This is a genomic window from Peptoniphilus sp., assembly GCF_022767005.1.
In the GTDB taxonomy this organism is placed as follows: Bacteria; Bacillota; Clostridia; order Tissierellales; family Peptoniphilaceae; genus Peptoniphilus_A.
On record NZ_JALEOV010000045.1, the window covers coordinates 1 to 54,288 of the forward strand.

Consider the following 54,288-nt stretch of genomic DNA (forward strand, 5'->3'; position numbering starts at 1 on the left):
GTTTTATTAACCTCTATCCTCAAAAAATAAAATTATAAAAGAAATAGTGAGGCATATTGCTGCGACAATTATTGACTTTAATCCAAAATAATCAGATGCAATATTTCCTAAAGCTGCACCCATGCCAAAGATAAAAATCACAGTGTAATATTTTTTAGAATTTTCTAAATATTTCCTATCCTTTGTTATATGATACTTAGATAGATTTTCCGTTGCGCTCCTAAGGTTTCCTATGCACATAGTTGTTGCAAAATTAAGCCCATAAATTTTTTTAAAAGCATAAACTTGCATTGCACATGAAAAAGATAGAAGGGCATTTGCAAGATTATTTAAATTTTCAGGAACAATTGAAACGATAATCATAATAATTATTTCAAAAGCAACTATGTATTGACGCCAGTGTAGCCTTCTCTTCTCAATTGCATCTTCAAATCTTACTGCAATATATATTCCAAAGGTAAAGGCAATAATTGGTATTAAATAAGAAATTGATGCTTTAAAATTTAATTCAACAATGTTTTTGAATAAAAGTACAATATTACCCGTTTGTGCATTTGCAAAGACTTTTCCCCTCATTAAATAAGAGTAGGCGTCTTGAAAACCACCTGCTAGCGTTATAAAAACTAAAACTAAAAAGGTTTCGTGTAAATTTTCATAGGTTTTTATTTTCAAATTAATCACCTCTTATAGTTTAATACAAAATTAAATTTCTGCAAATAAAAAGAGATGAGAATTTTTACTCACCTCTTCTTAAAATTTAATACTATTTTTAAAGTAGGAAGATTATTTTATTCCAATATCTTTTCTAAAATAAACACCATCAAATTTTATTTTATAGACATTTGCATAGGCTTTTTCACAAGCTTCTTTTAAATCTTTTCCAAGAGCTGTAACCGATAATACCCTTCCTCCATTTGTGTAAAGGGAATCAGTCTTTTTAGTTCCATTGTGGAAAACCATTATATCTTCGTCCACATTATCAAGTCCACAAATTTCTTTGCCCTTTTCATAAGAACCAGGATAGCCTTTTGAACACAATATAACTGTTAAACAAGTTTCATCTTTCCACTTGATGTCTTCCTTTTTTAATTTTCCATCAATTGTCTTATTTAGAATTTCAAATAGATCTGCGTCAAGTCTTGGCATTAAAACTTCTGTTTCAGGATCGCCAAAACGAACATTAAATTCCAATACTTTTGGCTTATCATTTTCAATCATAAAGCCTATAAATAAAATTCCAGAATAATTTAATTTTTCTGACTCAAGACCATCTTCAATTTGTCTATAAATTTTTTCAAGATTTTTTTCTAGTTCAGGGCTTACAGCAACTGGAGAATAAGTCCCAACTCCACCAGTATTTGGACCTTTATTGTCATCGTAAATTTGCTTGTGATCCTTTGCCCTTTCTAGTGGAAATAATTTATTATTTGAAACTAAACATAGTACAGATGCTTCTTCTCCAGTTAAAAATTCTTCTATTACAACTGTGCTTCCTTCATCTCCAAAAATTTTATCCTTGAAGATTTTTTCAAGAGCATCTTTTGCTTCAAATTCGTCATGACAAATCATTACACCCTTTCCTAGACAAAGTCCATCGGCTTTTACAACTAGTGGATAGCTAAATTCTGCAATTCCCTTTATTGCGCCTTCATAATTTTCAAAACTTTTATATTTTGCAGTTGGAATAGAATATTTTTCCAAAAACTTTTTTGTAAATTCTTTGGATTTTTCAAATCTTGCACATTCTTTATTCGGGCCGAAAATTCTAAGACCCTTTTCATTAAAGGCATCTACAATTCCCATGCAAAGTGGATCTTCTGGTCCAACTACTGTTAAATCAATCTTTTTATCTTCTGCAAATTTTAAAAGTCCATTAATATCCTTGGGGTCAATGTCGAGATTTTTTGCAAAATTTTCTGTGCCTCCATTTCCCCTTGCCATGTAAATTTCATCAACGCTTTTGCTTTTTTTTAATTTCCATGCAAGAGCGTGCTCTCTACCGCCATTTCCAATTACAAGTACCTTCATTAGTCCTCCTAGTGTCTGAAATGTCTTATATTTGTAAAGACAAGACAAATACCATTTTCATTTGCATAATCAATTACTTCTTGATCCTTTACAGATCCACCTGGCTGTACTATTACATTAATGCCAGCCTTGTCCAAAAGTTCAATTGTATCTCTAAAGAAAAATCCGTCAGATGCAAGAACAGATCCCTTTGCTTTTTCTCCTGCTCTGTCAATTGCCTCTTCAACTGCCCAAGATCTCTTTGTTTCACCTTGACCTAGTGCAAGAGTACCGCCGTTCTTTGCAATTACAACTGAATTTGAGAAAGTCGTCTTGCAACAAGTAAAGGCAAATTTCAACTCTTCTAATTCTTTTTCATTTGGCTTCCTATCTGATACAAAGGAAAGTTTTTCTTCATCCCAAACTATATCGTCAGAATCCTGAATTATAATGCCATTTAAAACTTGTTTAAATCTTTTTCCACCTTCATAAAGTCTTTCAAACTCTGGTATTTCAATAAGTCTAATATTTTTCTTTTTTGTTAAAATTTCAAAAGCTTCTTTAGAAAAACTTGGTGCAACAACAATTTCAAGGAATATTTTTGATAAATGCTCAGCTGTTTTTTCGTCTACCTCTCTATTAAGTGCAATTATTCCTCCAAAAATTGATTCATCGTCGCATTCATAAGCTTTTACAAAAGCTTCTTCAAGAGTTTCACCAGTACCAATTCCACATGGATCAGTGTGTTTAATGGCAACAGCTGCTGGTTTTTCAAAATTTATAACTGCATTAATTGCAGAATACATATCATTTAAGTTATTGTAGGAAATTTGTTTTCCATGAAGAACATTATAAGAAATTCTATCTGGAGTATAACTATCCTCATAGAAAGCAGCCTTTTGATGAGGATTTTCACCATATCTTAACTCTTCAGAAAGTTCATAACTCTTATTTAAGTATTTTGGAAATTCTTCAGGCAATCTCTTCAAAAAATAATTAGAAATAACAGTATCATAATGTGCAGTGTAGCTAAAGGCCTTTTTGGCAAGATACTCTTTAAATTCTAAATTATCTCCATCTAAATTATTAAGTACTTTTTCATAATCACTTGGATCAGTTACAATAAAAACATCTCTATAATTTTTTGCCGCAGCTCTAATCATAGATGGACCGCCAATATCAATATTTTCAATCATAGTATCATGATCAGCTTTTTCAAGTAACTTTTCTTCAAAGGGATATAAATTATTTACAACCATGTCGATTGTTTCAATTCCTTCATCTTTTAAAGTTTCCATGTGTTCATTTATGTCACGTCTAGCTAAAATGCCACCGTGTATTTTTGGATTTAAAGTTTTTACTCTGCCGTCTAAAATTTCTGGAAAACCTGTTACGCTATCCACAGATATTACATCAATTCCTGAATCCTTTAATTTTTTAAAAGTTCCACCTGTAGAAATGATTTCCCAATTTCTATCTGCAAGCTCTCTTGCAAATTCAACAATTCCATCTTTGTTAAAAACTGAAATAAGCGCCCTCATACTAACCTCCGATTACAACTTTTCCATTAACAACTTTTAATTTATCTTCACAAAAATACTTTACTGACTTTGGCAAAATTTCATGTTCAATCTTTAAAACTTTTGCTTGAAGTTCTTCTGGTGTTTCATCTCCAACTTCAGTAATTTTTTGCATAATAATAGGACCATCATCTGCACATTCATTTACAAAATGAGTAGTTGCACCAGTGTATTTAACACCTTTTTTTATGACGGCCTCATGAACTTTTAATCCATAATAACCCCTACCACAAAAGGCAGGGATTAATGATGGATGAATATTTATTATTTTATTATCATAAATTTTTGTGATTTTTTCTGGCAAGATTTTTAAATATCCCGCAAGAACAATTAAATCTATTTTATTTTCAGATAAAGTGCTTATAAGTTTTTCGTCGTCTTTAATGACAACACCCTTAATACCAGCATTTTTTGCCCTAATAAGACCATAAGCATCTTCTTTATTAGAAATGACAATTTTAACATTTCCGTTGATATAATTATTTTTCGTATTGTCAATAATGGCTTGAAGATTTGTGCCACCACCTGAAATTAAAACTGCAATATTTTTAGAAACTAAGTTCAATTTTATCTTCTCCAGAAATAATTTTTCCAAGTTCATAAAGTTTTAAGTCGCTGTTTTTAAAGAAATCAACAACTTTTTCTCTATCATCTTCTGAAACAACAAGAGTAAGTCCAACTCCCATATTAAAAGTAGAGTACATATCTTTATCCTTAATATCTGCCCACTTTTTTAGGAGCTTAAAAATTTGTGGAGTTTCAATAACAGATGCATCCACTTTAGCACAAAGTCCGTCTGGTATCATTCTTGGAATATTTTCATAAAAACCACCGCCAGTAATATGGCTCATACCCTTAATATTAACAACCTTTAACAATTCAAGAATTTCTTTTACATAAATTCTCGTTGGTTTTAAAAGTTCCTCTCCAAGAGTACATCCAAGTTCATCAATTTTTTCATTCAAATCAAAATTGCAGTGGTCAAAAATAATTTTTCTCACTAAAGAATATCCATTTGAGTGAACTCCATTAGATGAAAGTCCAAATAAAATGTCTCCCTCTTTAATGCTAGAGCCGTCAATAATTTTATCTCTATCAACAACTCCTACACAAAAACCAGCAAGGTCATATTGATCTTCTTGATAAACCCCTGGCATTTCTGCAGTTTCTCCACCAATAAGAGATGCTTGAGCTTTTATACAACCCTCAGCAACTCCCTTTACAATTTCCTCCATTTTTTCAGGTATTAATTTTCCCGTAGCAATGTAATCCAAGAAGAAAAGAGGCTTTGCACCTTGACACAAGATGTCATTTACACACATGGCAACACAGTCGATGCCAATAGTATCGTGTTTATTTAGCATATGTGCCAAAATTACCTTTGTACCAACTCCATCAGTTCCACTTACTAACACAGGATGTTTAATTTCACTTAAATCTAAATTAAAAAGACCTGAAAAACCGCCAATGGATGATAAAACATCCTTAGATTGAGTTTTTGCAACAATACTTTTAATTAATTCAACTTCTCTTTGACCGGCATCAACATCTACGCCTGCGTCCTTGTAATTAATTGCCATCTCCGCTCCTTTTATCCTTCGTAAACATAATCGGTGTTTGCAATTTTTCTTGACATATCTGCTCTAAATTTTTTTAACTTTTCCTTTAAATTATCATCAGAAATAGCTAAAATTTCTGCTGCTAAAATTGCAGCATTTTCTCCGCCATTTATTGCAACAGTTGCAACAGGCACGCCACTTGGCATTTGGACAGTGGAAAGAAGTGCGTCAAGTCCATCAAGAGTTGAACTCTTTACTGGAACTCCAATAACAGGTCTTGTAGTAAGAGCTGCGATAACACCGCCAAGGTGAGCAGCCTTTCCTGCAATTGAGATGAAAACTTGACTTTCATCTTCAGCATTTTTTACATAATCTTGTAATTGATTCAAGGCTCTGTGAGCAGAAATTACTTTGGCGTCATACTCAATTCCAAACTCTATTAACTTTGCAACTATTTTATCTGCAATTTCTCTGTCGGAAATTGAACCCATTATAATTGATACTCTCATTTTATCCCTTAAATATTTAAATATTTTGAAACATCAAGTGGTTTTACATATTCGCCGTCTTTATAAGCTCTCATGTTTCCACCACTAACTTCGTCTATTAATACAATTTCATTTGAACCTTCAAGTTTACCATATTCAAATTTAATATCGTAAAGGTCAAGTCCACATTCAGCTAAAATATCTTTAACAACATTAGCAATTTTTTTATTCATTTCTACGATTTTATCATATTCTTCAGCTGTTAAAATACCTAGAATAGCAAGCCCATCTTTTGTAATTAGAGGATCGTCTCTTCCATCATCTTTTAAAGTAAACTCAGTATATTCAGGAAGGTCAGCCCCTTCTTCAATATAAAGACCATATCTTTTGTAGAAAGAACCTACAGCTTTGAATCTTGTAATAACTTCAAGACCTTTGCCAAAAACCTTTGCTCTTTTTACTTCCATTAAATTATTGTCAACATCTGCAGAAATATAGTGAGTGTCAATTCCAGCTTCGTTGATTTTTTCAAAGAAGTATTTTGTAACTTTTAAACACTCTTTACCTGCACCTTCAATACTACCAGCTACTTGGTTTCCACCAGTATCAAAAACTCCGTCAGTTCCTGTCATATCATCCTTAAATTGTAGATAACATCTTCCATTTTCTTCTAAAACATTCTTAGTTTTTCCTTGGTAAATAGTCTTCATAATTCCTCCAGTAAAATAAAATAAAGCCCAAAGAGGCAGATTTCGTAAAACCTACCCCTCTGGGCTTTTTTCCCTAAGGTGTGATACTTTAAAAAAGTATCCGTACCGCTTGGTCCTTGGCAAAGCCCGGATCCCTAGGTACACTTTCACTCAAAATATGAGCTCTCATACAACTAGATTTTAACAATTTAAAATTTAATTGTCAATAGTTTTTCTAAACTTGTTTGAGGTATCATACCCCTTGATATAACAAATAGGATTGTCTTAATTGTAATGAAAAACTGTATATTAGATAAAAATTTTTTGTAAATATAAAGTAAAAATATTTAATAAACTGTAATAAATGTGAGAATAATTTAATTTTACTAAACAATCCCTTCCAAAAAATTTATTCAATTACTTTAATTAAAATCTCTTCTTTCCTATTATAATGCCCTATCAATTTTTGCATTTTATGTAAATAATACTCCTAGAAAATCTAGGAGCATTATAAATTAAATTTCTTATTTTTTAAAAATTTTTAAAAGTTTATCAAAGAAGGACTCTTTTTTAACTTTTTCTTTTCCCTTGATTTTTTCCCTTTTTACTATAACTTCATCTGCTTTACTTCTTGCAGAAAAATTTTTTTCTTCTCCTTCCCTTACAAAATAACCTTGAGAAGAAAATTTTTCGCCACATTCTTCTATTTTTTCATACTCTCCACTGCTATTCATAAGCCTTGCGCCAACATTGTCCTTCATTTGAACTTCCAAATATTTTAAAATTCTTTCTTTTATTTCAGAATCTAAAATCGGCGCAGCTATTTCAACTCTATTTTCAGTGTTTCTTGTCATTAAATCTGCAGATGAAATATACATCATTGGGTCTTTTTTTCCAAAAACATATACTCTTGGATGCTCCAAAAATCTTCCTACAATAGATCGAATCCTTATATTCTCACTTTGATTTTTTATTCCCGGTAGTAAACAAGAAATCCCTCTAATTATTAGATCAACTTTAACTCCCTTTTGTGAAGCTTCAATAAATTTTTCAATAAAATCCTTATCAGTAAGAGAATTAAATTTACAGAGAATGTATCCATCTTCACCTTTTGCGATTTCTTTTTCCACATGGTGCATTAGTCCAGTTTTTAGTGTAGTTGGTGATTGCAACAAATGCATATATTTACCATCTAAATTTCCAATAGACATATTTTTAAAAAAATCTGTTGCATCAAGTCCTATTTCAGGATTGGCAGTCATTAGTGAAAAGTCAGTGTATTGTTTTGCCGTTGATTCATTATAATTTCCTGTTCCAATTTGCGTAATGTAATTCAAATTTTCTGTCCTTGGATTTCTAAAAGTTATTAAACAAATTTTGGAGTGCATTTTGTACTTATTAAATCCATAAATAATGTTGCAACCTTCTTCGTAGAGAATATTTGCATAATTTATGTTTGACTCTTCATCAAATCTTGCCTTTAATTCTACAAAAACTGTAACTTCTTTTCCATTTTGTGCAGCTTCAGTCAAATATCTTACTACTTTTGAATTTTTTGCAAGTCTGTAAATTGTAATTTTTATAGATTTACAATCGGGATCATTGGCTGCTTCCTTTAAAAGACTTAAAAAAGTATCCATACTATCATAAGGATAAGATAAAATCCTATCCTTATGTCTTACATCCTCTATAATGCTTTTGCTAAAGTCTGCTGGATTATATTGAATTAGATCTTTATATAAGAGTTTACTTTTAATTGCCTTTGGAATATCCTTAATTAAATCAAAAACATATTGCATATTAAGAGGTGAATCTATTGGGAAATACGCATCCTCTGTCAATTCATTTTTTTCAAGCAAAAAGCTAAGAGATTGTTTAGAAAGTTTTCCTTGAGATTCAAGCCTTACAACATTTAATCTCTTCCTCTTTTTAAGTATGCTCTTCATGTATTCTCTATAATCGTCAAACTCTTCCCAAGTATCTCTGTCGTCAACAAAGTCTGTATTTCTAGTAACCTTAATAATGTTTTTTGACAAAATTTTATATTCTTTAAAAATTTGATTGATTTGATTTAAAATGATTTCTTCTATTAAAATATATTCAAAATTTTCTCCAGGAAGAATTAAATATTTTGGATAGGTGTTTCTAATAGGAACTATTCCAAATACTTTTTCCTTACCCTTTTCAAGATTGGCAAAAGCATATAATTTTGTATTTTCTAAAAAAGGAAAGGGATGATTAATATCAACAATTTGAGGCGAAACCAATTGGTCAATTCTCTTAATATAAAAATCTTCCACAAAACTTTTTTGTTCTAAATCTAAATCGCTGTATTTTAACTCTCTTATATTTGATCTTTCTAAGTTTTCACTAACCTTTTTAAAGATTTCGTCTTTTTCTCTATACATTGCTGGCAAGGTTTTTAAAATCGCATTAATTTGTTCTCCTGCATTCATGCCAGTTTTATTATCTTTGACTTCTTTTTTAATTGCTGAAAGATCGTGGAGCGAGCCAACTCTTACCATAAAAAATTCATCTAAATTTGAAACAAAAATACTTACAAACTTTAATTTTTCAAGATCTGGTACGCTATCTTCCGTTGCTTCCAATAGTACTCTTTCGTTAAATCTAAGCCATGACAGCTCTCTATTTTGAAAATAAGATTTCATTGTTACCTTCCAATACTTTATAAATTAAATAACCTTCTCTGAGACCATTGCCAGAGACTTCTATTTCATTGATTCCTAGTTTTTCCATTACAGTTTTTAAAATAATTACTCCAGGAATTAGTGTGTGAATTCTCGCAGGATTTATTCTAATAATTGACCTAATGGTATCAGTTTCTCCGTCTTTAATAAGATCTATAAGTTTGTAAATATCTTTAATAGTGAAATGATTTTCGTCATTAGACCCTAAATCTGAAATAACTTTTCCCGTAGTTCTTATTGTTCCACCAATTCCAATTAGCCTATTTGCCTTAGTAGAAAAATGCGAAGAATTAATCTCACGAATAACTGATTTTTCAATGGCACGGATTTCACTTTTCTTCGGCAAAACTTTTGACACATTTTCTCTAAATAGAAGAAGAGACCCCGTACTTAAATTGATAAATTCTTTGGGACCATTTTTTTCAAAATAAACAATTTCTGTACTGGCACCTCCAATATCTATTGTAATTCCCCTATCTGCTTCAATCTCACTCCTTACGCCAACATTGCCAAGGAAAGCTTCATCAACTTGTTCTAAAACATCAATATTGATGTCAAGATCTCTTTTAACTTTTTCAATCACCTTTTCAGTATTGTCCAAATTCCTAAGAGAAGCTGTTGCAAAGGGCGAAAAAGTGTCAACATTTAGTTCCCTTACAATATTTTTTATACTGGCAAGAGTCTTTATAAGCTTTTTTATTCCCTTGCCAGAAAGCTCTCCATCGTGAACATAAGTAATAAGCCCAGCCGTGTATTTTTTGTTTAATACTTTTTTAAAATTTTTAACATTACCTTCAACATCAAAAATAATTAGTCTAATTGTGTTTGATCCTATATCTACTATTGCGTGTCTCATAAATCTCCTCTTTTTAATTTTAAACTTTAATTGTAAAATTTTTGTAAAATACTTTTTTATAATATGTAATATTCCTTAGTTTAATTATAACTACTTTTCTTTAAATTAAAAGGTTAAAGAAAAAACACGGCATCACACCGTGTTTATAAATAATAATAGTTTTGTAAGTGTATTTTTATTAATATACGAATCTCCTAAGTTCCTCTACAATATTTTTATTACCGCAAATTATTCCGCCAAATCTTTCGCATCCAACTTCTTCGCCATGAATATTTATGACTAATCCACCTGCTTCTCTTACTATTAAAGTTCCTGCGGCGTAATCCCAAAGATTTAATCCCTCATCTATAAAAGCATCATACCTCCCACAAGAAGCATAACACATTTCAAGTGCAGCAGAGCCTATGTGTCTAATTCCATTTGTATTGTTGTAAATAAATCTTAGCATTTCAAAAGTTTCATCAGCACGACCAACTCTTCCTCCGCCAGTGCCTGAACCAATTAACGCCTCGGAAAAATTTTTACAATCAGAAGTTTTTATTTCACTTCCATTTAATTTTGCACCTTCACCTTTTATTGCAGAGAAAAATTCATCTCTAAAGGGGTCGTAAATCGCTCCAATTATAATTTGTGAATTTTCTAAAAGTGCAAGACTTATTACTGAATGATTAAACTCGTGAACTAAATTAGTTGTTCCGTCAACTGGGTCTAAAACCCAAGTATATTCTTTTATTTCAGATTTTGATTTGTCCTTTTCCTCTGCCAAGAGGTTTGAACCTTCTATTAATTTTAAAAGATTTTTTTCTAAAAATTCTTGTACTTTAAAATCAACTTCAGTTACATAATCATTTCTACCCTTCATCTCAAAATTATTCTTTGGGTCAAGTTCAAAGAAAATTTTTGAGGCATCCTTCATTAACTTTTCAATTTTTATTAATATTTCATGATAATTTATCATAAAACCTCCAACTATTTAATGGACTTAATTTCCTTAAATAGATCTGCACTATCTCTAATTATGCTTTCACTGCCAAAAACTGCGAGATAATTTTTTTTCATAGCTTCATCAAATACTTTGCCATAGGAATTTAATTTTTCAATATTAGTTTTTAAAGCTTCTCTTTTAGACTTTTCCAAATCTTCTATTGTAAGTCCTGTTATGAATCTTGATAAATTTATATCTCCAATTTGCTCTGGTGAAAGAAGTGGGTCAAAGGCATTCATTGAACCAATTATAAAATCTTTTAAGTCCTCGTCTGACATCTTTAAATTTTCGACAAAATTTCCAATGGCATCGTAAACTTTTACTGTATTTCTCAAATTTGGATCTCTGTAAGAATAAGTTGCCATTTCACCATTTCGTCCAATAGTAATTCCTGCACCATAGGCTCCACCCTTTGCCCTAATTTCGTTGTGTAAGTAGGATGAATTTAAAATATTTGCAAGAACTGTAAGATCCCCTGAATATTTTATGCCAAGCTTTTCAAGGTCGTAGCCCTTTGATGCGTAAATAACATTTGAAGTTGTGTAAAGTCCTTCATTTTTATTTTCACATTTAAAATCATAGTCGTTAAATTTAATATCTTCTACTTTTAATTTGTCTATATAAACTTTTAAATCAGCTTTAATCTTGTTTAAGTCAGAAATATTTCCCACAGTAGAAATTATTAAATTATCTCTTGCAAATAATTTTTCATAAACTGCCTCTGAATCTTTTTCAAATTGTTCCCATCTATCTTCAAAGTTCTCTGATAAATCTCTCATAAAATTGTAATAATCTAAGCCGCCTATATGAGATTGAATCTCTGCAACTTTTGAGTAATAGGATTTTAAGATTGAAATTATAAATTGATGTCCATTTTGTAACATTGTGGATTCAATTCTTGATTTTAAAATATTTAAAAGTTCTTTAATTCTCTTCTTTGAATTAAGCATAGAATTATAAATAATTTCATCTACAATCTCTAGCCCTCTTTTTACATTATCTGCTGTGGATTTCATCTTCACATTCATTCTAAGAGAATATTTTTCCTTGTTCTTTGAATCGACATAAACTGTTGGATTAAATGTTATGCCACCAGTTGCCTTGTAAATTTCATTATTTAATTCTTCGTAGGAATAGTTTTTGGTATCAATAAGTCCAATTATCGAAAGAAGTAAAGACATTGTTTCAATTTCTTCCCTTTTTATAAAGGAAATGTCATGTGAAATGGTGGTGTAAACTATTCCATTTGTCTCTTGATTTGATTTTAAATAAATTACGTCATCAATTTTGTCCTCTTCAGGTTTATAATCTGTAACTTTCTCATCTATATCAGAAAGTTCAAGAGATGGAATTGTTTTTTTTGCTTCAAGTGAGTCTTCTTCGCTTTGATATTTTTCAAGTTCAATGCTCTTTCTTATAACCTCTTCTCTTTCTTCATTAGACATTTTTTCCTTTATTATTTGAAGATTTTCCCTTAATTCTTTTTCCTCTCTGTCATTTTTATTTAGTTCAGGTCTTGCAACTAAATTTACAGAATAAACATTATCTAATAATTTTTCTTTTATATAATTTTCTACAAAATTATCATTTAGTTTTTCTTTTACTTCATTTAATACATCGTTATAATATAGAGCATCTAGTGGAGATTGATCATATAGCCAAGAATTAAGAGCTCTAATATAATATATTATCGCCTTTTGTGTGCCGCCACCTTCTCTAAAAATAAATTCAAATTTATTTAAAGTCGCTTCCAAAAGATCTCTATCAATTCCATTTTCCACTAAATCCTTTAGTGTATTTTTTAAGATTTCTAAAAATTCATCTTTTCTATCTGCATCTGTATTTTTTAAGACTATTGATAAATCAAGTGGAAAAGAAGATGAAGTTTCTGAATAGACATCTTCAGCAAGTCCTTCTTCAAAAATCGCCTTTTTAATTGGTGCAGCTTGAGCGTCTATTAAAAGTTCCGCCAAAAAATCACGCATAAATACATCTAACTTAGAATCTGCGTAACCAACAGTCCAACCCTTTGAAAGGTAATCAATTTTCTCCTTCATTTCCTCCTTAGATGCAGAAAATGTTATTTCTACATCCTTAGTTTCTTTCAATTCATCATTTAAAATAATTTCTGAATTAATCTCCTCTTTATCAAAGTCAGCTAAATAATTTTTATCAATGAAGTCCAGTGCCTCTTCCATATTTTGATTTCCATAGAGATAAATGTAAGAATTTGATGGATGATAATACTTTTTATGATAATTTTTAAATTCTTCATAGCTTAATGTAGGAATGAGTTTTGGATCTCCACCTGAATCTACACCATAGCTTGAATTTTCGTGAAGAGCAAAAACCATGGCATCAGACACAATATTTTCTGAAGAGGAATAAACTCCCTTCATCTCGTTGTAGACAACTCCATTGTATTTTAGTTCATCATCCTTGTTTTTTAAATCGTAATGCCAACCCTCTTGAAGAAATATTTTTTCTTCTTCGTATATGCTTGGATAAAAAACTGCATCTAAATATACATCCATTAAATTGTAAAAATCTTTTTTGTTTCTGCTTGATACAGGATAAATTGTTTTGTCTGGAAAAGTCATAGCATTTAAAAAAGTTTGTAGCGATGACTTGATTAAATCCATAAAGGGTTCTTTGGTTTTAAATTTTCTTGAGCCAGAAAGTACGCAGTGCTCAACTATATGACATACCCCATTCCCCTTTTCAGGTGGCGTTCTAAAACCAATGCCAAAGGCTTTGTTCTCGTCATTATTTTCAAGAGTAAGTACCCTTGCTCCAGTTTTTATATGAGAATAGACTTTGCAATTTGATGCAACTTCGTCTATATATTTTTCTTCAATTAATTTATAATTTTTCACGTTAATCCCTCCATTTGTTATTATACTTGTAATAAAACAATTTAACAAATTAGAATTAATAAATTAATGATTGTTAAAATTGGGTAAACTTAAACTGAGGTGAGATTATGTCAAAAAAAGATGACATTAAAAAATTAGCAATTGCAGCTGCAACAATTTCTGCTGCTATTTTTGCTGCAAAAAAAGTCTCCGATGATGAAGTGAAAATTCTCATGCCAAATCGTGACGAAAACTCAAAAGCTTACTTACTTGGCGATGGTTTTGGCAATTTAGCCCTAGCTTACGCTCTTATTAATCACGCAAATCTAAATCCTCTTAATATAAATATTTACACAAAGCACTTTAATGAATTTATAAAAATAAATGAAGGCGAAAATAATTACGAAACCTTTGACAATAGATTTTCAGAATTTAATTTTAAAAATACCTTAGAGATGCTGAAAAATATTTTAAATGAAGATGAAGTAAATAATGTTTTAAAAAAAATGGAAAAAAAGGAAAAACCAATTATTTTAGGTTTGTCTTTGAATCAATTTTCAAAAGTAAATAATGTAGACGAAAATAGCAAAAGAAAATTATATAAACTACTACTATCTCCCATTGATTTTGACGATAAAAGTTCCATTGAAAAATACTTTTTGTTCTCTGACTTTTTAGATTCAAATTTATTTTATTATTTAGCAAGCATCTACAATTTAAAGGCAACTTCTCCCGTATCTGAATTAAGGGAAGCTATAATTGATTACATTGGTTCAGAAAATTATTTTGACTTAAATTCAGATAAAATTCACAAAATTATTAAGGATTATTTAAAAAAACTTGGCGTTAATTTTTATGAGGATTATAAATTTATAGACTTTAGTTCAACTGATAATTATGTAGATAAGCTCACTTTTGAAAAAAATGAACAAATAGATGAAGTTTACACTGATTTAAAGGACATTATTTCCATTGAATCTCCAACATATCTGTCAAATTTGGCTCTTGGAAATACTACTAATATCCCTGAAAAAATTTTAAATACTTACTTTTCAAAGGATAATTATTCTTCTCAAAATATTTACAAAGAAATCGAAGGAAAGACTACTGACTCATCGATCCTCTATGTGAATTTAGAATTTTCTGACGACTCCTTTATAAATAAATTAAAGAAAAATTTGCAAGATAGCGACTTCTTTATTTTCAAAGTAAAGTCTGGTATCTCTGCAAAAATAATTGGAAATAGAGTGATTTTAAAAGTTTTAAATCCCAATAAAAACTCTATTTTTGTTGGCAATGTCTTTAACGCATTAAATGGCGAGGACTTTTTCTTTGAACTTATTAAATTATTTAATTCGGAAGAAAAATATGCAGATCTTAGGTTTAATCTTAAAAATGTAAGTATTTCAGTTTTTGAAAACTACAAAAAGATTCCTGGTGAAAATTATAAGAGAAGTGTAAATAAAATTTGCAATTTGTTTTTCATTTCATCAAAAAATTCTGACTTTGGAGAACTTTATTCAATAGAAAAATTAGTGCAACAGGGCATAAAAAATGCCCACGATATAATGGGCATTGACCACTTAGAAGTCTTTGAAAATAACCTTTCTAAGATGGAAATTTTAAAATTTATTAATAATCTATAAAAGTGCAAAAATGCACTTTTTTATTGCAAACTTTTTGTAATATCACTTACAAATGCTCATGTTAAATTTATTTTAACCCTAAATTTGGATTTGCTAAATTATTTTCATCAACTTTACCTGAAATGTATTCGTAATATGCAGCTGACGCTATCATTGCCGCGTTGTCTGTGCAAAGTTTTAAATCCGGATAAAATATTTTTATATTTTCAGCTTGACCCCTTTCTTCAAAAGCCTCTCTAATTCTTGAATTTGCAGAAACTCCTCCGCAAAGAACAATTTTATCCAATTTAGTTTCTCTCGCAAGTCTAAAGGACTTTTCAATTAACACATCAACTATTGCTTCTTGGAAGGACTTGCAAACATCCTCTACAACTATTTCTTCTCCACGAAGTTTTGCACTGTTTAAATAATTTAAAACTGCCGTTTTAAGCCCACTAAAAGAAAAATTATAATTGTCCTCCTTTATCATAACTCTTGGAAATTCAATTGTTTCCTTTCCCTTTTTTGCAAGAGAATCAATAACTGGACCACCTGGATAAGCTAACCCCAAAGACCTTGCAACCTTGTCAAAGGCTTCTCCCACAGCATCGTCAACAGTTCTGCCATGAAGTGTAAAATCCACATAATCCTTTACTTCGATTAAATAAGTGTGTCCACCAGAAATTATTAATCCAACAAAGGGTGGCTCCAATTCTTTAAAAGAAATATAATTCGCACACACATGACCAACTATATGATTCACACCGACAAATGGCTTACTTGTAGAAAGCGCAAGAGCTTTTCCCGCACTAAGTCCAACTAAAAGTGCACCTATAAGTCCTGGTCCCTTTGTAGCTGCTATAATATCTATATCTGATAATTTTACTCCTGCTTCCTCAAGACCTTCTTTTAAAACTGTGTTAATAGCTTCAACGTGTTGTCTTGATGCAATTTCAGGCACAACTCCTCCAAATTTTTTGTGAGTATCAATTTGGGATGCAATTACATTAGAATAAACTTTGCGACCATCTTCCACGACGGCAACTGAAGTTTCATCACATGAGGATTCTACTGCCAAAATTTTCATCTCATCACTCCCTCCACATTATATAAGCATCTCTGTCAATGCCGTAATAATTATTTCTTTTTCCTAAGATTTTAAAATTATATTTTCTGTATAAATTAAATGCAATTTTATTTTTTTCTTCAACTTCTAAAGTAATCTTTAATTTCTTTTCATCTGCCATCTTTGTCAAAAAATCAAAGAGATCGAGAGAAATTTTTTGTCCACGAAATTCACTCTTCACAGCCACATTTGCAATGTGTATCTCGTCAAATACTACCATATAACTAATATAACCTATGGCTCTTCCATCAACTTCAGTAATTACGATATCCTGCAAATCATCTTTTACAATTGCATTTTCTATGGAATTTTTTGACCATGGAAACTCAAAATTTTCTACTTCAATTTCATAAATTGCATCTACATCATTTTTATTTGCTATTCTCGTGATTTTTTTCATATTGTGCTTCTGCCTGAGAAATTTTTAAATAATTGGGAACTAAATTAAATGCGTCCATTGGACCATTTTTTTCGTAATCAAGTAAGCCAAGCTTTGCAATATTTGCTCCCCTCATATTCCTATTTTTTGAAAGCTTTCCTCCCTTAATTTTTTCAATAAATTTATCGCCGTCAAGACCTGTAATTGTAATTTCTTCGTATTTATTTAATTCATCTTTAAATTTTTCAAAAGAAAGAATTTCATCTTCAAATAAAATTTCTGGTTTTTCTTCACTTTTTATTATTGATGCATAGACATTTCCTCGTCTCGCATCCACAATAGTTGCAACAATTCCATAATCAGACATTCCATTTGCAACAAGAGAAGAAACTCCAATTACATCTTTATCTAAAGCAAAGGCCATTACCTTGGCAATAGTTATTCCTATTCGTAGTCCAGTAAAGGATCCAGGCCCAATTCCCACCGCAATTAAATCAATATCATCTAATGTAAATTCAAATTTTCTAAAAATTTCTTCAATCATATCTGTAACAGATTCTGAATGAGCAATTCTACCCGCTAAATTGTAATCGCATAATACTTCATTATCTTCAATTAATCCAATTGCAGTTGTCTTTGTAGAAGTATCAATTCCCAAAACTTTCATCTAATTTCTCCTTCAGCTTTTCAAATCTACTGCCAATAAAGTTAATTTCAAGCTTTCTTTTATCTTCTTTTGATGAAATATTTATCTCAATGTATTCTTCTGGAAGGGTATCTTTAATTTTCTCAGCCCATTCAACAATTGTAACTCCCTCAGAATAAAAATATTCATCAAAGCCAAGATAATCCACATCTACTTTATCGTCCAATCTATAAGTATCTATGTGATATAGATTAACCTTTCCATAGTATTCATTTACTATTGTAAAAGTAGGGCTAGTTACATAATCCTCTATGCCAAGTCCAAGGGCAATACTTTTTGTGAGAGTAGTCTTTCCCGCTCCCAAATCACCATTTAAACAAAGAACATCTCCTGGATTCAAATTTTCGCCCAAAAATTTTCCAAATCTTTCCGTTTCTTCTAAATTATTTAACTTTATCATTTAGATCCTCAAATACAACTTCTTTATATTCAAAGGGAACTTTTTCTGACTTTTCTTCTGCTGGATGACCAATTCCAATTACACACTCAACATCAAATTTATCCTCTAAGCCAAAAAATTCATGCAAAAATTTTTGTGCAGTAATTCCACTTTCGTGCTTTGCATCAGCAACATTTGCCCAAGTTGCCCCTAAATCTAAATCAGCCGCAGCAAGCAAAATAAAAGTTGCAGCAATAGATGCATCTTGATGATTTGTATTTGGTGCAATTTCACTATCTGTTAAAACAGCAATGGCAACATTCGCACCACTTAAAAAGGCTGCAGCATTTTTTTTGTAATGGGATAGTTCTTCAAGTCTTTTTTTATCTCTAATAATTATATATCTAACTGAATTTCTATGTTTTGCCGTCGGAGCGTGCAGTGCAATATTTAAAATTTCTCTTAAATCTTCTTCAGAAACCTCTTCGTCAGTAAATTTTCTTATACTTCTTCTCTTTTCAACTAATTCTAAAAGCATTTTATCACCTCAAAATATTATAACATATGTTAAATTCTAATTTTAATTTTGAATTAAAATCTTACTAATAAACTCCACCATAATAGCAATTAATTATGGAATTTCTTTTTCTTCTGTAACAAGATCATTATACCAATTAGGAAAATCTGTTGTATCATTATAAACCATCTCTTGCCACTTTTCATCCTTTAGTCGATTTTTATTTATAAATTCGTAATATGAAAAAATCGCACCTCTACCCATGTAAAGTTTCCCATCATGAGGATAAATAACATAAATTTCCATTGGCTTTCCAGTTCCTATGTGGAAAACTTCGCCCTCAGGAAGTCCAACATTATTATCAACAATTCTCATTAAATCAACTACAACTGGCATTCTTCTGTCTGTCGCATTTTCTATTTCATACCAAGAAGAAATTTGGTTTTCATCAGATGATTTTACAAAATCAACCATTATGCTTTCCATTTCTCCACCAATGTATAATAAATATTGATTTTCATCCTCTGTAAAGGGTTCCTTTTGAAGTTCCTTTATAGAAAGATCTCTTAATTTTACTACCATAGTTTGAAATCTGTTAATTTTATCTTCCAACTTTTCACTTAACATTTCTCGATTTTTTAAATTTGTTTTAGTAAATTCAAGTAGCCAATTTAATTTATCATAAAGCTCCACATTAGGTTCAACATAGGATTTTGGCATTTCTTCATCTTCTCCGCCGCCCATTTCAGCAACAACAGCCTTGCCATAAAGAACAGTGTCGTGTTTTAATTCTGCAAAAGAACCGAGAGCAGATACTAAATCCTTCCTCTCCCAAGCTTCATTTTTCATAAACATTGGATAACCTTCGCCAAATTTTTGGTCGTAAGCATTAAGCATCCATAACCAACCACGATACATATTCCTTTGCCATTGTTTCTCTTCCATTTTATTCACAGTTGAAATATTTTCTTCAGTCCTCTCTTTGTATTTATCCCAATGTGAATTGTAAGGATCCTTACTTAAAATCTCTCTTGCCTTTTCATTTCCAAAGGTAGCCATTAAATCTAAACCAGAATAAATCGGCCTATCAGATGGCTTAGCTTCACTTGCAATATCCACCACATTTTGCATAAGTACACTGTCTATTACTGCTCTTTGTGGCATATATCTAAAGGACTTTCCCAAAAATCCTGCAATCTTCGGATCTGGATATTCCTTTAAAACTTCATAGGCACTCGTTAATTTTTTCTCTTCATCTAATTTGTTGATGTTAAAATCTTTTCCATAAACTCCATAAAGCGTTCTTGCGTATTCTCTTATAGAAAGATCATCGGCATTTTCAACTAAAAAATCTATTGGTTCAACTAAATCTTCCCAGTTTTTTAAATTTTTAGGATTTCTATATATTGAGTGCGTTAGAAGTAGACCTTGTAAAATGCTATTTTTATCCATTTCTCCGTCGCTTTCAATAAAAAATCCAACTTGACCAAAGTACATTGTTCCCATAAAATATTTTTTTAATTTTTCATCACGAGTATAATGTCCCCTTGGTACAAGTTGTGAAAAATCTACATCTCTATCACTTATTGCAGATGTTGCTATCTCTTCTGAAATTACATTTTTTATTTCCTTATCCATTAAATCTTTTGCCTCTTTTGGCAAATTTTCAGGTTCATATCCCAAAAGTTTAAGTCCCGTTGCCACAAAAGCAATATTTTTAATTTGCAAGTCTTTTAATTCTTTATTCTCAATTTCATCATAAATTTTAATATTTTCCACAAGCAAATTTTTATTTAATTCAATTGATTTTGGATATAACTCTTCCCTTTCCAAGCTCCTTAAAAATCCATCATAAAAAATATGAAAGATATGAGTTACTGAATCAGTTGTTACAAAGCTTGGCCAATAATTATACTCATTATCTTCATAAATTTGGTGAATTTGGTCAAATTCATAATTCCAAGAGTCTTTACTGTACTCATTATTCTCTTGATTTTTTGGCTTAGTAATTGTAAATCCGTTTTTTAAAAGCATCTCTTTTTGTTTAGTTGTAAACTTCCCAAATCTGGAAATATTTTCAACATTGCTAAAATCACTAGCAATCTTATAATCATCAACTTTTGGCGTAAATTTAGATGCTTTGTAATCAATATATGTAGTTTTATTTTCCATTTCATCTAAAAATTTTGTATCCTGCAATTCAATTTTCGAAGTTTCTTTTTCCGGCACATTGCCCTTGTCATTTTTGCAAGCTGTTAAAAGCAAAATTACAATAACTGAAGTTATCAATAATTTTTTCTTTACTTCCATTTAATCTCATCTCCTTCTAAAAATAACTCACTTTTCATTCCATTAATTTCAACTTTTTTCTCCTTATCTAAAAAGATTGGCTCATCTTTTAAAATAATGCTACAATAATTTCTTTCAAAGGAAAAATTTGTCCAGTCATATACTCCAAATAGATATTCACCTTTAATATTTTTCTCTATCGAAATAATTTCATCTCGACCATCTCCGTCAATGTCGCAAAGATTAAAATCTGTAATTGGATTATGTAATCTTGATATTCTAAGCTTTGGCATTAATTTCTTATTTTTAAAATCAATATTGTATAAAAAACATCTCTTGGCTAGATTTTGGTCAAAGGGTGTCTTTTTGTAAACGCCAAGAGCAATTTCTACTTCACCTCCGTCAACATTACAAAAATCAACTTTCCAAGGTTTTAAATTATAAACATCAATGATAAACTTTTCTCCATCTTTTTTTATTATTAAATCCTTTGCGAAACAACCCTTTGTGCAAATAATTTCTGCACTAATATTTTTATAGTTTGCACTGTCTAAAATTTTTTCATTTGTGCATGATACTAAAAAAATTAATAAAAATAATATGTACTTCATGCCTTTATTATATCATAGTAAGTAATTCTTTAATAAATAATCGCAACTCTTGATTACTTCTTGTTAATGTCTTAAAATAAATTTTGAGGTGTAAAATGAAATTATTAGAAGAAAGAATTATTAACGATGGACGAATTTTAGATGGAAATATTGTAAAGGTAGATTCTTTTTTAAATCACCAACTTGATATAAAATTTTTGGATAAACTTGCTGAAGAAATTGCAAATTATTTTAAAGATAAAAAAATTAATAAAATACTTACAATTGAAGCAAGTGGCATTGCCCTTGCCACTGTTGCATCAAAACATCTTGACGATGCCATGGTTGTTTTCTGTAAAAAGCAAAAAACATTAAATATTGGCGACGATGTCTATGAATCAAAAGTAGAATCTTTCACTACAAAGAAAAATTATACTATTACAGTTTCAAAAAGATTTTTATCATCTGAAGACAATTTACTTATTATCGACGACTTTTTAGCAGAAGGAAATGCACTCAATGGTTTAATAGATGTTTCAAAACAAGCTGGTGCAAATATCGTGGGAATTTCTGTTGCCATTGAAAAGGGCTTTCAAGATGGTGGAAAAATTATTAGAGAAATGGGATACGATTTGCTTTCCCTTGCGATTATTGATTCCATTGAAGATGGAAAAATTAGTTTTAGATAATTAATTATACTATACAAAAAACCGAGAATTTATGCTTAACTCATTAAGTTGGACTAAAAAACTTATTGAGCATCACATTTTCTCGGTTTTATATTTATTATTTATTTGCAATTTCTATTAAAGATGACTTTAAGTTTTCTTCTATTCTTCTAAGTTCAACAGAAGCTTCTTCACGTTTTTTATGACCTTCGATTTGAATTTGACGAACTTCATTAAGTGCAGAAATTAGTTGATCATTAGTGTGCTTAATTGTTTCGATGTCAACTATTCCTCTCTCAGAAAGTTTTGCCGTTTCAACAGTAGTTTGCTTTAATGTCTCTGCATTTTTCCTTAAAAGTTTATTTGTCAAATCAGTAACTTCCCTTGTACTTCTTGCTGCCTCCTTTGAATGATTTGCACCAAGTGCAATTACCATTTGAGACTTCCAAAGTGGAATAGTGTTTACAATTGTAGATTGGATTTTTTCAACCATTACTGTGTTTGAAGATTGAACCATTCTTATTTGAGGAGCCATTTGAATTGAAACCATTCTTGTAAGGTCAAGGTCGTGAAGCTTCTTTTCAAATCGGCTAATCATATTTACATAATCATTAGCTTTCTGTGCATCCACTGGCAAATTTGTTTCTTGTGCCTTAGCTTGAAGTTTTGGAAGTTCAACATTTGTCGCTTCTTCCAATTTTTTTCTGCCGGCAAGTATGTACATACTAAGTTCCTTGTAATAATTTTCATTTAGTTCATACATTTGGTCAAGCATTGCAATGTCTTTCATAAGAGTTACTTGATGTTCTTCCAAAGTCTTTATAATATTATTAACATTCTTTTCTGCCGAATCATATTTAGTCTTTAGTGATGTTACACTGTTTAATTGTTTTTTGAAAAATCCAACTAATTTATTGTCCTCTTCACTTACATCAAAACTTTTTAATTCATTTACAACGCCAGATAGCAAATCTCCAACTTCGCCAAGGTCCTTAGTCTTAACAGTTTCAAGTGTCTTTTCAGAAAAGTTAGAAATTTTTCTTTGCGCACCAACTCCATATTGTAAAACTATATTCGAATTTGTAATATCAATTGTCTTTGCAAAATCTTCAACTTGTTTTTCCTCTTCTGGACTTAATCTCAACTCATTTTTTTCGTCAACTGTTTTAATTTCTTCGATTTCATTTTCTTTATTTAACTCTCCGAAATCATCTGTTAGGGATAATTTTATTTCTTTATCCATTTTACTTTCCTCCTAAATTAAAGTCCTTTTCATCTAAAAGTCCTTCTTGTCTGAGCATTGATTTTAAAACGCTCATATCGCTTGATAAATCCATAACTTTTTCTTGGTAGATATTGTCTAAAATTTTCATAAAAGCATCATTCACTAAATCCATAGTCTCTTCTGTGTCTTTTAGAGAAGACTTAACTATTTCTGTCGGTTTTTCGCTCATTTTTAGATAAGAATCTACTAATTTTACAGTTGTTGGCAGATAATAATTTATTGTCTTGTCTAAATCCCCTGCAGTGCTTGGGTTTTCCTTTAATAATTCAAAAATTTTGCTGACAATTTGCAAAAATTCATTGACTTTACTCTTCATCGGCTCCTTTAAATTTGAAGTCATTTCTGTGAGAGTTGTAACATCTTTTCTTGCCTTCATCAAATAATCTTCAACAAGAACACTATTTTCATTGTTTTCTATTTCTTCCATTCTTTCTTTCGGGTCGCGAAGCATTTCCTCTTTATAAAGCTTATAAGTTTTTGCATCCAATATAAAAAGTTCTCCATTTTCTACAATTCGCGCTTGCCTATAATAATCTTTGTCAATCATGTTTAGGAGATCATTTATAGTAAAATCAATTGGCTTTGCAGTAATTGCTGCAAGATCAGCTGTTGGTATAACAGTGTTATTTCCAATTTCACGATTATATTTTCTAAATCTAATTATTTGGTCCTTGCTCTTTTTAACTCTATAATTTACATAAAAAGAAACTACAAGGGCAGGAATAACCCAAAAAATTAAAAGCGGTAAATCGTCTCTTATAAATGAAAAATTATCAAATATGTCTATAAGAAATCCAAAAAATGCAAAAAGATGACCTACTATTGAAATTTTTGCAACAGATCCCCACATTTTTACTCTTTTAACAGTCTTGGGATTTTGATTTATTATTCTGTCATCATTTTGAATACTATAAGGCAAATTTCTCTTATTTTTATTAATAAACTTGCTAATAGAAGATCTAGTTACATTAATAGCAGTGTCAATTCCTTCGCCAATTAATTCACCAATTTCTTTAAAATTTTCTTCTCTAAAAGCAGCATTAACTTTTTCTTCAAAATTTTCTTCTCTATCGCCTTTTCTCATAATTCACCTCAAAAAGCTATGACAATGCCTCCTATGTCTGCATATCCAGAAGAAAGACCATTTGTATGTCTAACATGGACTTTAACTCCATCGTACATTTCTTCAATTTTTTCCTTTATCTTTTCTGCACGCTCCTTATTTCTAACATAAGAAAGTGTCACAAGACTTGGCTTATTTACTTTACATTCTGTTCCTATTGCCTTCACCATTTTGTCTAGAGATTTTTTTATTCCACGATTTATTTCGAATAATTCAATTTCTCCATCATTAGAAATCATAATTGGTCTAATGTTTAGAACATTTGCAATAAGTCCTGCACTCTTTTTTATTCTTCCATTTTTAATTAAATTCTTCATACTTTCAAGAACAAACATTGTGGTTTCATTGTTTGCTTCTTTTTCAATTACGGGAATAACTTCTTCAAAACTTTTATCTTTGAGTAAATCTAAAAGTTTTAAAACAATTCTTGTATGGCCAGCAGAAGCTGATTTCGTATCAATTACATAAATTTTTACATTTCTAAATTTATCTTTTGCTTCTTGTTCTGCAATTTTTGCAGAATTATAAGAACCAGATAATTTTGAAGAAATTGTAAGGATATAAATATCCTTATCTATATTTTTTTCAATAATTTTTAAATAATCATATGGTGATGGACAAGCTGTCTTTATTGGATTTTCAGTTTTTTCCATTCTATCCAAATATTCTTGAATACTTAAATTATAATCATCTTCGTATTCCACACCGTCAATGGAAATTTTAAAGGGAACATATTCAACTCCCAAATCCTTAATTTCTTCTTTTGTTAAATCACAACTTGTATCTGAAATTATTTTGTACATATTCTTCTCCTAGTTTAATTTATCTTCAATTATTTTTACTAATTTTTCAGCATCTTCCAAGAGTTTTTCTTTGTCCTCGCCCTCAATCATTACTCTAACAAGTGCCTCTGTACCTGAGGGTCTTATGACAACTCTTCCACTTCCATGATAATCTTCTTCCACAGCCTTAATCGCCTGAATTATTTCAGGAAATTCTTCATATCTATTTTTTAAGTCATCGCGAACTTTTGCATTTTTAAGAACTTGAGGATAATTTCTCATAAGTCCATTTAGTTCTGATAATTTTTTCCCTGTTTTTTTCATAATTTCTAAAAGATGAATACCCGTTGCAAGTCCATCGCCAGTTGTATTATAATCTAAAAATATAACATGGCCAGATTGTTCAGCCCCAATTACATAATCATCTTTTAACATTTTTTCGAGAATATATCTGTCTCCAACCTTTGTTTCTATAAAGTCAACTCCAATATTTTCAAGATATTTTTTAAGACCCATGTTTGACATTATAGTCCCAACTACTGCATTGTTTTTAAGATTGTTGTTTTCTTTTAAATATGTTGCAGCAATTGCCAAGATATGATCGCCATCTACTACATTTCCAAGTTCGTCGACGGCAATAATTCTGTCAGCATCTCCGTCAAAACTCATACCAATATCTGATTTTTCTTTTTTTACAAGTTCCTCAATAAGTTTTGGATTCGTTGAACCACAATTGTCATTTATGTTCATTCCATTTGGCTCATTATTAATAATCTTTACTTTTGCACCATAGGCTTTTAAAACAATTTCTGCAATATGTGATTGTGCACCATTTCCTGCATCTACTGCAACTTCTAATCCGTCAAATCTTTCATTAGTTAAACCTTTTAAATATTCAATATATTTTTGTGTAAATTCAGAAGACCTATTTACTATTCCCACTTCATCCCCTGTAACATCCTTATAAATTTTTGTAGTGGAAAGAACTTTTTCTTCGATTTCATCTTCCACACTATCATCAAGTTTAAGACCTTCGCTTGAGAAAAATTTTATTCCATTGTATTCAAAGGGATTATGTGATGCCGAAATAGAAACACCACATAAATAATCTCCAGTTCTAGTAAGATATGCAACTCCTGGAGTTGGAATAACTCCTGCAACATCTACATCCAATCCAATGCTCATAAACCCAGCAATAAGTGCAGATTCAACTAAATCTCCGGAAAGTCTTGTGTCTCTTCCAACTAAAACTTTTCCTCTTTTATTTTTAGTAAGTACAAAAGCTGCTGCTCTTCCAATATCATAACATAATTTTGGAGTTAACTTTTGATTGGCAATGCCACGAACTCCATCTGTTCCAAATAATCTTGTCATTTTATCACCTGTAATTTTTATTTATATATTCAATTAAGTATTCTCTATTGTTTTTCTCTGGGTAATCAAGAACTAAATTTTCAAGTTCCTTTAAAATTTTCCCAATAATTTTGCCTTCACTAAAACCCAAAGATTTTATATCATTTCCATTTATTTCTAAAAACTTTTCAGTTTTCATTTCTTTTTCATTTAATAATTCTTTTACCCTATTTTTTCTATTTATAATAAAGCTTGCATCACGATCTGCTCTCGTGCATTTACAATCGGCAATTAAAAGGTCATAAAGGTCCATTACATTTTCCCTTCCCACTCTTTTAATTTGTCTTCTAAGTGCCTTGTCAGTCATTTCGCTGTGAACTTTCATGTGGTCTAAAATTAAAATTTTAACTTTATCAATAACTCTATTGGAAACTCTATATCTTTTTAAAATTTCAGAAACTAAATCTGCCCCCAAAACTTCATGTCCAAAAAAATGTCCTCTTCCATCTTCGCCAATTGATAATGTGTCCACCTTTGAAATGTCGTGAAAAAGTGCTGCAAGTCTAAGAGAAAGGTCAGGCTTTACTTCATCCATGACGCAAATTAAATGGTCAAAAAGAGTTTTGTCGTGATAAGGACTAAATTGTGAAAATCCAACTGTTCTTTTTAACTCTGGGAATATTACGTCTAGCACACCAGTTTCTTCCATAAGAAGAAGATAATATGAAGGTCTTTCTGAGGTAATCATTTTTGAAAATTCATCAAAAATTCTCTCGGGAGAAATCTTTTTTAGAAGTTTACTTTCAAAGGAAATTGCATCAAAAAGTTCATCCTCAATATAAAAGTCAAACCTTCCTGCAAACCTAATTGCCCTCATAATTCTTATTGCATCTTCTCTAATTCTTTTTGTTGGGCTGCCAACTGCTCTTATGATTTTTTCATCTAAATCATCTTTTCCTCCAAAAGGATCGTAAAGATTTCCATTAAAATCCATTGCCATGGCATTAATTGTAAAATCACGCCTTTTTAAGTCTTCATTTAGATTTTTTGAAAAAGTTACTTTTTCCGGCTTTCTAAAATTCAAATACTTTCCATCTATTCTAAAAGTAGTAACTTCGTAAATAGTTTTATCAATAATAATGCCAACTGTGCCAAACTCTTCGCCAACTAAAACAGTTTTAAAATCCTTAAAAACTTTTTTTATTTCATCAGGCTTTGCAGATGTAGTTATATCATAATCGTGAGGTACTATTCCTAGTAGTTTATCTCTAACACAACCACCTACAATGTACGCGTCAAAGCCTTCTTCATTTAATTTGTTTAAAATAAATAGCACATCTTTTGGCATTCTATCACCCTTTTTATTATATCATATTGTACATAATTTAAAATTATATAATTCTCATTCCCTTGATTTATGGTATAATGAACTAAATTGGAGGTATGTATGAAAAAATCAACTATTGTTATAATATCTTTATTTTTAATGCTTAGCTTAGTTGGCTGTGGCAAAAAAAATTCTAAAGTTGAAAAAACGGGAGACACAAAAATTTCTTCAGTTGCAAAGGAAAAAGAAGCAAGTGAAGAAGATTTAACTACTTCAAACTTTGACAAGGAGAATGTTGACCAGTTAATTAAAAATTCTGATTACATATCAAGAATTAGAGTTTCAACATCAACTGCAGAAGGAACAAACACATCTTTCTTAAAAGATTATAAGGGCGATCTTTCGCAAATTGAAGTTAGTATCCCAAAAACTCTTTCTCCTAACATGGAATATATCGTTTTCTATAAAGACGATGAAAGGGGCGAAGTTTCTCCAACTGAAAGAGATGGTTCCTTTATAGAAATCCAAGGAGACAAAGATAGTAATTTAATTTATATCGAAAAAGTTTTTAATTCAAATTCTTATTCAACTACAGAAAAAGTAAGTAAAGAAAGTTGAGGTAATTATGAAAAAAAATAAATCAATTTTAATTTCACTAATTTTATTAATATTTTTGACTGCAAATGTATTTGCAGCTAAAACTCCATTAATTGAATACAATGGAAAAATTATAAAATCTGATGTTGCTCCCTTTATACAAAATGAAAGGACTATGGTTCCTATAAGATTTATTTCAGAGACTTTAGGCTATAAAGTTGGTTGGAACAATGATAAAAGACTTGTAAGTATAAATGGAAGCAATACTTCAATAGAATTAAAAATCAATTCAAAAAAAGCAAAAGTTAACGGAAAAGAAATTGAATTAGATGCACCTGCTCTTATTAAAAGTGAACGCACTTTCGTTCCACTAAGATTTGTAGCAGAAAATTTAAAAGCTGAAGTTAAATGGGACAATGAGAACTTCAAAGTTATAATCACCGACTCTTCAAAAGCTACAATGCTAAACTTATCATCTGATGAAGAAGCATATGTAAAAGAAATTAAAGTCTTGCAAAATGATTTAAGTAAATCAATTGCAAATTTAAAATCTAGTTTCTTTGAAAATGCTTCAAAACTTTCTGATGCAGATTTATATGCTGCCTATGATAAAGCAGATGCTGAAATTAGAAATACTGTTGATAAAATCAAAAATTTAAATGTTCCAGAAAAATTTAAATCTTCACATGATTACACTTTAAAGGCAAGTGAAAAAGCTCTTGAAATTTTGCCAGGACTTAAAGAATCCATTATTGCAAAAAATGAAGAAGCTGCAAAAAAATTTATAAGTGATTTAACGGATTTTCAAGTTATGATTGAGGAAGCAAAGGACTCCTTTGAATCTGCTCTTAAAGGTGTAGATTATAAAGCTCAAAGGGACATCAAAGTTTATAATGACGAAAAGAAAAAACAAGATAGCACAGAAAATTTGTTACAAGATCAAACTCTAAAAAATATTTTTAAGAAAATTTAATATTTGTCTTTAACAAAATTAGACTAATACCAGAGTTAGTTTTTACTAGCTTTGGTATTTTTTTGTATCTTTCTATAATTGTATTGGAATTTTAAACTAAATTTTCTAAATTACGCAAGTTTAATTCCCTTTCTCTGAAATTTAAAGTATTTTAAATTATTTGATTTTTGCCATAAAAACCTGACCTCCTAAAGTTAGGGTTTAAATCCAGCTTTTAGAGGTCGGTTCTGTTTGCATTTATTTCATTTTGCTATTTATATCAAGAATAAAGAAAAAATTAATTTTTTAAGATTGCTGCCTTTTTTAAATATCCTCTGTTGTATTTATCTTCGCCTTGTTCCATATTTCTCTTTGCTTGTGAAAGCATAAGCTTAATTCTATTAAATTGATTAACTTCAGAAGCTGAGGCATCATAATCTATTGGAATTATATTAGCTTTTTCGTAAGAATTTCTAATTGCCTTTATAACACCTTTTCCCGTGATGTGATTTGGAAGACATCCAAAAGGTTGAACACAGACAATATTTTCAACGCCTGATTCAATTAACTCAACCATTTCCCCAGTTAAAAGCCAACCTTCTCCATATTGATTGCCAAGATCTACATATCTTTCTGCATATTCAATAATTTCCTCAATTTTTTCTGGAACTATAAATCTTGTTTTTTCAAGGGCAAGTCTAACATATTTTCTGTAAGATTCAATATAAGAAATTCCCATTTCACAAATAAATGCCGTTAATCTTGACTTAGAAAGTTTATCAGCCTTTGCTCTCGCATTCTTAAAGGAATACATCATAAAGTCTGTCAAATCTGGTATGACAACTTCAGCCCCTTCCCTTTCAAGAAGATCTGCGACATGATTATTGGCAGCTGGGTCGTATTTAACTAAAATTTCTCCAACAATTCCAACCTTTGGTTTTTTCTCATTAGTAATTTCAAGCCTGTTAAATTCTCCAACCATTTTGTTTACATTAGAGATAAAAGTTTTTTTGCTATAATTTAAATTTTCTGAAGTTGTGATGTCAATCCATCTATCGCGCAAAATATTAACAGAACCTTTTATAACTTCGTAAGGTCTTGTCGCTTGTGTAAGTCTCATGATTAAATCCGCATAAAGCATTCCTTGAATTAACTTTTTGCCAATTCTTACCATTGTTTTTTTATCAAATTCAAATCCAGAGTGTTTTTCAATTTGTTGAAAAGAAAGACCAATTACTGGAACATGACCATAACCCGCATCCTTTAATGCCTTTCTAATAAAGCCCACATAATTTGACGCTCTGCAAGCTCCGCCAGTTTGACTCATTAATAGCGCCAATCTATTTGTATCATACTTTCCAGATTTTACTGCGTCTATAAATTGTCCAACTACAAAAATTGATGGATAGCAAGCGTCGTTATTTACATATTTTAATCCTTCGTTTACAACTTTATGTCCTGAGTCTTCAAGAAGTTCAATATTTATTCCTTCATGTCTTAGTATAGGTTCAAATATACTAAAATGAAGTGGCGCCATTTGAGGCATTAATATCGTATAATCTTTTTTCATTTCCTTTGTAAACATTACTGGATTATCGTCGAGAAGTCCTTCGAGTTCTGCATCGATTTTTTCAAATTCTCTCTTTTCTACCGCTTCAATTAGAGATCTTATCCTAATCTTCACTGCACCTAAGTTAGAAACTTCATCTATTTTTAGCACTGTGTAAATTTTATTGTAAGACTCTAAAATATGTTGAACCTGGTCAGTTGTAACTGCATCTATTCCACAGCCAAAGGAGTTAAGTTGAACTAACTCTAAATTTTCATGTTCCCCAACAAATTTTGCCGCTCTATAAAGTCTTGAATGGTAATTCCATTGGTCTAGCACTCTAAGTCTTGAATCAATTTCAACATTTCGAGCTATGCCATCTTCAGAAATTACCGCAAGTCCAAGGCTAGTGATAAGTTCTGGTATGCCGTGATTTATTTCTGGGTCTATGTGATAAGGCCTACCTGATAAAACTATTGCCCTTTCACCCTTCTTATTTATTTCTTCTAAAATTCTATTGCCTTCATTTAAGACATCTAATCTATATCTATCTTGTTCATCATAGGCTGCACGCACAGCTTTTTTAACTTCTGCTTTTGGAATGAAATCAAAGACATTAGCAAGTCTATTTTCTAATTTTTTTCTGTCGTCAAAAGAAATAAAAGGATTCATAAATTTAACTTTTCCGTCAATAATTTCATCCACATTATTTTTTATAACTTCAGAATACCCTGCTACAACGGGACAATTTAATGTGTTGTCAGCATTTTCAAATTGCTTTTCTTCGTAAAATACTGCTGGATAGAATATAAATTTAATTCCCTTTTCTATTAAGTCTTCAATGTGTCCATGAGAAATTTTTGCAGGATAGCAAGCAGTTTCACTTGTAATGGTTTCAATCCCCTTTTCGTAAATTTCTCTAGAAGATTTGCTTGAAAGGACAACTGAATACCCTAATTCTGTAAAAAATGTATGCCAGAAAGGATAATTTTCATATATATTTAAAACTCTAGGTATTCCAACGACTCCACGTTTAGCTTCCTTTTCAGAAAGTGATTTATAATCAAAGACTCTTTCGTATTTATAGCGATACATATTTGGTAGCTCGTCTTCTTTATTTCTAATGCGACCTGCGCCCTTTTCGCACCTATTTCCCGTAATGTATCTCTTTCCATTTGGAAATATATTTACTGAAAGAGCACAATTATTTGTGCATTGTCTGCAATTTGTAGAAATTGATTTATACTCAAATTTTTCTAATTCCTCTTGTGAAATTAAATTTGACTTTCCCTTTGATTTTTCTTTTGATATAAGTGCCATTCCAAGAGCGCCCATTAGCCCAGCAATATTTGGTCTTGTAACTTCTACTCCTGTTAAATTTTCAAAGGCTCTTAGCACTGCATCAGATAGAAAAGTTCCGCCTTGTACAACTATATGTTCCCCTAACTCCTTTGGATCTCTAATTTTTATTACCTTTTGAATTGCATTTCTAATTACAGAATAGGCAAGTCCTGCAGAAATATCGGGAACTGAAGCGCCCTCTTTTTGTGCTTGTTTAACATTGGAATTCATAAAAACTGTGCAACGTGAACCTAAATCTACTGGCTCTCTTGACTTAGTAGCTTCCTTAGCAAACTCCTCTGCACTCATATTTACTGAATGTGCAAAAGTTTCAAGAAAAGATCCACAACCTGCCGAACAAGCTTCGTTTAGTAAAATTGATTCAATTACACCATCTCTAATTTTCATGGACTTCATATCTTGTCCGCCAATGTCTAAAATAAAATCAACCTTTGGATCAAAATATTTTGCAGCAGTAAAGTGAGCTATCGTTTCAACTTCTCCAAAATCTAAATTTAGCGCTGCTTTTAAAAATTCTTCGCCATAACCAGTTGTACCGCAACCAGCAAAATATGCTTTTTCATTTTTCTCTTTATAAATCTCTTTCAAATTTTCAATTGCAATGTCAAGAGGATTTCCCTTATTAGAGCCGTAAAAAGTATAAAGCAATTCATTATTATCAGATAATGCCACAAGTTTTGAAGTAGTTGAACCTGAATCAATTCCCAAATAAATTGGACCTTCATAACTTTTTAAATCAATTTTTTTAAGGGATTTTGTCTTATGTTTTTCACGAAAAGCAATAACCTCTTCTTCACTATTGAAAAGCGGTGGCATTACATCACTTTCTTTAATATTTATGTTGTCATTATTATTTACTCTATTAAAAAGTTCTACAAATGAAATTGGCTTTGAATCAAAACTTGAAATAGCTGCTCCAAGTGCAACGAAAATTTGTGAATTTTCAGGAGAAATTATTTCATCTTCAGTTAAATTAAGAGTTTCAACAAATCTTTCTTTAAGCATTGGCAAAAAGTGAAGTGGTCCCCCTAAGAAAGCAACATTACCCCTAATAGGTCTTCCACAAGCTAGATTTGATATAGTTTGATTTACTACAGATTGAAAAACTGAAATTGCAATGTCAGATTTACTAGCACCTTGATTAATTAAGGCTTGCACATCTGTTTTTGCAAAAACTCCACAACGAGATGCAATTGGATATAATTTTTTATAATCCCTTGCAAGCTCATTAAGGCCTGAAGCGTCTGTTTGAAGAAGTGATGCCATTTGGTCGATAAAAGCGCCTGTTCCTCCAGCACATATACTATTCATTCTCTGTTCAACAGAACCTCTTAAATAAGTTATTTTAGAATCTTCTCCTCCAAGTTCTATTGCAACATCTGTCTTTGGAATAAAACAAGAAATTGCTTCCCTGCCAGCCACTACTTCTTGAATAAAATCTATGTCCAAAAATTTGTGAACAGAAAGTCCGCCACTTCCAGTAACATTTACAGTAACTGTTTCATACTTAAAATCTTTATAAACTTCATTTATTACATCTTTAACAGTTTTTCTAACATCTGAAAAATGTCTTCTGTATGTCTTATATAAAATATTTAGTTTTTCATCTAATATTACAAGTTTTACCGTTGTAGAACCAACATCTAATCCCATGTGAATTAGCATTCCTACTTCTCCTTTCACAAAAAGCCACTTAAGTATAATTTATTTTAATTTAAAATTTTTACTATAATGATTTAATGAAAAATAATTATCACACTTTGCAAAGCAAATTTCAATATGAATCTGCATAAAAATTTGATTTTTATTGTAAAAATATTAAACATTTCTTAACATTTGCTACATTCTATTATAACCTAATTTGTGATTTTATTGTGAATTATTTATATGAGAATTTTTTAAATTTTTGCAATAAAAAAAGATAGGCTTAAACCTATCTTTCCTTTAAACTATTAGTCTTCAGGATTTGGAGCACCAACTGGGCAAACAGCTGCACAGCTACCACAATCGATACATTGAGCTTCATCAATTGTGTAAATATCTCCTTCAGAAATACATCCAACTGGACATTCTGATTGACATGCACCACAAGCGATGCAAGAATCGTTAATTACATATGCCATTTTATTTACCTCCATAAAATTATACCAAAATTCATGAATTTATATATTCATAATGTTCTGACATAATATTAACATAATAGTTTTAATTTTTCAATCATTATTGTTGTTTTTTTATGATATAACTTTTATTATTTAATTGAATTTTATAAAAAACCTCTAATTTTTGAGCTTTATTGGCATTTATTTTAATAAAAAATATTTTAAAAATAATTTTTAATTTTTCTAACTATTTATTAAAACTAATAATCCATAGCATTTTACTATGTTTTATTCTCCCCTAAAAACTCTTAGAGAATTTAAGATGCAAATAAGCGCAACTCCAACATCTGCGAAAACTGCAAGAGGCATGGATACAAATCCAATTGCACCAAAGACTAGCACAACGACCTTTAAAAATAAGGCTATAAAAATATTTTGGTAGGCAATACTTTTTACTTTCTTTGCAATGTCAATTGCTCTTACAACAGATGAAATGTCATTTTTCAATAAAACTATATCTGAGGTTTCAATTGCGATGTCAGAGCCACTTCCCATACTAATGCCAAGATAAGCACTTGCAAGTGAAGGCGCATCATTAGTTCCATCGCCGACAAAGGCAATTTTTGTATTTTTTTCTATTTCCTTTATTTCTCTAACTTTCTCATCTGGAAGAAGTGAGCCTCTGTAATAATCTATTCCAACTTCATTTGCAATTTTCTTTACAACATTCTCTTTGTCTCCAGAAAACATATAAGTCTTTACGCCTCTACTATGAAGTTTATTTACGCTTTCTTTAACACCCTCTTTTATCTCGTCCTTTAACTTAATAATTCCCAAAATTTCATTTTTATCTGCCACATATACATCCACATAATTTGAATCAGATTTATTATTAAGTTTTAAATTATAATCTTCCATTAACTTTTTATTTCCAACGAGATAATTTTTACCCTTTAGTTCAAACTCAATTCCCTTTCCGCCAATATTGTTTAAATGCTCAGGAATTTGTTTGCTTTTAAAACTTTTAACTATCGCCTTTCCAATTGGGTGAGTTGAATACATTTCACCAATTGATGCAATTTCTAAAATCTCATCTCTTGATGCCTTTATTTCTTCAACTTCAGCAACTGTAAATTCGCCCTTAGTAACAGTTCCCGTTTTATCAAAGGCAACTCCTTCTATATCTGTCAAAGCTTCAATAGAATTTCCTCCTTTAACAAAAATTGATTTTCTTGATAATGAACCAATTCCCGCAAAAATAGTAAGTGGAACAGAAATTGCGAGAGCACAAGGACAAGAAATTACTAAAAATATTGCAGCCCTATAAATTGATTCTTTAAAAGAAAGATCACTTGCAAAGTTTAAAACTAGGAAAAGTAAAACTGCAAGTCCAATAACTATTGGAGTGTAAATTTTTGCAAATCTTGTAATAAATTTTTCAACTTTTGCCTTGTTTGTGCTTGCATTTTTAACCATGTCAATAATTTTTGCAATAGTTCCCTCTTTATATTCCTTTGTAACTTCCACTTCTAAAGATGAATCTAAGTTTACAAAACCAGAAGTGATTTCATCGCCAACTCCTAGAGAAATTGGTGCAAATTCTCCAGAAATATTTGAAGTGTCCACATTTGAAGCTCCTTTGATTATTTTTCCATCTAGTGGAACTTTTTCTCCAGGCATAATTACAACGACTTCTCCAACAGAAACTTCAGTTGGATCAACTTTTACAATTTCTCCAGATTTTTTTACATTTGCAAACTCTGGTTTTAATTTTAGGGCTTCTTTAATAGAATTTTTGGAGCTGTCCACTGCTTTGTCTTGGATAATTTCTCCAACAGTGTAAAATAACATTACGGCAACAGCTTCTGCATATTCACCGGAAATTATGGCCGCAATAGACGCAATAGTCATTAGAAATTTTTCATCCATAAAATTACCCGTTGCGATTTTAGAAACCGAAGCCTTAACAACATCATAACCTATTATTGCATACAAAATAATATAGGCTATAAAATTGACTTTTTCATTAAGTTTTAAGTAATGTAATATTATTAACCCTACAAAAACGAAAATACATTTGTATATAGGAAACTTTTCTTCATCTTCTTCCATATCTTCATTTAAATCTTCAGTAACAGTTACACCATCTTCTATGGAGTCAACCACATCTTGAATTTTAATCTTTAAATCAAAAGGATCTGCTTCCGAATCAAAAACAAGTTCATCTTTTAAAAAATCATAATTAAGATTTTTCATATCTGGCATTTTTTTAAGTTTATCTTCGATCTTCCCTGCACAATTTGCACAAGTAAGACCCTTTAAATGAAATATATATTTGCTCATAATTCTCCCTCTACGCAAATTATCATTCGATATTTGTTCATACATTCATTATAAAATAATTATTATTTATGTCAATACTTTATTTACTTTATTTTTTAATTTATGAGCTAATAATTTAGCAAAGGAAGCCTATAAAAACTTTTTAAATTTATTGTAAAAAATAGTTGACAAAAATCAACTAGTCCGTTAGAATAGATAAAGTAAGTTGCTAAAGAGTGAGCTTCAATTTGGAGAAATACTCAAGTGGCTGAAGAGGCTCCCCTGCTAAGGGAGTAGGTCCCGATTAGGGTCGCGAGGGTTCAAATCCCTCTTTCTCCGCCAATGGTGAGGGCCTTTAGCTCAGTTGGTTAGAGCGCCCGGCTCATAACCGGTAGGTCCCGGGTTCAAGTCCCTGAAGGCCCACCATTACTTGCCCAGATAGCTCAGTCGGTAGAGCAGAGGACTGAAAATCCTCGTGTCGCTGGTTCGATTCCGGCTTTGGGCACCACAAAAAGTACCAATTTTGTTGGTACTTTTTTTTGTATCTTTTTAATTTTACTCAAAATCCCTCTATCTTTTTTTCAGCCAAAAATTGTAGTCTTCCTCATAATAGCACTATTTCCCTAACATTATACAGAAATATGTAAAAATATTATTAAGATGTTTTTAAGCCATTTTAATGTGGCAAGACTCCAATACATCTATTGCCGATTTTTTCTTTTCATCTGTAAGCCCTTCGGTCAAATCTTTGTAAAGATAAATATTTTTTTCTGGCAAAAATCCTTTTACAAGTAAAATATTTGAAACTACGCAAATATCTGCGACAAGTCCCAAGAAATAAATATTGTCTATTCCCTCTTTACTATCTAATTGTTTTAAATATTCTCCAAGTTCAACTGATGCAAAAGTATTTTTTTCAAACTTTTTTGCTTCCTTAAAATCCTTTGTTTTCCTTAGTTTTTCTGCAATTTCATGACCCCAAGTACCCTTTATACAGTGTTCTATTGGCAGATTTCTTCCCTCATTAGTCTCGAGATAATTTTCATAATGTGTATCCAATGTATAAATTACTTTTCCCTTAAACTCATTTACCTTGTCCACAACTCTATCCAAAAGTTTTTCTGTGTCTTTTCCCTTTAGCGAACCGCTTATAAAATCATTCTGCATATCTATTACTACTAATACGTCCATTTTCTCACTCCTTTTCAATATAATACAACAAGTTTTACATAATTTAAAGTTCACTGTATAATATTTTGGGGTGAATTATGAAATACAACAGTGTTTTAAAAGCAGAATTTTTATATAGAAAAAATAGATTTATAGCGATTTGCAAAAAGGGTTTTAAGCTTTTGACAGTTTATGTTCCCAATACTGGCAGATGTAAGGAACTTCTAAAAGAAGGTACAACAGTTTTTTTAACTTACAACGACAATCCCAATAGAAAAACTTCTTACACGCTTGTAGCTGTAATAAAAGGCGATAAAATTATAAATATTGACTCACAAGCTCCCAATGAAATTGTCTACGAAGCATTTAATAAAAATAAAATTGATCTTGGTTTTAAATATGGCATAATAAAGCGGGAATACACTCACGGGGACTCTCGATTCGATTTTTATTTAGAAGGCGAAAATAAAAAGGCTCTTTTAGAAGTTAAGGGGGTTACTTTAGAAAATAATGGAATTGTCGCCTTTCCTGATGCTCCCACAAAAAGAGGATTAAAACATATCAATGGACTTATTAGTTCTAGCGAAAAATATTTAACCTATATTTTATTTGTTATTCAAATGAAAGATGTAAAATTTTTTACACCAAATTACGTTACAGATAAGAATTTTTCAATGGGTTTATTAAAAGCAAGAAACGCTGGAGTAAAAACCCTAGCTTATGACTCAATTGTAACAAGAAATTCAATAGAAATTTCAGAAAAAGTACCCGTTATTTTGGAGGAAACATGGAATTTAGACTTGCAAAGGAATTAGATAGAAAAGAAATTGAAAAAATTTACAATGACGGTTCAGAAAAATTAAAGTCCCTTGGCATAAATCAGTGGCAAGGAAAAGAAAAACCAAATCTAAATGAATTTCCTGATCTTGATAAAAATAAAATTATTTACGTTCTAGAAGATTGTGGAAAAGTTGTTTCCACAGTTATAATTTACGATTATGACATAGATTACGAAAAAAATTTAAAAGCCACTTGGAAAAGTCCAAAACCCTATGTAGCACTCCACAGAATAGCTACTCTTGCAGATGCAAGAAAAAAGGGTTATGGCAAAAAAATTATTGAGTTTTCAGAACATTTTGCAAAGGAAAATAATTTTAAATCAGTGCGCATTGATACACATAGGGAAAATAAATCTATGCAAAATCTTTTAACTTCTCTTGAATATAAATATGTTGGATTGGTATACCTTGGCGGAACAAGTGAAAGATTTGCCTATGAAAAAATTTTGTGAGATATTTATTTTGAAAAAATGAAAGATTTATGAAATTTATAAAAGATTTTTTTATGGATTTCCTAAAGTTTTGCAAGGCGCAAATTGAATAATATCTTTATAATACCTGCTAAAGCAAAAACATTGCTACTCTTTATGTTTTTAAGCTAAATTATATTTTTTAAGAAAATAATACTTTAAATTAAAAAGACCACATTTACTTAGAAAAATTCTTTGTAAAAAGTGGCCTTTATTTTTTATATTAAAAGTGGCAAGAATATTGTTGCGAGACCTAAGAAAATAAAAAATCCACAGGTATCTGTAAAGGTTGTAAGAAAAATAGATGATGCAATTGCTGGATCAATTTTTATTTTGTCTAAAATTAGTGGAATTAAAAATCCCATAGAACAAGCAATTATCATATTTAAAATCATGGCGAAAAATAAAATAAATCCTAAATAAATATTGTGATGCCAAAATACAAACACTGCAGCTGCCAAAATTCCTATAATAGCACCTTCAAAGAGCCCCAAAAATATTTCTTTAAATATTAATTTATAATCTTCTTTTAGTGACAATTCTCCCCTTGCAAGAGATGTAATTATAATTGATAGAGTTTGAGAGCCAGCATTTCCACCCATACCAGTTACTATTGGCATAGCTGCTGATAATACTACAACTTGTGAAATTGTTGATTCAAATCCTTTTACGACAGATGATGCCAAAAAAGCAGTAATTAAATTGACAATAAGCCATGGAATTCTCGACTTAAAGGATTCAAAAAGAGTGGAATCATATTCTTCATCTGCATTAACACCGTGCATCTGTAACATATCTTCGTTATGCTCTTGGTCAATAATGGCTATAATATCTTCAGATGTTATAACGCCAAGTATTGCCATATTACTATTTACTACTGGAAGGATGTCAAGCTCGTACTTGCTAAATAAATTTGCTGCAACCTCTTGATCATCTGTACCATATACATAGAAGTCAACTTCTTCCAATAAATCTCTTAATAAAGTATCTGAATGGGAGACTAAAAGATCTCGCATAGTAACAATTCCCTTTAGTCTGTGATAATTATCTGTAACAAAAATTTTGTCAATAATTTCTGTCTTTGGCGAAATTGAAATAATTTTCTTTACAGCCTCTACCGCAGTTAAATTTTCACGCAGTGCAATAAAATTTGTGGTCATAATACCACCTGCAGATTCTTCATCAAAGGATAAAATCATCTTTAATGTAACTTTATCTGCACTCTTTATTGACGATAAAATTTTCTTTCTCCTAACAGTTGAAAGCACTCCCAAAAGGTCGGCGACTATTGAAGTTTCCATATGTGTAAAAATATCTATTAACTCATCATCTGTAAAAAAAGCCATAATCTTTGCACTAAAATCTTCTTCTGATGACTCAAGAAGACTAGCCATGTTCTCATGATTAATTAAATGCACAAAAATTTTTAGTTCATTGTCTTCTAATTCACTTGCCTCTAAAGCAATATCAACAGGGTGATACTCGTCAAAGAGACTATTTATGCGTTTTTCATCTTTTATATAAATTATCTTTTTTATCTCTTCAAATAAATCCATTTTTTTCACCTGCTAAAGTTTCTAAGTCTGTTACAAAAGAAGAAATTTCATTTTTTCTTCCATTTGTGTAATGCGAGTACATTAAGTATAGTTCCTTCTTTGCCCTAGTCATAGCTACATAAAATAGTCTCCTTTCTTCACAAAAGAGCTCTTCATCTTCTCCTATTGTGTCAATACTCGCAGTAGATGGCAATGTACCCTCATATAAGTCTACAACAAAAACTCGAGAAAATTCAAGACCTTTGGCAGAATGAATAGTAGAAAAAGTTAATTTTGCATTGTCATTTCTCGATTTTAAAAGATCGTATTCTAACTCCTTTAGTCTACCAATAAAAAGATCCAGCGTCTTTGTACTTTTAGCTATTAACTTTAAATAGTAAAGGTACTCGTTTAAACTTGCCTCTGTCTCCATAAATCGCTTGGAATTTTCCTTTAAATAATTGCCATAACCCATTTCCCTATCAATATAATTTATCGCCTCGTAAACATCACTTCTCGCAATTTTTCTAAATCCAACTAATAATTTATTTATATTTTTGTGATAAAAACTTGGCAGTCCCGGATAGTCTTTTAAAATATTGAAAATATTTTTACCTCTGTTTTTCTTTAAATATTCAATATGTTTCTTAGAAATGTAACCATCTAATTTAAAGTAAAATTTTTCATATAAATCAATGTCTGATAAATCTCTAGAAAAATTTAAAATGTCTAAAATATCCTTAGTAATAAAATGTGAGAAGAACTTTGTCTTTTTGTCCTTTATATTAAAATCATAATCCCTTCTCTCAAAATACTCTACAAGACCAATGCTAGAAAGATTATTTCTGTATAAAACTGCAATATCTCCTACACCCTTTTGAAGTTCCTTTTCAATAAACTCATATTGATCCTTAGGCTCCTTTACCTTAATAATATTAACAGGCTTGGCAAAGGGGTTTGAAGTAAAAACAGTTTTATCAAATCTTTTTTCATTTTGTGCAATAAAAATATTTGCAATATTTACAATATTTTTTGTTGAACGAAAATTTTCCTCCATATAAAAAGTCGCAATGTCGTTATATTCTTTTTGAAGATTAAAAAGTTCTTCAGTATTTGCACCTCTAAAACCGTAAATGGATTGATCATCGTCTGCAACTACAAATAAATTATTGTCAGGTTTTGCCAGTAATTTTAAAACTTGAAATTGACTTCTACTTGTATCCTGACCTTCGTCAAGTTGAATAAATTTAAATCTATCTCTATATTTCTTTCTAATTGATGCATCACTTTTTAAAATTTCATAAGAAAGATTAATCATATCGTCAAAATCTATTAAATTCTTATCTTTTTTATATTTTTCATAAGTTTCATAAAACTTTACAAAATTATCTGTGTCGCATCTCTTTAACTTTGCAAAAGAATTTGGCGAAAGCATCATATTTTTGCAATAGCCAACTTCAGAAATTGCAGTTTCAATTCGCTCTTCAGTGGGATAAGTTTTATTAACATCTCTATAAATATCTCTTAAAATTTCATACTTTTTCTTCAAATTAGAATCAATTAAACTAAGAGACTTTCCAGATTTTCTTGAATAATCTCGAACAATGGAATAACAAAAAGCGTGAATAGTAGAAAACAAAACATTTTCTCCGCCAAACATTATATTATAGCGCATCTTTATATCAATAGCTTGTGCCTTGGAAAAAGTTATCGTTAGAATATTCTTTGGATCCACACCTCTATCTATTAATCTTTTAATTCTATGTAAAATCATAGTTGTCTTTCCCGCTCCAGGAACAGCAAGGACTATTGCCGGTCCCTTAAAATGTTCCACAGCTATTAATTGACTAGATGTTAATTTCACATTATCCCTCCTATTCTAGTGTAAACTATTTCTTAAATATTTTAAATCTATTTTTTTAACTATGCCATTGTGATATAATTTATATATAAACAGGTTTAGGGGGTATTACTATGTTAATGACAAATTTCTTGCAAAAGAGAAAGTCTGTCAGAAATTTTAAAAATGACACAGTTCCAAGAGACGCCTTGGAAAATATAAAATTACTTATGAACGAAATGAAGACTGAAGAAAGCGGCATAAGTTTTTCTCTTTATGAGAACGGAAAAATTGTGGCAGAAGGACTAAAAGGCAAGGCAGGATATGCAGGAGTCATGATAGAAGCTCCACATTACATCGCACTAGATATTGATGCTAAAAAACCACTTAACTTATTAAAGGGCGGCTACTGTCTTGAAAAATTAAATACAAAAATTGTCAACTTGGACATTGATACTTGTTGGATAACAGTTGATAATGTTGACGTCGATACAAAAAAATCTATCTTTGGAGAAAATGGAACTGGAATAGATTACTTAATAGCAATTGGCTATGGACAAAAGAAAAAATTATTCGACCCAGAAGTAACAAGTTCAAGACTTAATGTAGAAGAAATAGTTTTTTCTGAAAAGATTGGACAACCAATTTCCATTGAAACATTAGAAAACTATGGCGTATTTGATGTATTTTCATCAGTAAGATATGCACCAAGCCACAAAAATTTTCAACCATGGAGATTTGTATTAAAGGGCACAAAAGTAGAAGCCTACATGGTAAAATCTGAGGAAGACAATAGATCGCTAATCGACATGGGCGTAATTTTGTTCTATATGGAAGAAATGCTAAAGACAATTGGCATAAACAAAAAGTGGACAATCGATTTAAAGGACGCAGGTAATTATTATTACATCGGTTCCTATACAATATAATAAACTTATTTAGGGCATAAAATGGTATCATTTATATGCCTTTTTATAATAATTTTTAAAACAAAAGAACTGTCAACAACGACAGTTCTTTTGTTTTAAGATATCAAATTATTTTAGATCAAGCATTAACTTTATCTGCTTCTGCTTTCTTTAGCTTTGCTTCTTCAAGTTTTGCTTGTCTTTCTTTTTCCTTCTTTTCTTTTTCCTTTTGTTTCATTTTTTCCACTCTTTCAGGATATTCACAATAAATTGCTCCTGTTGGACATTTTGAAACACAAATTCCACAGTTTATACACTTGTCATAATCAATTGATGCCAAGTTGTTTTCTACGTGAATTGCATCCTTTGGACAATTCTTTTCACAAATGCCACATCCAATACAACCTGTTGAACAATTAGTTCTAACAACTTTTCCTGAATCAAGTGATTTACATTCAACAACTGTCTTTGATTTGTAAGGTCTAAGTGCAATGATTTTTTTAGGACAAATGTTAATACATTTCATGCAGGCAACACATTTTTCCTTGTCAACTACTGCAACGCCATTTACCATGTGAATTGCGTCAAATTCACAAACACTTACACAAGTGCCTCCACCACAACAACCAAAGTTACAAGCTTTTGCACCTTGTTGATAGTCTGAAATTAATCTACAATCAACTAAATCATTGTAATCATATTTATTCTTTGCCTTATTGCAATCTCCTTGACAAAGGACACATGCAATATTTCTTTCTACATTTCCTGCATTAACACCCATTACTTGACTGACCTTTTCAGCCGTTTCTGCTCCACCGATTACACAACCATTTACTGGTGCCTTACCCTTTGCAATAGCTTCTGCAAGTCCGTCACATCCTGGAAAACCACAAGCTCCACAGTTTGCTCCTGGTAAGCAATCTCTGACTTCAGCGACCCTTGGATCTACTTTTACATAAAAAACCTTTGATGCTATTGAAAGAATTACTCCAAAAAAGGCTCCTGCAATTCCCAAAAACAACACTGGGGTAAGTACTGCACTAATTTCCATAATTACCTCCTATACCAATCCGCCGAAACCTGAAAATGCAATTGCCATTAAGCCTGCACTTATAAGTGCAATTGGAACTCCTTGAAGTGCCTTAGGTACATTAGCAAGCATTAACTTTTCTCTTAGTGCTGCTATAAGTACAAGAGCAAGTGTAAAACCTACTGAAGCTCCAAATCCGCTAAATATTGTTTCTATTAAGTTATATCCATTTTGAACATTTAAAACTGTTACACCAAGAACGACACAGTTTGTAGTAATAAGTGGAAGATATACACCCATTGCTTGATAAAGTGAAGGTGATGACTTCTTAATAAACATTTCTACAAATTGTACAAGTGATGCAATTACAAGAATAAATGCAATTGTTTGTAAATACTCAAGTCCAAATTTATCTAATACAAAAATTTGAATTAGCCATGTTATTGCAGATGCAAGTACAACTACAAAGGTAACGGCAACTCCCATTCCAAGAGCAGTTTCTGTCTTTGAAGATACTCCTAAGAAGGGACAAATTCCTAAGAATTGAGCAAAAACATAATTATTTACAAGTATTGTTGAAATTAAAATCGTAAAAATACTTTCTAACATTAGTCTGCCCTCCTATTAAGTAATAATCTAAATCCTGCTATTAAAAATCCAAGTAGAATGAAAGCACCTGCTGGTGCACCCATAATTCCAATTCCTGGATAAGATTCTGGCAAAATATTCACATTAAATAATGTACCATATCCGAAAAATTCACGAACAAGACCCATTGCAACTACTGCAATAGTATATCCTACCCCTGTTCCAATTCCGTCGACAATTGATGGAACTAGAGCATTTTTATAAGCAAAACCTTCAGCTTCTCCAAGAATACAGCAGTTAACTACGATTAATGGTAAGAAAATACCAAGTGCTGCATATATTGGTTGTGAATAAGCTTGAAGTATCATTTGTACTAATGTTACGAAAGTAGCAATTACTACGATAAAACAAGGAATTCTTATTTTATCAGGTATTATATTTCTTAGTGCAGATACTACTCCATTACTCATTATAAGTACAAAAGTAACTGCAACACCCATTGCTACTGAGTTTGTTAAATTATTTGTAATAGCCAGTGTTGAACAAAGCCCTATAAGTTGCATGAATACGGGATTGTTTTTAAAAGCACCGTCTAAAAAAACTTTAGATAATTTCATTTAATCCTCCTTATTCATTCTTTAAAACTTCGTTATAAACTTTAATAGCGTCGTTAGAACCTGCTAGAGCACCTTTAGATGAAATTGTTGCAGATGTAAGCCACTTAACTTCATCATCAGCCTTTGGTTCTTTAGAAAGTTTCAAAGGACCTGCTGCAGATTTCCCCTCGTAAGATGGATAATATTCATCTGTTGTGATCCTAGAACCAAATCCACTAGTTTCACCATTGGAGATATTTCTAAATCCTGCGATTTTATCTCCATCAAGCAAGAAACCTAGAGCATTTGTCATAGCTCCGCCATAACCATTTGACTTTACGTTAACACCATATCCAACAACTTTGTCTGCCTTTTTAGCAACAAAGATTTTTTCGATATTTGGATATTTTTCTTTTATTGAATCTAATTTAGCTTTGTCAAATTCTTCAAAGCCATCTGCGTTATCTCCAAAAATAACTTTATAAGATGCAAGTGTATTTTTTAATTCAGTTTCTGCTATTACTGGAGCAGTAAAACTATTTACAACTGCCAATAATCCTGCAGATAGGGCGCAGAAAACTAAAAGTATAATTCCAAATTTTACTGGTTCTTTCATTTACTTCGCCTCCCCGTATGCACTTGTTATTGTAAGTTTGTCAATTAAAGGTGTTGCAAGGTTCATTAGACATATTGCATAAGATACACCTTCTGGAAGAGATGCCTTTACTCTTATAACTGCAGTTAAAATACCACATCCAAGGGCAAATATAATTCTTCCCTTTCTATTAATTGGGTTTGTAGTGTAGTCAGTTGCCATAAAAATAGCACCAAGTAACAAACCACCAGCAAGTAATTCATAAGGAATTACATTCATAGGTATTCCAAGAATTCCAAGACATACTGCAGTAGTTGCAACATATATTACTGGGATTTCCCAAGAAATAACTTTTCTAACTACTAAATATACAAAACCTATTAAAAGTGCAATTGCTGAAGTTTCTCCAATTACACCGCCAATATTACCAATAAACATATCGCTCATAGCTGGAAGTTTTGATAAATCTCCACTTGCGATGATTTGTAATGGAGTTGCATATGAAACTCCGTCCATAGTTGCAGCTGAAGTTGTAATGCTTTGTTTTAGTAATTCTGGCGAAATATAATCCGTTATTTGTTTTGGCCATGAAGCCATAAGTACAAGCCTTGCAGCAAGTGCAGGGTTCATAAAATTAAAACCAATACCACCAAAACATTCTTTAACAATTAAAATTGAAAAAACTGATCCGAAAGCTGCCATCCATAATGGGAAAGATTGAGGCATATTAAGTGCGATTAAAATTCCAGTTACAACAGCAGATAAGTCCTTAATTTGTACAGCCTTTTTAAGTGCACTTTGAGTAATATACTCAGTTGCCACACAAGCTACTACACAAGTTAGAATAAGAAGTATTGATCTCATTCCAAAAAAATAAACTGCAGCAATCATTGCCGGAACTAGTGCTATGATTACATCAAGCATAATTTTTTGAACAGTATCATTTGATCTAATGTGTGGAGCAAGTGAAACGAAGCGAGCTTCATTTACTGTAATCGGATCTTTAGTTATTTTATTATTTTCCAAATTGATCCCTCCTATTTCTTTTGATTAGCTCTGATTTCTCTTTTAGCTAATTTAACAGATGCACTTAGATGTCTTTTTGCTGGGCAAACGAAGGAACATATACCACATTCCATACATTGATCAGCATGTAAATTAATACATAAATCAACATCTCCCTTTAAAATTGCATGATTAATATCTGTTGGATTAATATTTGCTGGACAGTGATCTACGCATCTTGAACATCTAATACATGGAGATTCAATTCTTTCTGTAACTTCTTCTTCAGTGAAAACTAAAATACCTGAAGTAGTCTTTGTAATAGGCGCATCAAGGCTAAACACAGATTTGCCAGTCATAGGACCACCGCAAATAATTTCTTTAAAGTTTTCCTTAACTCCTCCGCAGAAATCTAAAATATCTCCCACTGGAGTACCTATTTTAACCAAAATATTCTTTGGTTCCTTAATACCAGAACCGCTGACAGTTATTACCCTTTCGTAAGAAGGTCTTCCTTCAATCATTGCTTCATAAAATGCAAGAGTTGTACCAACATTTGTAAGGAAAACTCCAACATCATTAGTTACACCATTTTGTGGGACAATTCGTCCAACAACAGCTTCAGAAAGCCTCTTTGAATCACCTTGTGGATATTTAGTTTGACATCCAACAACTTTTAAGTGACTCCAATTAGGATTTTGGGAAATAACTTCTTCCATTTTTGCAATTGCATCTGGTTTATTTTCTTCAATTGCCATGTAAGAAACTTTTTGATTGTAAAAATATGAGAAGATGTTTAATCCTTCTAATATTTCTTCCGTTTTTTCTAGCATAATTCTATGGTCACAAGTGAGAAAAGGCTCACATTCTGCACCATTTATTATACATTCATCTAGCACTGGATTTTCACTCTTTAACTTAGCGTGTAGTGGAAAACCAGCACCACCCATACCGACTATTCCCTTGTCTTTTATGAAAGGAATTAAATCGTCAATTGGATGATCCTTATAATCCTTAAAAGATTTAAGGTCATCTACCATTTCATCTTTGCCATCGTTTTCTATAACGACACAATCACAATACCTTCCATCAGCAGTATACATCTTTTTAATTTCTTTAACTGTCCCTGATACAGATGAGTGTATGTCCGCTGATATATAAGCATCAGAACTGCCCACCTTTTGACCAACCTTAACAGAATCACCCTTTGAAACAACTGGTGAGCAAGGCGCTCCAATATGTTGTGACATAGGTATGTAAGCAATTTTAGGACTTGGCATCCTCTCAATTGCAATTTTTTCTGTCAAAGTTTTGTGTTCGTCCATGTGAACTCCACCTACGGAAAAAGTGAGATTTCTTGAACTCATAAAACTTCACCCCTTATTCGGCCTAAGCCTAATTTTTACCTTTTGTTATAATTATAACACTAAATTTATTTAAAGTATATGATTCTACTTAAAAATTTGAAAGTAGAAAATCTTTTATAATCCTGTAAAGAAGTCATTTTTTAATTTAAAATTTTTTATTTGCCTAAATTTTTTTATGAAATTTTCTTTTATCTCACTAATTCATTAATATAATATTTTCTATAAATCCATAAAGTTATTATTCAATAAAAAATCTCACGACTTTAATCGTGAGATAAAAATTTTAACTTAATTTTTAATTATTTCTCTCGTAAGGAATGCCATCAGCAGATGGTGCTCTAGAACCCTTAACAAATACAATTAACACAATAAGTGTAATTGCATAAGGAATCATTGAAAGCACATTTGTGTCAATTTTTATTCCAATTGAGCCAAGGAAAACTGAAAGACCTTGTGCAAAACCAAATAATAGACAAGCTAGCATTGCACCTTGTGGTTTCCATCCACCAAAAATAACTGCAGCAAGAGCGATAAATCCTTGTCCAGAAATAAGCGTTTCTCTATAATTTGAAACAACGGCAAGTGACATCGATGCTCCACCAAGTCCAGCCAAAAATCCTGATGCCAAAACGCAAATATATTTTATTTTGTAAGCATCTATGCCGAGAGTTTCTGCCGCTCTTGGATATTCCCCTACTGCTCTAATTCTAAGTCCAAGTCTTGTCTTATAAAGCAAAAAGTAAACTATAAATACTATTACAAAGGCAATATACACTGATACATATTGTGAAAAAACAATATCCAAAAATTTACTAATGCCACTACTTCCATTTTTAAATAAATGTCCAAATAAAACTGGAAGTTTATTTTCGTAAGGAATAGATTTTGACATTGCAGCCCCATCAAAGAAAAGTCTGCAAAGGAAAAGAGAAAGTCCCGGTCCAACTAAATTTATTGCAATACCACTTACAACATGGTCAGCCGCAAAATTTATAGTAGCAATGGCATGAAGAAGTGCCACGAGCATACCTCCAAGTCCACCACATAAAAAGGCAATCCAAGGATTTCCCACATAATATCCAACAATAGAACCAACTACTGCTCCAATGGACATCATCCCTTCAAGTCCAATGTTAACAACTCCAGCATTTTCTGATAAAACTCCGCCAAGAGCTGTATAGATAAGAGGTGCTGAATATAAAAGTGTAATTGATAAAATACTTGCTAAACTTAAAAGTGAACTATTCATTTGCTCCTCCCTTATCTATATTATTTACTTCTTTCTTTGACCATTTTTGGAAGAAAAATTTAATCATATCTAAAAGTTTTGGCATTGCTATAAATAAAATCATAATACCAACAATTATTTTTACAACTTCTGAATAAGTGCCAATAGTGGTAAGTTTTCCACCACCATAAGTTAACCCTGCGTAGAGAAGTGCCGCTGGAATTGTTCCAATAGGATTGTTTCCAGCAATAAGTGCCACAGCCATTCCATCAAATCCATAACCTTCTTGTGCCGCCATCATTCCAATGTCTCCTGAAACTCCAAGTACAGTTATCGCTCCTGCAAGCCCCGCCAAAAATCCTGCAATTCCCATGGACTTTACAATAGATTTGTTAATATTAATTCCGCCATATTCTGCTGCCTTTTGATTGAAACCAACTGCTCGAAGTTCATAGCCTAAAGTAGTCTTTTTAAGGATATACCAAATTACTATGGCTGCCACAATGGCGATTATTATTCCAAAATTTACTGGTGGATTTAAAATATCCCTTAAAAATTTATTTTGTGCCAAAAAAGCCTTTCCACCTTCGCTCATCTTCCATTCTCCAAGAATTTTTATACTTGCAGATTTTCTTATTGGATAGGAGTTATCTGACTCAATATTTCTTAAAATTGGAAAACTCAAAAGATAATTGCTTAAATAAAATCCAATCCAGTTCATCATAATTGAAGATATAACTTCATTTACCTCAAACTTTGCCTTTAAAACTCCAACAATTGCACCCCAAAGATAACCGCAAAGTGCACCGACAATTAGTGCAACTATTCCATGAATAACAGGTGGCAAATCTAATAAAAGTCCCACTACTAAAGCACCAATTGAACCAACAATATATTGTCCTTCAGCTCCAATGTTAAAAAGACCTGTATTAAAGGCAAAGGCAACGGAAAGACCAGTAAGGACTAGTGGTACCGCCTTTACAATTGTCCATGAAATATATTTTGGCTTGCCAAAAGCACCAAGAAAAATAACCTTGTAAGCTTCAATTGGATTTGTTCCACTAATTAAAAGAATAATAGAACCAATTAAAATTCCAAGTACAATGGCAAGCACTGTATATAAAAATCTATTTCTCTTCATTTTTACCTCCTGCCATGTACAGTCCTACTTCACTCTCATTAGTATCCTTTGCATCAAAAGTTTTTAAAATTTTGCCATTATATATTACAGAAATTCTATCTGATAACGCCATGATTTCGTCAAGTTCAAAGGATATTAGAAGCACTGCCTTGCCCTTGTTCCTTTGATTAATCAAAAAGTTTCTAATATATTCAATAGCACCAACATCAAGACCTCTAGTAGGTTGCGCCGAGATTAACAAATCTGGGTCATCAGAAATCTCCCTAGCTAAAATTACCTTTTGTTGATTTCCACCAGAAAGTTCTCCCGCAAGTCTTTTAATATTTCTAGGTCTAATGTCGTAATCATCTTCAAGCTTTGTCGCATATTTCTCAATATTTTTAAAATTTAAAATTCCATTTTTAGAGTATTTGTCTTTATAATAATTTTTTAAAATAATATTTTCTGCAACGCTAAAATTTAGGACTAAACCACGAAGTTGTCTATCTTCAGGAATTGAATTAATGCCCTTTTCAATAATTTCCCTTGGACTTTTATTTATAATTTCATCGCCCTTAAAAAGAATTGAACCACTTTCAGCTGCTTTAAGTCCTGTAAGAGTTTCAATCAGTTCAGATTGACCATTGCCATCTACACCAGCTATGCCATGGATTTCTCCCGCTCTTACATCTAAATCAAGGTCATCTAGCTTTTTTACATTTCTAAAATCCCTTGCACACAATTTTTTAATTTCTAAAATAGTTTCTCCAGCCTTTACATCACTTTTATTAACATCAAGATGAACAGTCCTACCAACCATCATGTCCGCAAGTTCAGACTCACTTACATCAGAAACATTTACAGTTTTTATTTTTTTGCCACGTCTAATTATAGTACACCTATGTGCCATTTGTTTAATTTCCCTTAATTTGTGAGTGATAATTATAATTGACTTGCCCTCTTTAGAAAGATTTTTAATAATTTCAATAAGTTCAGTTATTTCTTGAGGCGTCAAAACAGCTGTTGGCTCGTCAAAAATCAAAATATCAGCACCTCTATAAAGCACCTTTAAAATTTCAACTTTTTGTTGAGTACCAACAGTGATATCTTCAATTTTAGCATCGGGATCAATTTTAAAACCATACCTTTCAGAAAGAGCAATAACATCTTCCCTAGCTTTTTTTATATCTACCTTAATTCCATTCATAGGTTCCATTCCAAGTACAATATTTTCAACCACAGTAAAGGGTTCGATTAACATAAAATGCTGATGAACCATTCCTAGTCCTGCTTTTATTGCGTCATTTGGATCCTTAAATTCTTTTTTCTCGTTATTTATATAAATTTCACCTGATGTAGGAGAACTCAAGCCGTAAAGCATATTCATAAGAGTAGTTTTTCCAGCACCATTTTCTCCAAGAAGAGAATGAATTTCACCTCTTCTAATATCAAGATCGATACCGTCGTTTGCAATGAAATCTCCAAATTTTTTTGTGATATTCTTCATGCGAACGACTAAATCTTTATTATCAATTTCCAAGACAAACGCTCCTTTGTTATGTTTACTAAATTATACCAAAGATTTATAAAATTTAAAAATAAATTGTAACAAAAAATCACCTCATTTATCAATGAGATGATTTTTTAAATCTTTACCTATAAAATTATTTATATTGTTCGTAAGTTTCTTTGTTGTAAGGAACTTTAATTTCGCCAGAAATAATCTTTTTAGTGATCTCATCAACCTTCTTTAAGATTTCTGGTTTAACATTTTTGTCAGAAGTTGGTGCAATGCCAACGGCTCCGTCATTAGCAAGACCTAGTTCAATAGTTTTTCCACCTTCGAACTTGCCTTCTTGCATATCTTTTACAACTTGATAAATAGCAACATCGCCATTTTTCATTGCAGAAGTTAATACATTTTCAGGAGCTCTATCGCTTTGGTCTCTGTCTACACCAATTGCCCATTTGCCAGCTTCTTTAGCAGCTTCAATAACGCCTTCTCCAGCTCCACCAGCTGCATGGAATACTACATCAGCTCCATTTTGGAACATTGTAGCAGTAATTGATTTACCCTTTTGAGCATCAGTGAAATTACCTACATATTGGCTAAGAATTTCAATATTAGTTCCCTTTTCCTTAGCTGCATAATCAACGCCAGCTCTGTAACCATATTCAAATCCCCAAATAATATTACCTTCTTGTCCACCAACAAATCCAACTTTGTTAGTTTCAGAAGTCATACCAGCAATATAGCCAACTAAGAAAGATGGTTCTTGTGCCCTAAACATAATTCCAAGTAAGTTCTTTGGAGCTTCAACTTTTTCACCATCTTTTCCAGCAGTTACGTCTACGTCAACTATTGCATAATTAGTTTCAGGATACATTGCAGCAGCTTCAGCTATTGCATCGCCCATTTTAAAACCAGCACCAACAATTAAATTCTTTTCTTGGTCAGCAAAAGTTTCTAAATTTGGAGTATAGTCCTTAGTGTCCTTAGATTCAATGTATTCAGCTTTGACTCCAAGTTCTTTTTGAGCTTTTTGTAATCCTTCCCATACACCTTGGTTAAAGGATTGGTCGTTAACTCCACCTTCGTCAGTTACAAATCCAACATTTACATCAGTAGTCTTAGCTTCTTCTGTAGTTTTTTTGTTAGTAGCGTTTGCATCTTTTTCTGCATCCTTTTTATTTCCGCCACCACAAGCAACAAGTGTCATTGCTAACAATAACACTGCGACTAAACTTAGTTTTTTCTTCATAAAAAATCCTCCTATTGTTATTTAATTAAATTATATATTATAACTAAAAGTATTTCAATTTTAATATAAGTTATAGCAATAAAAAAGTTTTCATTAAAAAAAGCCCAACTTAGTTGAGCTTTAAATTTTAAAATTTTTAACCTATAAATACTCTTGGAATCATAAATAATACTACCGAAATTACAAAATACATTAATAAAAATGCTACTGACTGTTTCAATTCTTTTATTCCAAAAGTTGCATCCTCATCTGCTGATAAAAATCTCGCTACTATTGATGCAATAAATCCTAAAATTGGATATACAATTAGTACCCCAAGGTTACTTGTTCCCTTGTCCATAAATCTAAAGAAAGCAGGAATCATAATAAACAATGCCCCTAAATAAATTGGGAAACTTCCCTTGTCTATCCAAATTAGCACAATTACGCCAAGTGTTAGCACTAAAAATACCACTGTTGCAATTGTGTTAATCAG

The 54,288-nt window shown here is 31.2% G+C and carries 46 protein-coding genes, 3 tRNA genes and 1 pseudogene; 10 read left to right on the top strand and 40 right to left on the bottom strand.

The genetic code is table 11. The features are described from left to right. Positions 1-6 precede the first annotated feature (6 nt). The 11 genes from MR285_RS03535 to MR285_RS03585 all read right to left on the bottom strand — a co-directional run bounded on the left by MR285_RS03535 (position 7) and on the right by MR285_RS03585 (position 13,748). Positions 7-681: a YoaK family protein gene (locus MR285_RS03535; RefSeq protein ID WP_293558094.1), complete on the bottom strand. Its 675-nt coding sequence runs from the start codon at positions 679-681 to the stop codon at positions 7-9. A gap of 102 nt (positions 682-783) precedes the next feature. Then, the gene (purD, locus tag MR285_RS03540; protein ID WP_293558096.1) at positions 784-2,028 is read right to left on the bottom strand and encodes a phosphoribosylamine--glycine ligase; all 1,245 of its coding nucleotides are present in this window, start codon (positions 2,026-2,028) and stop codon (positions 784-786) included. A gap of 8 nt (positions 2,029-2,036) precedes the next feature. After that, positions 2,037-3,548, bottom strand: a complete 1,512-nt coding sequence (gene purH, locus MR285_RS03545; RefSeq protein ID WP_293558098.1) for a bifunctional phosphoribosylaminoimidazolecarboxamide formyltransferase/IMP cyclohydrolase — start codon at positions 3,546-3,548, stop codon at positions 2,037-2,039. A gap of 1 nt (position 3,549) precedes the next feature. Then, on the bottom strand, positions 3,550-4,152 hold the full coding sequence (gene purN / locus MR285_RS03550; protein WP_293558100.1) for a phosphoribosylglycinamide formyltransferase: 603 nt from the start codon (positions 4,150-4,152) through the stop codon (positions 3,550-3,552). Continuing rightward, positions 4,136-5,167: a phosphoribosylformylglycinamidine cyclo-ligase gene (gene purM / locus MR285_RS03555; protein ID WP_293558102.1), complete on the bottom strand. Its 1,032-nt coding sequence runs from the start codon at positions 5,165-5,167 to the stop codon at positions 4,136-4,138. Before purM ends, purN begins: the two co-directional genes overlap by 17 nt. An 11-nt stretch (positions 5,168-5,178) precedes the next feature. Beyond that, entirely contained in the window at positions 5,179-5,655 is a 477-nt protein-coding gene (gene purE, locus MR285_RS03560) for a 5-(carboxyamino)imidazole ribonucleotide mutase (RefSeq protein ID WP_169967949.1), read from the bottom strand. An 8-nt stretch (positions 5,656-5,663) separates the two neighbouring features. Further along, the gene (locus tag MR285_RS03565) at positions 5,664-6,344 is read right to left on the bottom strand and encodes a phosphoribosylaminoimidazolesuccinocarboxamide synthase (protein ID WP_075659047.1); all 681 of its coding nucleotides are present in this window, start codon (positions 6,342-6,344) and stop codon (positions 5,664-5,666) included. A gap of 503 nt (positions 6,345-6,847) precedes the next feature. Next, positions 6,848-8,992, bottom strand: a complete 2,145-nt coding sequence (ppk1, locus tag MR285_RS03570; protein ID WP_293558106.1) for a polyphosphate kinase 1 — start codon at positions 8,990-8,992, stop codon at positions 6,848-6,850. Then, positions 8,970-9,887, bottom strand: a complete 918-nt coding sequence (locus MR285_RS03575; protein WP_293558108.1) for a phosphatase — start codon at positions 9,885-9,887, stop codon at positions 8,970-8,972. The genes ppk1 and MR285_RS03575 overlap by 23 nt, the downstream gene beginning before the upstream one ends. Positions 9,888-10,065: 178 nt before the next feature. Beyond that, the gene (locus tag MR285_RS03580; RefSeq protein WP_293558110.1) at positions 10,066-10,845 is read right to left on the bottom strand and encodes an inositol monophosphatase family protein; all 780 of its coding nucleotides are present in this window, start codon (positions 10,843-10,845) and stop codon (positions 10,066-10,068) included. An 11-nt stretch (positions 10,846-10,856) separates the two neighbouring features. Then, entirely contained in the window at positions 10,857-13,748 is a 2,892-nt protein-coding gene (locus tag MR285_RS03585; protein ID WP_293558112.1) for an insulinase family protein, read from the bottom strand. A 107-nt stretch (positions 13,749-13,855) separates the two neighbouring features. On the opposite strand from MR285_RS03585, the gene MR285_RS03590 reads away from it, so the two are divergent. Beyond that, complete coding sequence (locus MR285_RS03590; protein ID WP_293558114.1) at positions 13,856-15,373, top strand: oleate hydratase; 1,518 nt, start codon at positions 13,856-13,858, stop codon at positions 15,371-15,373. 67 nt (positions 15,374-15,440) lie between these two features. Here MR285_RS03590 and tsaD read toward each other — a convergent pair whose 3' ends face one another. The 7 genes from tsaD to MR285_RS03625 all read right to left on the bottom strand — a co-directional run bounded on the left by tsaD (position 15,441) and on the right by MR285_RS03625 (position 21,359). After that, positions 15,441-16,439 (bottom strand): tRNA (adenosine(37)-N6)-threonylcarbamoyltransferase complex transferase subunit TsaD, encoded by a 999-nt coding sequence (tsaD, locus tag MR285_RS03595; protein ID WP_293558116.1) that lies wholly within the window; start codon positions 16,437-16,439, stop codon positions 15,441-15,443. A gap of 4 nt (positions 16,440-16,443) precedes the next feature. Then, positions 16,444-16,878: a ribosomal protein S18-alanine N-acetyltransferase gene (gene rimI, locus MR285_RS03600; RefSeq protein ID WP_293558118.1), complete on the bottom strand. Its 435-nt coding sequence runs from the start codon at positions 16,876-16,878 to the stop codon at positions 16,444-16,446. Next, positions 16,850-17,524 carry a tRNA (adenosine(37)-N6)-threonylcarbamoyltransferase complex dimerization subunit type 1 TsaB gene (gene tsaB, locus MR285_RS03605; protein WP_293558120.1) on the bottom strand — a complete coding sequence of 225 codons (675 nt, stop codon included), beginning with the start codon at positions 17,522-17,524 and terminating at the stop codon, positions 16,850-16,852. Before tsaB ends, rimI begins: the two co-directional genes overlap by 29 nt. Then, a complete protein-coding gene (gene tsaE / locus MR285_RS03610; RefSeq protein WP_293558122.1) occupies positions 17,505-17,963 on the bottom strand; it encodes a tRNA (adenosine(37)-N6)-threonylcarbamoyltransferase complex ATPase subunit type 1 TsaE in 459 nt (152 codons plus the stop codon). Before tsaE ends, tsaB begins: the two co-directional genes overlap by 20 nt. Further along, complete coding sequence (locus MR285_RS03615; protein ID WP_293558124.1) at positions 17,947-18,480, bottom strand: nitroreductase family protein; 534 nt, start codon at positions 18,478-18,480, stop codon at positions 17,947-17,949. The genes tsaE and MR285_RS03615 overlap by 17 nt, the downstream gene beginning before the upstream one ends. Positions 18,481-18,573: 93 nt before the next feature. Next, positions 18,574-20,769 (bottom strand): DUF3160 domain-containing protein, encoded by a 2,196-nt coding sequence (locus tag MR285_RS03620; RefSeq protein WP_293558126.1) that lies wholly within the window; start codon positions 20,767-20,769, stop codon positions 18,574-18,576. Then, the gene (locus MR285_RS03625) at positions 20,760-21,359 is read right to left on the bottom strand and encodes a hypothetical protein (RefSeq protein WP_293558128.1); all 600 of its coding nucleotides are present in this window, start codon (positions 21,357-21,359) and stop codon (positions 20,760-20,762) included. The genes MR285_RS03620 and MR285_RS03625 overlap by 10 nt, the downstream gene beginning before the upstream one ends. A 95-nt stretch (positions 21,360-21,454) precedes the next feature. Here MR285_RS03625 and MR285_RS03630 point away from each other — a divergent pair, with 95 nt between their 5' ends. Beyond that, positions 21,455-22,027: a xanthine phosphoribosyltransferase gene (locus MR285_RS03630; protein ID WP_293558130.1), complete on the top strand. Its 573-nt coding sequence runs from the start codon at positions 21,455-21,457 to the stop codon at positions 22,025-22,027. Between the two features lie 97 nt (positions 22,028-22,124). On the opposite strand, the gene MR285_RS03635 is transcribed toward MR285_RS03630, so the two are convergent. Genes MR285_RS03635 through MR285_RS03655 form a run of 5 tightly spaced genes read right to left on the bottom strand, consistent with a single transcriptional unit; the run spans position 22,125 to position 27,897 of the window. Beyond that, positions 22,125-23,249, bottom strand: a complete 1,125-nt coding sequence (locus MR285_RS03635; protein WP_293558132.1) for a toxic anion resistance protein — start codon at positions 23,247-23,249, stop codon at positions 22,125-22,127. 1 nt (position 23,250) lies between these two features. Next, entirely contained in the window at positions 23,251-24,375 is a 1,125-nt protein-coding gene (locus tag MR285_RS03640) for a 5-bromo-4-chloroindolyl phosphate hydrolysis family protein (RefSeq protein WP_293558133.1), read from the bottom strand. 8 nt (positions 24,376-24,383) lie between these two features. Next, positions 24,384-25,217, bottom strand: a complete 834-nt coding sequence (locus MR285_RS03645; RefSeq protein ID WP_293558135.1) for a DegV family protein — start codon at positions 25,215-25,217, stop codon at positions 24,384-24,386. Between the two features lie 9 nt (positions 25,218-25,226). Then, complete coding sequence (gene glmM, locus MR285_RS03650) at positions 25,227-26,570, bottom strand: phosphoglucosamine mutase (protein WP_293558137.1); 1,344 nt, start codon at positions 26,568-26,570, stop codon at positions 25,227-25,229. Between the two features lie 4 nt (positions 26,571-26,574). Then, positions 26,575-27,897, bottom strand: coding sequence for an HD domain-containing protein (locus MR285_RS03655; protein WP_293558139.1), 1,323 nt, complete (start codon positions 27,895-27,897; stop codon positions 26,575-26,577). Between the two features lie 99 nt (positions 27,898-27,996). Between MR285_RS03655 and MR285_RS03660 the strand changes: the two genes are divergently transcribed. Both MR285_RS03660 and MR285_RS03665 read left to right on the top strand, forming a co-directional pair. Further along, entirely contained in the window at positions 27,997-28,494 is a 498-nt protein-coding gene (locus MR285_RS03660) for a hypothetical protein (protein WP_293558141.1), read from the top strand. A 7-nt stretch (positions 28,495-28,501) separates the two neighbouring features. Then, the gene (locus tag MR285_RS03665; protein ID WP_293558143.1) at positions 28,502-29,446 is read left to right on the top strand and encodes a copper amine oxidase N-terminal domain-containing protein; all 945 of its coding nucleotides are present in this window, start codon (positions 28,502-28,504) and stop codon (positions 29,444-29,446) included. Positions 29,447-29,723: 277 nt separating this feature from the next. Here MR285_RS03665 and MR285_RS03670 read toward each other — a convergent pair whose 3' ends face one another. The 3 genes from MR285_RS03670 to MR285_RS03680 all read right to left on the bottom strand — a co-directional run bounded on the left by MR285_RS03670 (position 29,724) and on the right by MR285_RS03680 (position 36,781). Beyond that, entirely contained in the window at positions 29,724-34,001 is a 4,278-nt protein-coding gene (locus MR285_RS03670) for a 2-hydroxyacyl-CoA dehydratase (RefSeq protein ID WP_293558179.1), read from the bottom strand. A 287-nt stretch (positions 34,002-34,288) separates the two neighbouring features. After that, positions 34,289-34,459: a 4Fe-4S binding protein gene (locus tag MR285_RS03675; RefSeq protein ID WP_293558145.1), complete on the bottom strand. Its 171-nt coding sequence runs from the start codon at positions 34,457-34,459 to the stop codon at positions 34,289-34,291. Positions 34,460-34,726: 267 nt separating this feature from the next. Beyond that, entirely contained in the window at positions 34,727-36,781 is a 2,055-nt protein-coding gene (locus MR285_RS03680) for a heavy metal translocating P-type ATPase (protein WP_293558146.1), read from the bottom strand. A gap of 229 nt (positions 36,782-37,010) precedes the next feature. On the opposite strand from MR285_RS03680, the gene MR285_RS03685 reads away from it, so the two are divergent. The 3 genes from MR285_RS03685 to MR285_RS03695 all read left to right on the top strand — a co-directional run bounded on the left by MR285_RS03685 (position 37,011) and on the right by MR285_RS03695 (position 37,268). Next, positions 37,011-37,102: transfer RNA gene (locus MR285_RS03685), tRNA-Ser, on the top strand. A gap of 7 nt (positions 37,103-37,109) precedes the next feature. Beyond that, positions 37,110-37,186, top strand: a tRNA-Ile gene (locus MR285_RS03690). Between the two features lie 6 nt (positions 37,187-37,192). After that, positions 37,193-37,268 (top strand) — tRNA-Phe (locus MR285_RS03695). Positions 37,269-37,426: 158 nt separating this feature from the next. On the opposite strand, the gene MR285_RS03700 is transcribed toward MR285_RS03695, so the two are convergent. Then, the gene (locus tag MR285_RS03700; RefSeq protein WP_293558148.1) at positions 37,427-37,951 is read right to left on the bottom strand and encodes an isochorismatase family cysteine hydrolase; all 525 of its coding nucleotides are present in this window, start codon (positions 37,949-37,951) and stop codon (positions 37,427-37,429) included. A gap of 77 nt (positions 37,952-38,028) precedes the next feature. Here MR285_RS03700 and sfsA point away from each other — a divergent pair, with 77 nt between their 5' ends. Continuing rightward, the gene (gene sfsA, locus MR285_RS03705) at positions 38,029-38,745 is read left to right on the top strand and encodes a DNA/RNA nuclease SfsA (protein ID WP_293558150.1); all 717 of its coding nucleotides are present in this window, start codon (positions 38,029-38,031) and stop codon (positions 38,743-38,745) included. Next, positions 38,718-39,221 (top strand): GNAT family N-acetyltransferase, encoded by a 504-nt coding sequence (locus tag MR285_RS03710; RefSeq protein ID WP_293558152.1) that lies wholly within the window; start codon positions 38,718-38,720, stop codon positions 39,219-39,221. Before sfsA ends, MR285_RS03710 begins: the two co-directional genes overlap by 28 nt. Before the next feature lie 236 nt (positions 39,222-39,457). Here the strand turns inward: MR285_RS03710 and mgtE are convergent, their stop codons facing one another. After that, positions 39,458-40,795, bottom strand: coding sequence for a magnesium transporter (gene mgtE / locus MR285_RS03715; protein ID WP_293558154.1), 1,338 nt, complete (start codon positions 40,793-40,795; stop codon positions 39,458-39,460). Then, positions 40,782-42,638: an ATP-dependent helicase gene (locus MR285_RS03720; protein ID WP_293558156.1), complete on the bottom strand. Its 1,857-nt coding sequence runs from the start codon at positions 42,636-42,638 to the stop codon at positions 40,782-40,784. The genes mgtE and MR285_RS03720 overlap by 14 nt, the downstream gene beginning before the upstream one ends. 110 nt (positions 42,639-42,748) lie before the next feature. Between MR285_RS03720 and MR285_RS03725 the strand changes: the two genes are divergently transcribed. After that, on the top strand, positions 42,749-43,543 hold the full coding sequence (locus MR285_RS03725; RefSeq protein ID WP_293558158.1) for a nitroreductase family protein: 795 nt from the start codon (positions 42,749-42,751) through the stop codon (positions 43,541-43,543). Positions 43,544-43,661: 118 nt separating this feature from the next. On the opposite strand, the gene MR285_RS03730 is transcribed toward MR285_RS03725, so the two are convergent. From MR285_RS03730 to MR285_RS03780, 11 genes and pseudogenes are all read right to left on the bottom strand, one after another. Then, positions 43,662-44,573 carry an RnfABCDGE type electron transport complex subunit B gene (locus MR285_RS03730; protein WP_293558160.1) on the bottom strand — a complete coding sequence of 304 codons (912 nt, stop codon included), beginning with the start codon at positions 44,571-44,573 and terminating at the stop codon, positions 43,662-43,664. 9 nt (positions 44,574-44,582) lie between these two features. Then, positions 44,583-45,161 carry an electron transport complex subunit RsxA gene (rsxA, locus tag MR285_RS03735; protein WP_293558161.1) on the bottom strand — a complete coding sequence of 193 codons (579 nt, stop codon included), beginning with the start codon at positions 45,159-45,161 and terminating at the stop codon, positions 44,583-44,585. Next, on the bottom strand, positions 45,161-45,757 hold the full coding sequence (rsxE, locus tag MR285_RS03740) for an electron transport complex subunit RsxE (RefSeq protein WP_293558163.1): 597 nt from the start codon (positions 45,755-45,757) through the stop codon (positions 45,161-45,163). Before rsxE ends, rsxA begins: the two co-directional genes overlap by 1 nt. A 10-nt stretch (positions 45,758-45,767) precedes the next feature. Beyond that, positions 45,768-46,352, bottom strand: a complete 585-nt coding sequence (locus MR285_RS03745) for an FMN-binding protein (protein WP_293558165.1) — start codon at positions 46,350-46,352, stop codon at positions 45,768-45,770. Next, positions 46,353-47,357 (bottom strand): RnfABCDGE type electron transport complex subunit D, encoded by a 1,005-nt coding sequence (locus tag MR285_RS03750; protein ID WP_293558167.1) that lies wholly within the window; start codon positions 47,355-47,357, stop codon positions 46,353-46,355. It lies immediately after the preceding gene. 11 nt (positions 47,358-47,368) lie between these two features. Further along, the gene (gene rsxC, locus MR285_RS03755; RefSeq protein ID WP_293558169.1) at positions 47,369-48,703 is read right to left on the bottom strand and encodes an electron transport complex subunit RsxC; all 1,335 of its coding nucleotides are present in this window, start codon (positions 48,701-48,703) and stop codon (positions 47,369-47,371) included. Positions 48,704-48,998: 295 nt separating this feature from the next. Continuing rightward, the gene (locus MR285_RS03760; RefSeq protein ID WP_293558171.1) at positions 48,999-49,952 is read right to left on the bottom strand and encodes an ABC transporter permease; all 954 of its coding nucleotides are present in this window, start codon (positions 49,950-49,952) and stop codon (positions 48,999-49,001) included. After that, positions 49,945-51,072 (bottom strand): ABC transporter permease, encoded by a 1,128-nt coding sequence (locus MR285_RS03765; RefSeq protein WP_293558173.1) that lies wholly within the window; start codon positions 51,070-51,072, stop codon positions 49,945-49,947. The genes MR285_RS03760 and MR285_RS03765 overlap by 8 nt, the downstream gene beginning before the upstream one ends. Next, on the bottom strand, positions 51,059-52,591 hold the full coding sequence (locus tag MR285_RS03770; RefSeq protein ID WP_293558175.1) for an ABC transporter ATP-binding protein: 1,533 nt from the start codon (positions 52,589-52,591) through the stop codon (positions 51,059-51,061). The genes MR285_RS03765 and MR285_RS03770 overlap by 14 nt, the downstream gene beginning before the upstream one ends. Positions 52,592-52,715: 124 nt before the next feature. Beyond that, complete coding sequence (locus MR285_RS03775; protein WP_293558177.1) at positions 52,716-53,813, bottom strand: BMP family ABC transporter substrate-binding protein; 1,098 nt, start codon at positions 53,811-53,813, stop codon at positions 52,716-52,718. Positions 53,814-53,949: 136 nt separating this feature from the next. Beyond that, a pseudogene (locus MR285_RS03780) lies at positions 53,950-54,288 on the bottom strand (hypothetical protein); the annotation flags it as partial.

Excerpts from the sequence above, each read along its gene's own strand:
- purD (WP_293558096.1), bottom strand. The coding sequence starts at position 2,028 with ATGAAGGTACTTGTAATTGGAAATGGCGGTAGAGAGCACGCTCTTGCA.
- purH (WP_293558098.1), bottom strand. The coding sequence starts at position 3,548 with ATGAGGGCGCTTATTTCAGTTTTTAACAAAGATGGAATTGTTGAATTT.
- purM (WP_293558102.1), bottom strand. The coding sequence starts at position 5,167 with ATGGCAATTAATTACAAGGACGCAGGCGTAGATGTTGATGCCGGTCAA.
- purE (WP_169967949.1), bottom strand. The coding sequence starts at position 5,655 with ATGAGAGTATCAATTATAATGGGTTCAATTTCCGACAGAGAAATTGCA.
- MR285_RS03565 (WP_075659047.1), bottom strand. The coding sequence starts at position 6,344 with ATGAAGACTATTTACCAAGGAAAAACTAAGAATGTTTTAGAAGAAAAT.
- ppk1 (WP_293558106.1), bottom strand. The coding sequence starts at position 8,992 with ATGAAATCTTATTTTCAAAATAGAGAGCTGTCATGGCTTAGATTTAAC.
- MR285_RS03575 (WP_293558108.1), bottom strand. The coding sequence starts at position 9,887 with ATGAGACACGCAATAGTAGATATAGGATCAAACACAATTAGACTAATT.
- MR285_RS03580 (WP_293558110.1), bottom strand. The coding sequence starts at position 10,845 with ATGATAAATTATCATGAAATATTAATAAAAATTGAAAAGTTAATGAAG.
- MR285_RS03590 (WP_293558114.1), top strand. The coding sequence starts at position 13,856 with ATGTCAAAAAAAGATGACATTAAAAAATTAGCAATTGCAGCTGCAACA.
- tsaD (WP_293558116.1), bottom strand. The coding sequence starts at position 16,439 with ATGAAAATTTTGGCAGTAGAATCCTCATGTGATGAAACTTCAGTTGCC.
- rimI (WP_293558118.1), bottom strand. The coding sequence starts at position 16,878 with ATGAAAAAAATCACGAGAATAGCAAATAAAAATGATGTAGATGCAATT.
- tsaB (WP_293558120.1), bottom strand. The coding sequence starts at position 17,524 with ATGAAAGTTTTGGGAATTGATACTTCTACAAAGACAACTGCAATTGGA.
- tsaE (WP_293558122.1), bottom strand. The coding sequence starts at position 17,963 with ATGATAAAGTTAAATAATTTAGAAGAAACGGAAAGATTTGGAAAATTT.
- MR285_RS03615 (WP_293558124.1), bottom strand. The coding sequence starts at position 18,480 with ATGCTTTTAGAATTAGTTGAAAAGAGAAGAAGTATAAGAAAATTTACT.
- MR285_RS03620 (WP_293558126.1), bottom strand. The coding sequence starts at position 20,769 with ATGGAAGTAAAGAAAAAATTATTGATAACTTCAGTTATTGTAATTTTG.
- MR285_RS03625 (WP_293558128.1), bottom strand. The coding sequence starts at position 21,359 with ATGAAGTACATATTATTTTTATTAATTTTTTTAGTATCATGCACAAAT.
- MR285_RS03630 (WP_293558130.1), top strand. The coding sequence starts at position 21,455 with ATGAAATTATTAGAAGAAAGAATTATTAACGATGGACGAATTTTAGAT.
- MR285_RS03635 (WP_293558132.1), bottom strand. The coding sequence starts at position 23,249 with ATGGATAAAGAAATAAAATTATCCCTAACAGATGATTTCGGAGAGTTA.
- MR285_RS03640 (WP_293558133.1), bottom strand. The coding sequence starts at position 24,375 with ATGAGAAAAGGCGATAGAGAAGAAAATTTTGAAGAAAAAGTTAATGCT.
- MR285_RS03645 (WP_293558135.1), bottom strand. The coding sequence starts at position 25,217 with ATGTACAAAATAATTTCAGATACAAGTTGTGATTTAACAAAAGAAGAA.
- glmM (WP_293558137.1), bottom strand. The coding sequence starts at position 26,570 with ATGACAAGATTATTTGGAACAGATGGAGTTCGTGGCATTGCCAATCAA.
- MR285_RS03655 (WP_293558139.1), bottom strand. The coding sequence starts at position 27,897 with ATGCCAAAAGATGTGCTATTTATTTTAAACAAATTAAATGAAGAAGGC.
- MR285_RS03660 (WP_293558141.1), top strand. The coding sequence starts at position 27,997 with ATGAAAAAATCAACTATTGTTATAATATCTTTATTTTTAATGCTTAGC.
- MR285_RS03665 (WP_293558143.1), top strand. The coding sequence starts at position 28,502 with ATGAAAAAAAATAAATCAATTTTAATTTCACTAATTTTATTAATATTT.
- MR285_RS03670 (WP_293558179.1), bottom strand. The coding sequence starts at position 34,001 with ATGCTAATTCACATGGGATTAGATGTTGGTTCTACAACGGTAAAACTT.
- MR285_RS03675 (WP_293558145.1), bottom strand. The coding sequence starts at position 34,459 with ATGGCATATGTAATTAACGATTCTTGCATCGCTTGTGGTGCATGTCAA.
- MR285_RS03680 (WP_293558146.1), bottom strand. The coding sequence starts at position 36,781 with ATGAGCAAATATATATTTCATTTAAAGGGTCTTACTTGTGCAAATTGT.
- MR285_RS03700 (WP_293558148.1), bottom strand. The coding sequence starts at position 37,951 with ATGGACGTATTAGTAGTAATAGATATGCAGAATGATTTTATAAGCGGT.
- sfsA (WP_293558150.1), top strand. The coding sequence starts at position 38,029 with ATGAAATACAACAGTGTTTTAAAAGCAGAATTTTTATATAGAAAAAAT.
- MR285_RS03710 (WP_293558152.1), top strand. The coding sequence starts at position 38,718 with ATGGAATTTAGACTTGCAAAGGAATTAGATAGAAAAGAAATTGAAAAA.
- mgtE (WP_293558154.1), bottom strand. The coding sequence starts at position 40,795 with ATGGATTTATTTGAAGAGATAAAAAAGATAATTTATATAAAAGATGAA.
- MR285_RS03725 (WP_293558158.1), top strand. The coding sequence starts at position 42,749 with ATGTTAATGACAAATTTCTTGCAAAAGAGAAAGTCTGTCAGAAATTTT.
- MR285_RS03730 (WP_293558160.1), bottom strand. The coding sequence starts at position 44,573 with ATGGAAATTAGTGCAGTACTTACCCCAGTGTTGTTTTTGGGAATTGCA.
- rsxA (WP_293558161.1), bottom strand. The coding sequence starts at position 45,161 with ATGTTAGAAAGTATTTTTACGATTTTAATTTCAACAATACTTGTAAAT.
- rsxE (WP_293558163.1), bottom strand. The coding sequence starts at position 45,757 with ATGAAATTATCTAAAGTTTTTTTAGACGGTGCTTTTAAAAACAATCCC.
- MR285_RS03745 (WP_293558165.1), bottom strand. The coding sequence starts at position 46,352 with ATGAAAGAACCAGTAAAATTTGGAATTATACTTTTAGTTTTCTGCGCC.
- rsxC (WP_293558169.1), bottom strand. The coding sequence starts at position 48,703 with ATGAGTTCAAGAAATCTCACTTTTTCCGTAGGTGGAGTTCACATGGAC.
- MR285_RS03760 (WP_293558171.1), bottom strand. The coding sequence starts at position 49,952 with ATGAATAGTTCACTTTTAAGTTTAGCAAGTATTTTATCAATTACACTT.
- MR285_RS03765 (WP_293558173.1), bottom strand. The coding sequence starts at position 51,072 with ATGAAGAGAAATAGATTTTTATATACAGTGCTTGCCATTGTACTTGGA.
- MR285_RS03775 (WP_293558177.1), bottom strand. The coding sequence starts at position 53,813 with ATGAAGAAAAAACTAAGTTTAGTCGCAGTGTTATTGTTAGCAATGACA.